The organism is Azonexus sp. R2A61, from assembly GCF_021401135.1.
Lineage (GTDB): Bacteria > Pseudomonadota > Gammaproteobacteria > Burkholderiales > Rhodocyclaceae > Azonexus.
Genome location: NZ_JACBFO010000001.1, coordinates 230,687 through 284,582 on the forward strand (window position 1 = coordinate 230,687; position 53,896 = coordinate 284,582).

The window sequence follows — 53,896 nt, forward strand, 5'->3', positions numbered from 1 at the left end:
GTTGCACAGCGCCCCGTTCAGCCCGCCGGCAATACGCATGACCTTGCGCCCGGCCAGTTCGTGCACCGACAGCACGGATGCCCGCCCAGCGGCCAGCGCATCGGCAATCGCGTCCTCGATCAGCACCTGATTGATCAGGCCAGCTTGAAAGCGCGTTCCGTAAAGGTCGCCGACCCGGCTAACCACGGTGACCGGCATGTCGATCAGGGGCGCGCCGAACAGCGAAAACTCGCAACCGACACTGCGGCCGATCTCGAGTTTCAATTCCGTACGCAGCATCATGCCGGACATCGACAGATTCTCGATCCAGGCCTTGCCGCCCGCCCCCGAATAACCGATCTTGGCTTCCGGCGGCGTGCCGAACCGGATCCGCTGATGCTTTCGCTGTTCCTGCATGGACTGTACCCAGAGCTTTGTTTTACGGTGTTCCGGGATAGTACCAAAGCGGCGAGTCCCCCGTCGCTGCGCAATTGACTTTCGACATGCCGCCGGGTATCGTCGTCAGCCTGTCGCACGAAGCGGCGGCGCCGATTTGAACTCAGATTGCGGGCGCCTACCAAATACAGCTAAAACGGGGACCACCCAGTTCGCGTTTCGGCCAACTGGGTTTTTTGTTTCTGGGAGCACCATGTCCGGCTCGTCCGTCGGCGTCGTCGAAGCACAACGCATACACTTCAGCGAACCGCTGCATCTGCGCAGCGGCGGCGTGTTGCCGGCCTATGATCTGGCCGTCGAAACCTACGGCACGCTGAATGCTGCCAAATCCAACGCGATCCTGGTCTGCCACGCACTGTCCGGCCATCACCATGTCGCCGGCCATTACGCCGACCAGCCGGAAAACCTGGGCTGGTGGGACAACATCATTGGTCCCGGTCGACCGCTCGATACCGATCGATTCTTCATTGTCGGCTTGAACAATCCCGGCGGCTGCCACGGTTCCACCGGCCCGTCGTCGATCAACCCGGCAACCGGCAAACCCTGGGGCGCCGATTTCCCGATCGTTGCGGTCAGCGACTGGGTGGAAGCCCAGGCCAGGCTGGCCGATCATTTCGGCATCGATGCCTGGGCGGCGGTCGTCGGCGGCAGCCTGGGCGGCATGCAGGCGCTGCGCTGGGCGATTTCCCATCCGCAACGCATCCGTAACGCCCTGATCATCGCCTCGGCCCCCAAGCTGACCGCGCAGAACATCGCCTTCAACGATGTTGCCCGCCAGGCCATCCTGACCGATCCGGATTTTCATGGTGGCCATTACTACGAACACGGCACGCGGCCAGTGCGCGGTCTGAGGCTGGCCCGCATGCTCGGCCACATCACCTATCTGTCGGACGACCAGATGGGCGAGAAATTCGGCCGCGAACTGCGCCACGGCTCCTTCGCCTTCGATTACGACGTCGAGTTCGAGGTCGAGTCCTACCTGCGCTACCAAGGCGACAAGTTTGCCGGCCATTTCGATGCCAACACCTACCTGCTGATGACCAAGGCGCTGGATTACTTCGACCCGGCACGCCTGGACGACGGTGATCTGGTGCGAACGATGGCACGCAGCAGCCCGCAAACAAACTTCTTCGTTGCTTCGTTCACCACCGACTGGCGCTTCTCGCCCGCCCGTTCGCGGGAAATCGTCGCCGCCTTGCTGGCCAACGGCCGCCGGGTCTCGTACGCCGAAATCGACCTGAATTTCGGCCACGATTCCTTCCTGATGGCCGACCCGCATTACCACGGCCTGGTCGACGCATTTCTGGGGAACATCCGCCTATGACCAATGCTCAGGGACGTCCCGATTTCGCCGTCATCGCCGGCTGGGTGGCGCCCGGCCATCGCGTGCTCGATCTGGGCTGCGGTGACGGCAGCCTGCTGCGCCAACTGATCGACGCACGCAACGTGCAGGGTTGGGGGGTCGAAATTGAACCGGCCAACGTGCTGGCCGCGATGCGCAACGGCATCAACGTGATCCAGAGCAACCTCGAAGACGGCCTGCGCGATTTTGCCGACGACGCCTTCGACCACGTCGTGCTGTCGCGCACGCTGCAAACCGTGCGCCATACCGAAGGTATCCTCAACGAAATGCTGCGGGTCGGGCGCGAAGCCGTCGTTTCCTTCCCGAATTTCGCTTACTGGAAAAACCTGCGTTCGGTGCTCGACGGTCGCATGCCGGTCTCCGAAGACCTGCCTTACCAGTGGTACGACTCGCCGAACGTTCGCTTCTTCACGCTGCTTGATTTCGAGGCGCTGTGCGCGCAGATGGGTCTGACCGTGGTCGAACGACGAGTGCTCGACGAAGCCGGCGAGAGCATTGCGGTCGACGCTGCCCACGACCTGAATTTCCTCGGCAGCCTCGCCGTCTACCGTCTGACCCGCGCCCGCTGATGCCCGCCTGGCTCGCTGCTCTGTGGAACCGGCGGATGCTGATCTGCATCTTCACCGGCTTCGCATCCGGACTGCCGCTGTACCTGCTGCTCAACCTGGTTCCCGCCTGGTTGAAGACCGAAGGCCTGTCGCTGCGCGCAATCGGCGCCTTTGCGCTGATCCAGTTTCCCTACACCTGGAAATTCCTCTGGGCGCCGCTGCTCGACCGCTACGGCATCCTGCCCTGGCTGGGCCGTCGACGCAGCTGGATGCTCGTCTCGCAGATCGGCCTGCTGGCGAGCATCGCCTGGCTCGGCCGGCTCTCGCCGGCCGAGGATTTGTCGCTGATCGTCGGGTTGACCGCACTGCTGGCCTTCCTTTCGGCAACCCAGGACATCGCGCTCGACGCCTTCCGGCGCGAGGTGCTGCCCGACGAGGAACTCGGCCTGGGCAACGCGATCCACGTGAATGCCTACCGCATCGCCGGCCTGGTCCCCGGTTCGTTGTCGCTGATCCTTGCCGATCATCTGCCCTGGGATCAGGTCTTCCTGATCACCGCGGCCTTCATGCTGCCCGGCCTGCTGATGACGCTGTCGGTCCGCGAACCGGCAGTCGCCGCCGGTTCGCCGCGCACCCTGCGCGACGCTGTGGTCGAACCCTTCCGTGAATTCTTCGGCCGGCACGGCGTGCAGTCTGCGCTGCTGGTACTGGCCTTCCTGTTCCTTTACAAGCTGGGCGATTCGCTGTGCACCGCGCTGGCCACACCGTTCTATCTGGACATGGGGTACAGCAAGACGGAGATCGGCATCATCGCCAAGAATGCCGGCCTCTGGCCGGCGGTGATCGGGGGCATTCTCGGCGGTATCTGGATGCTCCGGCTGGGCATCAACCGGGCGCTCTGGCTGTTCGGTGTGGTTCAGGTGATCAGTATCCTCGGCTTCGTCTGGATGGCCTGGATCGGACCGGCCGAATCGAGCCCGGCACGGCTCGCCACACTGGCCATCGTGATCGGCGGCGAAGCCATCGGTGTCGGCCTGGGAACCACCGCTTTCGTCGCCTTCATGGCACGGAGCACGCATCCCGCCTACACGGCAACGCAGATGGCGCTGTTTACCAGCTTGATGGCGGTACCGCGCACGGTGATCAACGCTTCGGCCGGCTGGCTGGTCGAGACACTGGGCTGGCTTGACTTCTTCTGGCTATGTTTTGGCCTAGCCTTGCCAGGCATGGTGCTTCTGCTCAAGGTCGCGCCCTGGCATGAAGAACCGCCGGCGATCAGTCGCGGCGACTGAGACGGCGGCGGTCAAGCCACCAGGCGTAGGCCGGCAGCAGGAAAACCGAACCGGGCAACATCAAGGCAATCAGGTAAGGCGACAGATTCGCCATGCGCCGCATGTGCAGCAGCAGTTCGGTCCGTTCGGCCGCCGTCCATTGCCCGCCGTTGCGCACTTTCATCAGCAATGGCATCGCCCCGCGCATGGCCATCAGTTCGGCCAGCACGCGCTGCGTTTCGCGACGCTGCGACATCAGCATCTGCCGCCACCAGACCGGCAGGGCCGCACCAAGCTCGTCTCCCCGGTCCATGGTTCAGCCCAGCCGCGCCTTGATGGCCTGCCAGCCACGCCACAGGAAAAAACTCCGCCGGAACCAGCGCAGGGCGCGCTTCGGCCGGGCGACGAAACTCGCGGCGACTGCCGCGCCGACCGCCAGCGGATGCCGTTTCAACCAATCGACACCGCGCAGGGCCGCGTCGCCGTAAGCCAGTACCGACTCCAGCGAAGCCGCATGCCGGGCGAAGTCCGCCCGCTGCTGACCGACGCGGACCAGCAAGGCGCCGCGACGTTCGGCGAGACGCAGGTGTTTTTCGTTCATTCCTGCGGTCGACCGCGCAATTGCGCAATATCTTCGTCGAGTTCGGACAGGCTGCTGCGGAACAGCCGGCTCGGCTTGCGAGCCTGGGCCCGCAACGAAGCGACCAGCAACAGCGCAGTGCCGATGAAGACGGCCGCGAACAGGCCGAAAACCAGCACCCGCTGCTCCCAGAAGGCCAGCGCGATGCTGAAGACCGCCATGATCAGGCCGATGGCGAACAGGAACGCGGCGCCGATCGCCTTGCTCCACATCGAGATCAGCCGGAGTTTCTCCTCCTCGATCTCGAGCACCAGCAGTTCGGCGCGCGTCCGCCCGATGCTGAGCAACGTGGCGAACAGGTTCCGGAGACCGGCGAACAGGCCTTCGCGGCCCGTCTCGCCGGTAGTGTTCCCGGTCATCCGGTCAGCGACGGCCGATCAGCACGCCCAGGGCCAGGCCCAGCACGGCGGCAACGCCAACGGCCTTCCACGGCTCATCGTGCACGAAATCGTCGGTGGCACGGGCAGCCGCCTTGGTCTTGTCGATGACGGCATGTTCCAGATCGATCACGCGTTCCTTGGCATCGCGCAGACGGACGCCCAGACGCTCACGCAATTCGCCAACCTTCTCGCCGGCCAGGCCGGTCGTCGCGCGCAGCAGTTCTTCGGTATCGGCGATGACGACCTTCAGGTCGGAGACCAGCTTATCCTTGCTGGCAGCAGTCATTTGTTCGGACATTTGGAAACCTCTTTGTTGAACGGGGTTGTGCGGAAGGGACAGGTTAGCCCGTCCGGCGGCTTAAATCAAATCGCATCGGCGGAAAGCGGGAAGTCATAATCGACGATCAACGGCGCATGGTCGGAAAATCGCTCGTCCTTGTAAACGCAAGCCTGCCGGGCCGTGGCCGCGATTCCCGGGGTGGCGATCTGGTAGTCGATGCGCCAGCCGACATTTTTCGCCCAGGCCTGACCGCGATTGCTCCACCAGGTGTAGCAGGCATCGGTTGCCTCCGGATGCAGGCGGCGATAGACGTCGACCCAGCCCAGTTCGTCGAAGACCTTGCTCAGCCAGGCCCGCTCCTCGGGCAGAAACCCGGAATTCTTCTGGTTCGACTTCCAGTTTTTCAGATCGATTTCCCGATGGGCGATGTTCCAGTCGCCGCAGATCACGATTTCCCGGCCTTCCGCATGCAAGGCCTGCATTTGCGGGAAAAACAGCTCAAGAAAGCGGAACTTTGCTTCCTGACGCTCCGGCGACGAAGAACCGGAAGGCAAATAAAGCGAAATCACCGAAAGATTGCCGAAATCGGCGCGAAGGTAGCGCCCCTCGGCGTCGAATTCTGCGCCATCGAAGCCTTCGATGACCCGCTGGGGCGGCGTCCGGCACCACAGTCCGACACCGCTATAGCCTTTTTTCTCGGCGCAGTGGTAATGAGCGTGCATGCCGTCCGGCTGCAGCATCTCCGCCGACAGGTCGGGCAACTGCGCCTTCAATTCCTGCAGACAGAAGACATCGCCTTGTTGGGCAGCAGCCCAGGACAGGACATTTTTGTTCCAGGCAGAACGGATGCCGTTGAGGTTCAGCGAGATGATGCGTAACATTGTCTTCATCTGTCGGCCGTGACTGCGCCGTTTGTGGAGTTTTATGGATTTTCGTCAGGATTTCATCGAATTCGCCCTCGACTGCAAGGTGCTTCGCTTTGGCGAATTCAAGACCAAGGCAGGGCGGATGTCGCCCTACTTCTTCAACGCCGGATTGTTCAACGACGGCGCCTCGCTCGGTCGACTCGCCGGATTCTACGCCAAAGCGGCAGCCGCCAGCAGCCTCCCCTTCGACATGCTGTTCGGTCCGGCCTACAAGGGCATTCCGCTGGTTGCCGCGATCGCCGTATCGCTGGCGGCCCAGGGCACGAACTATCCTTTCGCGTTCAACCGCAAGGAAGCCAAGGATCATGGCGAAGGCGGGATGATCGTCGGTGCGCCGCTGACCGGCCGCGTCCTGATTGTCGACGACGTGATTTCCGCCGGCACCTCGGTACGCGAATCGGTCGAATTGATTCGCGCCGCCGGCGCCACGCCGGCCGGCGTCCTGATCGCGCTCGACCGCCAGGAACGAGGTCAGGGCGAGTTGTCGGCCGTACAGGAAGTACAGCGCGACTATGGCATTCCGGTCATCGCTGTCGCCAGCCTCGGCGACCTTATGGCCTATTTGCAGAACAACCCGAGCTTCGCCGAATATCGGACCGCTGTGGCAGCCTACCGGGAACGTTACGGCATCGATGCCTAAGAAACTTCTGCTCCTTCTCTCACTGACCGTCACCTCGCCGCTCTGGGCAGGGGAGGGACTGTTCTGCTGCGACGCCCCCGGACAGGGTCGCCTGTGCGGTGACTCGCTACCGCCGCAATGTCGCGGGCTGGCCCATCGCATCTATGATCGGGCCGGCAACCTGGTCAAGACCGTCGGTCCGCAACAGACCCCCGAGCAGAAAGCCGCTGCCGCGGAAGAGGCGCGCAAACGCAAGCAGATGGAAGACGCACAACGCGAGCAGCGCCGCTTTGACCAGGCCTTGCTCGACACCTACGCAACGCCGGACGACATCGATCTGACGCAGCAGAAGGCGGAAGACGACATCAATTTCTCGATCCGGGCAGCCCAGGCCAAGTTGAGCGACGCGCAGGGACGGCACCGCAAGCTGGCCAACGAAGCCGAGTTCTACAAGCGCAAGCCGATGCCCGGCGACCTCGACCGCGACCTGCGCGCCACGGCACACGAAATCCAGTTGCAGAGCGAACTGATCGAGATGAAGAAAAAGGATCTGGCGCAAATCCGAGCCAAGTACGACGCGGACCGCAAGCGCTACTACGAACTGACCGGCAGGCGCAGCCTGCGCGGCCAGTTGCCACCGGCACGCTGATCAACCGGCCAGTTTCTTCTTCAGCAGTTCGTTGACCTGCTGCGGGTTAGCCTTGCCCTTGGCCGCCTTCATCACCTGACCGACCAGCGCGTTGAACGCCTTTTCCTTGCCGGCGCGGTACTCAGCGACGTTCGCCGCATTGGCGGCGAGGACCTCGTCCACCAGCGACTCGATGGCGCCGCTGTCAGTGATCTGCTTCAGCCCCTGTTTCTCGATGATCTCGTCGGCCGTCGCACCGTCACCGCTCCACAAGGCCTCGAAGACTTTCTTGGCGATGTTGTTGGAGATGGTGTTGTCGACGATGCGTAGCACCAGTCCGCCGAGTTGCTGCGGCGACACCGGCGACTGGGCGATGTCCAGACCGTCCTTGTTCAGGCGGGCGGCAAGATCGACCATGACCCAGTTGGCGCAGGGCTTGGCGGCAAGCTGTCCGGCAACCGCTACGGTCGACTCGTAAAAATCGGCAATTTCCTGGCTGGCGGTCAGCGTCGTCGCATCGTAGGCCGACAGGCCGAGCTGCTCGACGAAGCGCTGGCGCTTCTGTGCCGGCAGTTCCGGCAATTCACCACGCACGCGCTCGACCCAGTCGGCGGAAATGACCAGCGGCAGCAGATCGGGATCGGGGAAATAGCGGTAGTCGTGCGCATCTTCCTTGCTACGCATCATCCGCGTCTCGCCGGTATCCGGATCGAAGAGCACGGTCGCCTGCTGGATGGTGCGGCCTTCCTCGATCTCGTTGATCTGCCACTGCACTTCGAAATCGATGGCTTCCTTGAGGAAACGGAAGGAGTTGAGGTTCTTGATCTCGCGCCGGGTGCCGAAGGGCGCGCCGGGGCGACGCACGGAGACGTTGGCATCGCAGCGGAAGGAGCCTTCCTGCATGTTGCCGTCGCAGATGCCGATCCAGCGCACCAGCGCATGTAGTGCACGGGCGTAGGCCACCGCCTCGTCGGAGGAGCGCATGTCCGGCTCGGTGACGATTTCCAGCAGCGGCGTGCCGGCCCGGTTGAGGTCGATGCCCGACTTGCCCTGGAAGTCTTCGTGCAGCGACTTGCCGGCATCTTCTTCCAGATGGGCACGGGTCAGGTTGACGGTCTTTTCGTAAGCCTTGTCGCCGCTGCCGACCTGTACGGTGATCGCACCGCCCTGCACGACCGGCAGCTCGAACTGGCTGATCTGGTAGCCCTTGGGCAAGTCGGGGTAGAAGTAGTTCTTGCGCGCGAAAATGGATTTCGGCGCAACCTGGGCGCCAATCGCCAGGCCGAAGCGGATGGCGCACTCGACGGCCTTCCTGTTCAACACCGGCAAAACGCCGGGCAGGGCCAGGTCGACCGCGCAAGCCTGCGTGTTGGGCTCGGCACCGAAGGCGATCGAGGCGCCGGAAAAGATTTTCGACACGGTCGCCAGCTGTGCGTGCGTTTCGATGCCGATGACAACTTCCCACTGATTCATGGTTTCATCCGTTCAATGACAGCGTCCGGTCTTCGCATCGACGATGACCGGCCAAAGATAATCGAAAGCCTGGCCTTCGCAGGACTTCTGGCAACTGTTGAAGGCGATCGTCACTTCCTTGCCCTGCTCCCACATGCGCACCGTGCAGTCGTGCATCTGCTTGTGCCGCAGGAAGGCCTGCGGGAGTTTCGCTTCCTGCGTGAAATCGGCCAGATTGAAGTGGCAGGCGCCGTGTCCCTTGATATTGATCTGGGCGTCGAAAGTCTTCACTTCGGCTTCCTTGACCAGCAGGTTCAGACGGGTTGCCGTGCCGACCGCATCACGACTGCTGCAACGCGACTTGACGTTGAGCGGCCGCGTCGGCTGCGGTTTTAGGTTGCGGTTGGCGAGGTATTTCAAGGTCGAATTCTTGAATTTCGGCGTCTCTTCCTTAGCCGTCGGCGCTTCCGTCGGCGCGGTCGCTGACGGGGCATCCGGTGCTTTCGGGGTTTCGGCGCAGGCGGCCAGCCCGATCACGGCCAATGCCAGCCAGCGCCGCCACATCCTCAATCCAGGCCGACCGGCCGGCGCTGATGCCAGTCGGTCGCCAGCTGGTAGCGATGCGCCACGTCGAGCAGACGCGCTTCGTCGAAATAGTTGCCGATCAGCTGCATGCCGACCGGCAGACCGTCGGCAAAGCCGCAAGGCAGCGACATGCCGGGCAGGCCGGCGAGATTGACGGCGATGGTGTAGATGTCCGACAGATACATCTGCACCGGATCGGCCGCCTTTTCGCCCAGCCGGAATGCGGTCGACGGCGACGTCGGCCCGAGAATGACGTCGCAGGACTTGAAGGCCTCGACGAAATCGTTGGCGATCAAGCGACGGATGCGCTGTGCCTGCAGGTAATAGGCATCGTAGTAACCGTGCGACAGCACATAGGCACCGATCAGGATGCGGCGCTTGACCTCGGCACCGAACCCCTGGGCGCGGGTCTTCATGTACATGTCGTCGAGGTTGCCGTAGTCCGGCGCGCGATAGCCGTAGCGGACGCCGTCGAAACGCGACAGGTTGGAGCTGGCCTCCGCCGGCGCGATGACGTAATACGCCGGCACCGACAAATGCGAGTTGGGCAGCGAGACTTCCACGGTCGACGCGCCCAGACGGCGATATTCGGCAATCGCTTCCTGCACCGCGGCCATCACCGAAGCGTCGCAGCCTTCGCCGAAGAACTCTTTCGGCAGGCCGATGCGCAGACCGGCCAGCGGCTGCTCGGCCGACGGCTGATCGAGCAGACGGGCATAGTTTTCGACCGGCCGGTCGAGCGACGTCGAATCGCGTTCGTCGAAGCCGACCATGGTGTTCAGCAGCAGCGCGCAGTCTTCGGCCGAAACGGCCATCGGACCGGCCTGATCGAGCGAGGACGCAAACGCGATCATGCCGTAACGCGAAATCACGCCGTAAGTCGGCTTCAGACCGGTCAGGTTGCACAACGCCGCCGGCTGGCGGATCGAACCGCCAGTGTCGGTACCGGTTGCCGCCGGCGCCAGGCGCGCCGCCACCGCGGCCGCCGAACCGCCCGACGAACCGCCCGGCACGCGGGTGAAGTCCCACGGATTCTTGACCGGACCGAAGTACGAGGTCTCATTCGACGAGCCCATCGCGAACTCGTCCATGTTGGTCTTGCCCAGCGAAACCAGGCCGGCCTGCCGGTGCATCTTGTCGATCACCGTGGCGTCGTAGGGCGACACGAAATTGGCCAGCATCTTCGAGCCGCAGGTCGTCGTCCAGCCCTCGGCGCAGAAGATGTCCTTCTGGGCGATCGGCACGCCGGTCAGCGGGCCGGCCGTGCCGGCAGCGATCCGCGCATCGGCCTCGGCGGCCATTTTCAGCGTCTTCTCGCGGTCGACCGTGACAAAGGCATTGATTTCGGGATTCAGGCGCTCGATGCGCTCGAGGAACAGCGTGCTCAGCTCGACGCTGGAAACTTCCTTGGCCGCCAGGGCCTGCGACAGTTGCTTGAGTGTCTTGGCGATCATTCGATCACCTTCGGCACCAGATAGAGGCCGGCTTCGGTCTCGGGTGCGACCGACTGATAGGCGGTACGCCGATCGGGCTCGCTGACCACATCGTCGCGCAGGCGCTGGCTGAGGTCCTGCGCGTGGGCCATCGGCTCGACGCCGGCCGTATCGACGGCCTGCATCTGCTCGATCAATTGGAAGATACCGTTGAGGTGCGCCTGGGTGGTCTGCGCCTCCGATTCGCTGACCTCGATGCGGGCCAGATGGGCGATTCGCCGAACCTGTTCTAATGTGAGCGACATGGGCTTGAAAAAGACTTTTTGCAGCGCACAAAGTCTTAAAATCGAAAGCGTTGTAAGGTATCATAAAAGCTTTATCTACCGCATCCCCCAGCGCGGAGCACAGCAGATGTTCGGATTCCTCTCCAAGTATTTTTCCAACGACCTCGCCATCGACCTCGGCACGGCCAACACGCTGATTTACGTACGCGGCCGCTCGATCGTCCTCGATGAGCCGTCGGTCGTTGCGATCCGCCTCGAAGGCGGCCCCAACGCCAAGAAAACCATCCAGGCCGTCGGCCGCGAAGCCAAGGAAATGCTCGGCAAGGCACCGGGCAGCATCACCGTCATCCGGCCGATGAAGGATGGCGTGATCGCCGACTTCACGGTCACCGAGCAGATGCTCAAGCAGTTCATCAAGAAGGTGCACGACTCCAAGCTGTTCAGCCCGAGCCCGCGCATCATCATCTGCGTCCCCTCCGGCTCGACCCAGGTCGAACGCCGCGCCATCCGCGAATCGGCGCTGGGCGCCGGCGCCAGTCAGGTTTACCTGATCGAGGAACCGATGGCCGCGGCCATCGGTGCCGGCCTGCCGGTAGCCGACGCAACCGGCTCGATGGTCGTCGACATCGGCGGCGGCACGACGGAAGTCGGCGTCATCTCGCTGGGCGGCATGGTCTATGCCGGCTCGGTCCGCGTCGGCGGCGACAAGCTCGACGAGGCGATCATCAACTACATCAGCCGCAACTACGGCATGATGATCGGCGAGAACACCGCCGAAAACATCAAGAAGACCATCGGTTCCGCCTTCCCGGGCGCCGAAGTGATGGAAATGGAAGTCTCCGGCATCAACAAGGCCGAAGGCATCCCGCGCAAGTTCACGATCTCGTCGAACGAGATTCTCGAGGCGCTGACCGACCCGCTCAACCAGATCGTTTCCGCCGTCAAGTCGGCGCTGGAAAAGACGCCGCCCGAACTCGGTGCCGACATCGCCGAAAAGGGCATGGTGCTGACCGGCGGCGGCGCGCTGCTGCGCGACCTCGATCGTCTGCTGATGGAAGAAACCGGCCTGCCGGTGATCGTCGCCGACGAACCGCTGACCTGCGTCGCCCGCGGCTGCGGCATGGCGCTGGAGAAGATGGACAAGCTCGGCAGCATTTTTGCCTCCGACTGACGGTTGACCGCAGCAGACTGACGCGATGGCCGGCATCGACCACGCTCCGCCACCGTTCTTCAAACGAGGGCCAGCACCGCTGGCCCTTCTGACTTTCTACGTCGCAATTTCGCTGGCGCTGTTCGTCGTCGACCTGCGCTTCCGCAGCCTCGACCTGTTCCGCCAGACGCTCAGCCTGTTCGTCGACCCGGTCCAGCGCGTCGCCCAGACGCCGGGCAGCCTGGTCGATTACGCTGCGGCCTACCTGCACGGTCTGCAGGAGATGCAAGCCGACAACACCCGGCTCAAGCAGGCGCAGTTGACCACCGCACCGAACCTGCAGCGACTGGAACATCTGGAAAGCGAAAACGAACGGCTGCGCAAGCTGCTCGACATGCGCGATCGCCAGAAAGCCAAGGGACAGGTGGCGCAGATCATGTACACCGCGCGCGACCCCTTCGTCCGTCGTATCGTCATCGACAAGGGCCAGCAGGCAGGCATCATCGCCGGCCAGCCGGCGATCGACGAAGGCGGCATCGTCGGCCAGGTGACCCGCGTCTTCCCGTTCTCGGCGGAGATCACGCTGATCACCGACAAGGATCAATCGGTGCCGGTACAACTGGTACGCAGCGGCCAGCGCTCGGTCGTCTTCGGCCTGGGCAACGGCCAGCTCGAACTGCGCTACATCCCGGCCAACGCCGACGTCAAGGAAGGCGACCTGCTCGTCACCTCCGGCCTGGACGGTCTCTACCTGCCGGGCTTCCCGGTGGCCAAGGTGGTCAGCATCGAACGCGAGAACTCCTATTCCTTCGCCCGCATCCGCTGCGAGCCGATCGCCGCGGTCGAGAATTTCGGCGAGGTGATGATTCTCGCCCCGCGCGCCGAACAACTGCCGAGACCGCCGGAATCCGACGGTCGCCGCAGCAATACCGGCGCACCGAGCCGGGAAGCGGCCAAGTAAATGCAACCGACCTTTTCCTCCTCGCGCATCCTGCTGCCGGTCCGGCCCTGGTTCATCATCCTGAGCCTGTTCGTCGCGCTGCTGATGAACTTCCTGCCGACCAGCCACTGGCCCGGCATCCCGGACTGGGCCGCCCTGGTCCTGTGCTTCTGGAGCATCCGCGAATCGCGGCGCGTCGGCATGGGCTGGGCCTTCGTGCTCGGTCTGGCGATGGATGTCGCCGACGGCGCGGTGCTCGGTCAGCACTGCTTCGCCTACATCCTGCTCGCCTATGCCGCCGCCGCCCAGTCACGACGCATCCTGTGGTTCCCGATCGGCCAGCAGGCACTGCAGATTCTGCCGCTGCTGATCGGCTGCCAGGTCATCCAGCTGACCATGCGCCTGATGACCGGCGCCGATTTTCCCGGCTGGGGATTCCTGATCGGCCCCTTCATCGCTGCCTTCCTGTGGATTCCGGCCACCTTCCTGCTGCTCCTGCCGCAATACCAGCCGGTCGAGCGCGACGAGAACCGGCCGCTCTGAACGCCCGCCGATGAGCGATTTCTACCAGAACGAACAGGATATCGACCGCTTCCGCAACCGCACGCTGCTGGCCGGCGTGCTGGTGCTGTTGTGCTTCCTCGTCCTGTTTGCGCGTTTCGTCTATCTGCAGATCCTGCAATACGACTATTACACGACCCGCGCCGAAAGCAATCGCATCTCGCTGGTGCCGATCATGCCCAACCGCGGCAATATCATCGATCGCAACGGCGTCGTGCTGGCCCGAAACTACTCGGCGTTCACGCTCGAAATCACGCCCGCCAAGACGATGGGCCTCGAGGAAACGATCGACGGGCTGGCCGAGATCGTCGAAATCGAACTCAAGGACAGGCGACGCTTCAAGCGCCTGCTGGAGGAATCGAAGAACTTCGAATCGATCCCGATCCGCACCCGTCTCAGCGACGAGGAAGTCGCCCGTTTCGCGGCCCATCGCTACCGATTCCCCGGTGTCGAGATCAAGGCCCGGCTGTTCCGGCAATATCCGGAAAACACCCTGGCCGCCCATGCCATCGGCTACATCAGCCGGATCAACACCAAGGACAAGGAAAACATCGAGACCGACGGCCAGGCCGCGAACTACAAAGGCACCGAGCAGATCGGCAAGGTCGGCCTGGAAGCGCATTACGAATACGAACTGCACGGCACCGCCGGTTACGAGCAGGTCGAGGTCGATGCCGGCGGCCGCGCCGTACGCATTCTGTCGCAGACCGCACCGACGCCCGGCAACAATCTCCAGCTGACGCTCGACGCGACGCTGCAGCGTGTCGCCGAACAGGCTTTCGGCGGCCGCCGCGGATCGCTGACCGCCATCGACCCGAATACCGGCGCGGTCTTGGCGCTGGTTTCCTCGCCGGCCTTCGACCCCAACCTGTTCGTCGACGGCATCCGTTTCGACGACTGGGACGAACTGAACAACCATGCCGACAAGCCGCTGCTCAACCGGGCGATCTACAGCACCTACCCGCCCGGCTCGACCTTCAAGCCGCTGATGGCGCTCGGTGCACTGACCACCGGCAAGCGCACCGCCGCGCAGACGATCGCCGATCCCGGCTACTTCAATTTCGGCAACCGCCGATTCATGGATGACAAGGTCGGTGGCCACGGCATGGTGGACATGAACAAATCCATCGTCGTCTCCTGCAACACCTATTACTACATGCTGGCCAACGACATGGGCATCGATACCATTGCCCGCTTCATGGGCGACCTCGGCCTGGGTCGCAAGACCGAGATCGACATTCCGGGCGAAGCCACCGGCATCCTGCCGTCACCCGAATGGAAACAGCGCCGTTTCAAGCGTCCCGAACAACGCAAGTGGTATTCCGGCGAAACCATCTCGGTCGGCATCGGCCAGGGCTACAACGCCTATTCGACGCTGCAGATGGCCCACGCGCTGTCCAATGTGGTGAGTTACGGCAGGGTCTTCCGGCCGCATCTGGTGCATTCGATCACCAATCCGACCACCGGTGAAGTGCGCCTGGTGGAGGCACAGCCGATCCGCCAGATCGCCCTGAAGCCCGAGCATGTGGACTTCATCAAGCGGGCAATGGCCGGCGTCGTCAAGGAAGGTACCGGCTCGCGCGCCTTTGCCGGAGCCCCTTACGAATCCGGCGGCAAGACCGGCACGGCCCAGGTGTTCAGTCTGAAAAGCGGCCAGAAATATGTCGCCGGCGCGCTCAAGGAAAAACTTCGCGATCACTCCTGGTATGTCGCCTTCGCCCCGGTCGATCAGCCGAAGATCGTGCTCGCCGTGATGGTCGAGAACGGTGGCTTCGGGGCCCAGTCGGCGGCGCCGATCGCCCGTCAGGTGTTCGATTATTACCTGACCGGCAAGGTCCCCGGCGGCCCGGCACCGGAAACCGAGAACGTGGAAGGCGACGCCGGCGCAGTCATCGAGGAGGAGGACGGTCATGAAGGCCATTAAACGGCTCCTGCTCAATCTGTTCAGCCATCTCGACCTGCCCTTGCTGGCCATCGTCCTGGCGCTGATGGGCATCGGCCTGCTCACCGTCTATTCGGCGACATCCAGCGACGGCTTCGACAAACTCGACAAGCAGATCATCAACATGGCAGTCTCCTTCGTGGTGATGCTTGCCGTGGCGCGGACTCCGCCGCAGACGCTGATGCGCTTCGCCGTGCCGCTGTATGTGACCGGCGTCGTGCTGCTGGTCGGCGTTGCGCTGTTCGGCGTCGTGGTCAACGGATCGCGCCGCTGGCTGTCGCTCGGCTTCACGCGCATCCAGCCCTCCGAACTGATGAAGATCGCCATGCCGCTGATGCTGGCCTGGTATTTCCATAAATACGAGTCGGCACTGAAGGCCCGGCACTTCCTGATCGCCTCGGCGATCCTGATGATCCCCATCCTGCTTGTTCTGAAGCAGCCCGACCTGGGCACCTCGCTGCTGATCGGCGCCTCCGGCTTTTTCGTGATTTTCCTGGCCGGCCTGCCATGGAAGGTCATCATCGGCATGGGCGCTGCTGCCGGTGCGGCCTTGCCTTTCGCCTGGACCATGCTGCACGATTACCAGCGGCGGCGCGTGCTGACCTTGCTCGACCCCACCTCGGACCCGCTCGGCGCCGGCTATCACATCATCCAGTCGACGATCGCCATCGGCTCCGGCGGCGGACTGGGCAAGGGCTGGCTGAACGGAACGCAGACCCACCTGGAATTCATCCCCGAGAAGCACACCGACTTCATCTTCGCCGTCTTTTCGGAAGAATGGGGATTGCTCGGCAACGGCATCCTGCTGGTGCTGTTCACGCTGCTGATCGGGCGCGGGCTAGCCATCGCCGCCGCCGCGCCGACCCTGTTTTCGCGTCTGCTGGCCGGTGCGCTGACGCTGGTTTTCTTCATCTACGCCTTCGTCAACATGGGCATGGTTTCCGGCATCCTGCCCGTGGTCGGCGTACCGCTGCCCTTCGTCAGCTACGGCGGCACGGCGCTGGTCACGCTGATGGTCGGCATCGGCGTGCTGATGAGCATCCACACCCACCGCATGCTGGTCAAGAAATGAAACGTCTCGTCCCCGCCCTGTCGCTGCTGCTGCTCGCCGCCTGCGGCACCACCCCCGAATACGACACTCCGACCAGAAAACCCGATGTTGCGGTCAACAAGCCGGCACCGGCAAAAACCCGGCCGGCGATCAAGGGCGGCGGTTACTACAAGGACGACGGCCCGGCCGACGACATTCCGGAAAACCTCGAACTGACGCCGGACGCCGAACCGCGCTGGGAGCCACTGCACAAACCGGCGCTGCGCCCCTACGAAGTGTTCGGCAAGCGCTACGTGCCGAACACCAGCGTCTCGCCGTACAAGGCGCGGGGCATCGCCAGCTGGTACGGCCGCAAGTTCCACGGCCAGAAGACGTCAATCGGCGAACCCTACGACATGTTCGCGATGACCGCCGCCCACCCGACACTGGCGCTGCCGTCCTATGTCCGCGTCACCCATCTGCAGAACGGGCGCAGCGTTGTCGTCCGCGTCATCGACCGCGGCCCGTTCCACGCCGACCGTATCATCGACCTGTCCTATACCGCCGCCTACAAGCTGGGGCTGATCCAGGGCGGCAGCGGTCAGGTCGAAGTCGAGGCGATCCTGCCCGGCGAGGCAACGGCCATCGCCTCAGCCCAACCCGTGCCGCCCCCGGCCAGGACGCTCCCCCCGCCACCGCCGCCGGTCGTCGAAAAAGCCTTGCCTGCCGGGGTCTACCTGCAGTTGGGGGCATTTTCCAATGCCGACAACGCCGACAATTTCCGGCTGCACATCACGCGCGAACTGGACTGGCTGAACGAACCGGTGCATCTGCTCAAGGCCGGCGAACTGCATCGCCTGCAGGTCGGACCCTATCCCACCCGCCTGGCCGCCGAAACCGTCGTCGAGCGCATCCGCGCCAGTCTAGGCGTCAAGCCGTCGATCGTGATCCGCTGAGCGGAGCCGCTCACCCGGCGACGCCGACCGTCGCCACGACGACGTTGCCGGCGCCCCGGTATTCGAGACGGCTGAAGCTGGTCATCCTGGCCATGGCGATACCGCGCCCGTTCGGGTCGAATGCCCGCTCGGGATCGAATTCCAGGAACTTCTGCCACGCAAATCCGGCACCCTCGTCGGCAATCGTGAATTCGATCCGGTCGCCGTGCCGCTCAACCCGCACCGAGGCCATGCGCCCCTTGAACTGCGGCAGTTCGGCGCGGCGCCGGATTTCCGCCTCCCAGTCGCCCTCCCACTTGAGCAGGGCCTTTTCGCGGTAGGTGATGCCGAGATTGCCGTGCTCGACGGCATTGACCATCAGATCGGACAAGCCGGGCGCCACCCGGCCCGGCTCCGGACACAGGTCGGCCAGCACCGGAACCAGGCGGCTGACATCGTCGAGCGTGGCGAAACGGTACTCGGCAGCGGTCAGCAGACGCTGCGCCTCCTCGAAACGCGAGGCCTGCGAACGCAGCGTCAGCCGGCCCTGGCGGTCGGCCAGCGCACCGCGGACGATGGAAATCAGCGCCTCGGGCGCATAAGGCTTGGTCAGATAGTAGTAAGCGCCGGCTTCCAGCCCCTCACGCACCTGGTCGGGCGAGGAAGCCGCAGTCTGCATGATCACCGGGATTTCGGCGAAACGCTGCTCGCGCTTGATCCGGCGCAGCAGTTCGAGGCCATCGAGCCCCGGCATCAGGCGGTCAAGGATGACCAGCGCGAAATCCGCCGTTTCGTCCTGCAGCCGATCCCACGCGGCGAGCGGATCGCTGTAGGTCTCGAGGGTGACGTTCTCTTCCTCGAGGAAATTCTCGATCAGCAACAGGTTGAGCGGTTCGTCATCGACGACGAGGACACGCTGACTGGACATGCCGGACTCCGGAAGCGAAGCGGGGAGAACGCATGCTAGCACGGCAACCGGCTTTGACAAGGATCAATGGCAAGCGGCGACGGCTGGCTATACTGCCCGATTCAGCTTTTCGACGCGAATCATGTCTTCCCTGCCCGATCTCGTCTGCCCGGCCGGCAGCCTGCCGGCCCTCAAGGCGGCCGTCGACAACGGTGCCGACACCGTCTACCTCGGTTTCAAGAACGATACCAACGCCCGCAATTTCGCCGGTCTGAACTTCGATGCAAAGACCATGGCCGAAGGCATCCGTTACGCCCACGGCAAAGGCCGCGAAGTGCTGATGGCGATCAACACCTTCCCGCAGGCCGGCCGCGTCGACCATTGGCGACATGCCGTCGACAACGCCGTCGACCTCGGCGTGGACGCCATCATCCTGGCCGATGTCGGGCTGCTCGACTATGCCCGCAACAAGCACCCGCAGCAGCGTCTGCACCTGTCGGTGCAGGGCTCGGCCACCAGCTACGAGGCGATCAATTTCTGCCAGCGCGAATTCGACATCCGCCGCGCGGTACTGCCGCGGGTGCTCACGCTGGCCCAGGTCGAAAACGTGATCCGCAACACCACGGTCGAAATCGAGGTGTTCGGCTTCGGCAGCCTGTGCGTGATGAACGAAGGCCGGTGCTGGCTGTCGTCCTACGCCTGCGGCGAATCGCCGAATACCGTCGGCGCCTGCTCGCCGGCCAAGTACGTCAAATGGGACAAGCAGCCCGGGGCCATGGAAACGCGGCTCAACGGCATCCTGATCGACCGCTTCGCCGACGACGAACCGGCCGGCTATCCGACGCTGTGCAAGGGCCGCTTCGACGTGCAGGGCGAAACCTATTACGCGCTCGAGGAACCGACCAGCCTGAACGTGCTGGAAATCCTGCCGGAGATCATCCGGATCGGCGTCCGGGCGATCAAGATCGAAGGCCGCCAGCGCAGCCCGGCCTACGTCACGCAGGTCACCCGAACCCTGCGCGCGGCGCTCGACAGCTTGCGCGACGGCGCCGGCCGCTATCAGGTCAAACCGGGCTGGCAGGCCGAGCTGGCCAAGGTCTCGGAAGGCAGCCAGGCCACGCTGGGCGCCTACAACCGGCCATGGAGATAAACCCGTGAAACTGTCGCTCGGACCCCTGCTGTTCTTCTGGCCGAAGGCCGAAGTGCTCGAATTCTATGCCGGCATCGCCGAGAATCCGGCCATCGACACCGTTTATGTCGGCGAAGTCGTCTGCTCGCGCCGCCAGCAACTGCGCACTACCGACTGGATCGGCCTGGCGCGCGACCTGCGCGACGCCGGCAAGGAAGTCGTCGTTTCGGCGCAGGCGCTGCTCGAATCGGAAAGCGACCTGAAGGCATTGCGCCGGCTGGTGGACGATGCCGGCTGCCAGGTCGAAGCCAACGACCTTGGCGCGGTCAACCTGGTCGCCGGCAAGAATTTCGTCGCCGGACCGCACCTGAACATCTACAACGAGGCGACGCTGGCTAGCTTCGCCCGCTACGGCATGCGCCGCTGGGTGCCGCCGCTGGAAGCGCCGCGCACGCTGATCGAAGCGCTGCACCGCAGCCGGCCGGCCGGCGTCGAAACCGAAGTCTTCGCCTTCGGCAAGCTGCCGCTGGCCTTCTCGGCACGCTGTTTCACCGCGCGTCACTACGAACTGAACAAGGACGACTGCCAGTTCCGTTGCCTCGACCATCCCGAGGGGCTGACGCTGAAAACGCGCGAAGGCCAGGATTTCCTGTGCATCAACGGCATCCAGACCATGTCGGCGCAAACCTACTGTCTGCTCGATGCGATGCCCGAACTGCTGGCGCTGGAGATCGACGCCGTGCGTCTGAGCCCGCAACAGGACGGCATGACCGACATCATCGCCGCCTTCGACGCGGCGAGAAATCGCCGGATTCCTGCGGTCGACCGCAGCCTTTGGGCCAAAAACGGCCTCGTTGACGGCTACTGGCATGGCGATGCCGGCATCGCGCAACACCTGATTCCTTCCTGACCGGAGCCCGCCATGAGCGCCTTCCAGATTCCGAAATTCCGCCTGCCCGCCTTCGTCGCGACGATCGGCAGCCGCCTGCCGCAATGGCCGCACTCGCTGCACATGGCAGCGGCACTGAACCTCGTGCTGAAGCTCAAATTGCTGCCGGAAGACACGTTGACCGCACTGGAAGACAAGCTGTTCCGCGTGCACGTCCGCGACACCGGCGGCATCGCCCACTACACCTATCGCGACGGTTTGTTCCGCCCGGTCTTCCAGCCGGCGCGCGAACCGGACCTGGCCTTTGCCGCCAACCTGTCGGCCTACCTGCAGCTGCTCACCCGCCAGGAAGACCCGGACACGCTGTTCTTCAACCGCGAACTGGAAATCACCGGCGACACGGAACTGGGCCTGATCGTCAAGAACATGCTCGACGCCATCGAGTTCTCACAGCTCCGTCCGCGCCTGCCCGGGCTGCCGCTGGCCGGCCACTGATTTTTCCCGGTTTCTGCGGTCGACCGCAGAAACCGGGCAGAAATGCCGGACTCAGCGGGCCGGCGCACTCTCGGCGACGAAGATCTCGACCCGGCGGTTCTTCGCCCGGCCGGCCGCCGTCGTGTTGTCGGCCAGCGGTTCGTGCGAGCCGCGACCGTCGATGCTCATCCGGCTCATCGCCACACCGCGCGAACTCAGGTAATCGCGCGTCGCCGCGGCGCGATTGACCGACAACGGATTGTTGACCGCATCCGAACCGGTACTGTCGGTATGCCCGACAACGGTCACCCGCGTCACCGCATGCTGGTTCAGCGTCGTCGCGATCTGGTCGAGCACCGGCCGCATCGCCGGCTTGATGTCGTAGCGGCCGGTATCGAAGGAAACGTCGCTCGGAATGTCCAGCTTCAACTGGTTGTCGGCCGTCTGGCTGACTTCGATGCCGGAACCGCGCGTCGCCTGCTCCATCGCCGCGCGCTGTTCCTGCATGCGCTTGGACCACAGATAGGTCCCGCCGCCGCCGATCGCCGCGCCGGCCACCGCACCGATCGCCACGCCCTTGCCGCGATCCGAGCGGCTCGACGTGGCGGCGCCGATCAAGGCACCGGCCACCGCACCGATGGCGGCACCGGTCGAGGTGTCGCGCTGGGTTTCGTCCATGTTCGCGCAACCGCTGACGGCCAGACTGACGGCGGTCAGCGCGATGATCGTATGACGCATGTTCTCTCTCCTGATTTCCGATGGTCGCTTCGCCCGCAAACCGACGAAGCACAACGCAAAAGGGGGCCGGTCGGCCCCCTGTATTCACCGACCCGGATTGCGGTCAGTCCTTCTTCTGGGCATCCAGACGGAATTTGACATACGAACCCGGCGCCGGTTCGATGACCTTCAGCGCACCGGCCTCGGGCTTGCGCGCCGCTACCTTGGCGGAACCGCCCGGCAACGCGGTCACCCACTGGTGCCAGTGCGTCCACCAGGAACCGGCGTTCTGCGTGGCACCGGCCAGGAAATCATCCGGGCTTTCCGGCAAGTTGCCGTCGGTCGCATCGTTGGTCCAGTAACCGTACTTGTTGGCGGCCGGCGGATTGACGATACCGGCGATGTGGCCGGAACCGCCGAGCACGAACTTGGTCTTGCCGGTCGGCAGGCGGGCGCCGATGTAGGTGCTCTTCCACGGCGCGATGTGGTCTTCGATGGTCGAGATGAAGTAGCACGGCGTCTTGACCTTGGTGATGTCGATCTTGACGCCGCCCAGCGTCACGCCGCCCGGATCCTTCAGCTTGTTCTCGAGGTACATGTTGCGCAGGTAGAAGCTGTGCATCGCCTTCGGCATGCGCGTCGAGTCGGAGTTCCAGTAGAGCAGGTCGAACGGGAACGGATCCTTGCCCATCAGGTAGTTGTTGACCACGAAGGACCAGATCAGGTCGTTGGCGCGCAGCATGTTGAAGGTGCCGGCCATTTCCGAGCCTTCGAGGAAACCGCGCTTCTCCATCTTCTTCTCGAGCCCCTCGATCGTGCCTTCGTCGAGGAAGACCGACAGTTCGCCCGGATCGGAGAAATCGAGCATGGTCGTGAAGAAGGTTGCCGAATTGACGCGCTTGTCCTTCTTGGCGGCCATGTAGGCCAGCGTGGACATGGTCAGGGTGCCGCCGATGCAGTAAGCCGCCAGGTTGACCGAATCCTCGCCGGTCTGCGTACAGACCTGGGTGATCGCTTCGAGTGTGCCCTTGAGCATGTAGTCCTCGAAGCTGATGTCGGCCATCTTCTCGTCCGGGTTGACCCAGGAGATGATGAAGGTGGTGTGCCCCTGATCGGTCGCCCACTTGACCATCGAGTTCTTGTCGCGCAGATCGAGGATGTAATACTTGTTGATCCACGGCGGCACGATCAGGAAGGGCTTCTTGTACTGTTCCGGCGTCGTCGGATCGTACTGGATCAGCTGGAACAGTTCGTTCTGGTAAACCACCTTGCCCGGCGTCGTGGCGACATTCTTGCCCATCTCGAAGGCCGTGGTGTCGGTCATCCGGATACGCAGCTGACCATCGTCGGTCATGTCGTTGAGCAGGTTGTTCAAGCCCTTGATCAGGTTCTGGCCGTGGCTCTTGACCGTCTCGCGGAAGACTTCCGGGTTGGTCAGCGCAAAGTTCGACGGCGACAGCGCATCGATGTACTGACGCGTGAAGAAATTGACCTTCTGCTGGGTCGACTCGTCCAGGCCGTCGGTCCCGGCAACCGTGTCATGGATGTGACGGGCGGCGATCAGGTAGGACTGCTTGACGAAGTCGAACAGGAAATGCTGCTCCCAATCCTCGTCCTTGAAGCGCTTGTCGCCCTTCTGCGGCACGGCGACCGGCTCGGCGCCGGGCATCCCGAGCATCTTCATCATCGAGCCCTGCCACAGCGAGAAGTAATCCCACATCATGTTCATCTGGGCCTGGGCCAGCTTGTAGGGATTGGCCATCAGGCGGGCCGACAGGTCCATGAAGGCCTTGGCCACCCCCATCTCGTCGGACGGCGTCTCGACGCCGTCCTTGGCCTTCTTCTCCATGAACTGGGTGATGATGCGCGAAGCGCGCTGGGCGACCTCGGCATAGGTCTTGGCCATTTCGGCCGGATTGGGCAGATGGACGCCCGGTTCTTCGGTTTGCTGCGACATTTTTGAAACTCCCTCTCTGTCAGTGCGCGGCGGGTTTGCTCGACAACCGCGAATAGCGAATGATGCCGTCACCGTCGACCGTTTTCGACAGTCGACCGGCGTGTTCCAGATAGTTCAGATGAGCAATCGCTTCACCCATCGCGAACATGGTTTGGTGTGTATCGAGCGCCCGACCGAACAACACGTCGAGCAACCCGGCCGCGCTCTGTGGCGCTTGATCACAGCTATTCTCCAGCGCATGCAATCGTTCTTCGTGGTGCGCATGCAATGCACCCACCCGTGCCTGCACGCCATGAAAGGGCAGGCCGTGTGAAGGTAACACCAGCGTCTGTTCCGGAATTTCGCGAGCCATGTCGTCGAGCGACTCGAGATACCAGCGCAAGGCATCGGCATCCGGCGTCGCGGCAAAAACACTGACGTTCGTCGAAATCTTTGGCAGCAGCATGTCGCCAGAAATTAACACGCCCTGTTCGGCACAGTAAAGCGCCATATGCTCCGGCGAATGGCCATGGCCGATCAATATTCGCCAGACCTTGCCGTCGACCGCAAGAAGGTCGCCCTGCTTGAGTCGGTGGTAGTACGTCGGCAACCCCGGGACGCTGCGTCGGTAACCCGACCCGCGGGTCGCGAACTTGGCCAGCAGTTCCTCGCCCAGGCCATGCTGGCGGAACTGCTCGACCATGTAGCGGGCACCGTGACCGCCGACCTCGTTCCACACCGCATGCGCGGTGAGGAATTCGCCGCAGGTCATCCACAGCGCGGCCCCGGTTTCCGCCAGCAGCCAGTCGGCCAGCCCCAAGTGATCGGGATGGAAGTGCGTGACCACCAGGCGCGTCACCGGCCCGTCGAGCGATTGCAGGATGCTGCGCCAGGTTTCGCGTACGCCGTCGTCCGGAAACCCCGTATCGACGATGCACCAGCCATTGCCGTCGCGCAGCAGCCAGAGGTTGATGTGGTTGAGCTGGAACGGCAACGGCATGCGCAGCCAGAAGATGCCCGGCGCGACTTCGCGCAGTTCGCCGGCGGCCGGAACTTCCGGAAAGGGGTAATGCAGGGACATGATTTTCCGATGTAAGGGACGAGAACCAAATTACCACATGGCCGCAGATTGAAAAAAGCCCGGCCTTCTGCTTAACTCGGCGCCCATGTCAGACGACGTTCAAAGCCCGCCCGCCGCCACCTTCGGCATTTCCGACCTCGCCCGCGAATTCGGCATCACGCCGCGGACGATCCGCTTCTGGGAAGACCAGGGCATCCTGGCGCCGCAGCGCGAGGGGCAAAAACGCATCTTCGCCCGGCGCGACCGCGCCCGCTTGAAGATGGCCCTGCGCGGCAAGCGGTTGGGGCTGACGCTGGCCGAGATCAAGGATCTGATCGACATGTACGGCTCGACCGCCGACGAAACACCCCAGCTGCAGCAATGCCTGCGCCTGATGGCCAAGCGGCGTCAGGTCCTGCAGCAACAGCGCGAGGACATCGAGGCGATGCTGGCGGAACTCGATCAGTTCGAACGGCAATGCCGGGAAATCCTGACCCGCCGCGACGCCGGTCACGACCACCGCTGAACCGCCGTCAATCCAGGCCCGACGGATCGGCACGCAGGATCAGGCGAGCCAGTTCGGCGGCACTGCCGGTGTCGGTCTTTTCCATGATGTGCTGACGATGCACATGGACGGTGTTCTCGCTGATCCCCAGATCGCGTGCCACTTCCTTGTTGGCCAACCCGAGTGCGACCTGTTTCGCCACCTCGCTCTCCCGCGGCGACAGGCGGGCCAGCAGTTCGCGGGCCCCCTGGCAGCGTCGGCTGGCCTGGTGGCGCTCGCAGCTCAGCTGGATCGCACGCTCAACGGCATCCAGCATCTGCTGGTCCTTGAACGGTTTCTGCAAAAAATCGACGGCGCCTTCCTTCATCGCCTGCACCGCCAGGTCGACATCGCCATGGCCGGTCATGAACAGCACCGGAAACAGCGATTGTGCGGCCTTCAGGCGGCGCTGCAGTTCGAGTCCGGAAAGGCGCGGCATGCGGATGTCCAGCACCAGGCAACCACCGGCGGCCGGCAGTTCCGGCGCGGCCTCGAGAAAGGCTTCGGCCGACGCATGGCCGACCGCCTGCCAGCCCATCGATTCGAGCAGGAAGACCAGCGAACGGCGAAACGGCGCCTCATCGTCGACGACATGGATGACCGGCGTGGCGGTAGCGGCTTGCATCATGGAGCGGAATCCGGGGAAATGACCGGATTATCCTGCCAGGACAGCGAGAAGCGGAAGCTCAGACCGGGACCGGGTTGATTGGGCACTGCCTCCAGCGTGCCGCCGTGCGCCTCGACAATGGTCTTGCAGATCGACAGCCCAAGCCCCAGGCCTTCCGGCTTGGTCGTGAAAAAAGCTTCGAACAACTGCGCCTGCTGTTCGGGCCCGAGCCCCGGACCGCGATCGATGACTTCGATCCGGCAACGGCCGTCAACGGCGCTCAGCGCGATGACGATCGGCGCCTCGATACCGGCGTCGCGCTGCGCGTCACAGGCATTCTTCAGCAGATTGAGCAGAACCTGCTGGATCTGCCGGGGATCGACGCGCACCGCACCGGCATCGGCCGGCAGGCGGTCGTCCAGTTGCAGCGCCGGAACCTGCGGCAGGATGCCGGCGAACAATGCGACCGCCTCGCGGACCAGGGCGACCGGCTGGCAACTTTCCCGGACATGCGCACGCTTGCGCGCAAACGAGCGGATACCGGCCAGAATGCCGGCCGCCCGTTCGGATTCCTGAGCGATTTCCTCGGCCGCCTGGTGCACCGCCTCCGGCGACAGGTTGCCACGCGCCTGACGCCGGATCAGGCTACGTGCGTAATTGCCGATGGCGGCCAACGGCTGGTTCAGCTCGTGGGCCAGCGTGCCGGCAAGTTCGCCGAGAATGGACAGCCGCGACAGGTGATCCATCTGCTGCTGGTGAGTACGCACGCGCAGTTCCAGACGCTCGCGCTCCTGCAGTGCCGACGACAGTTCGCGGGTTCGCCGGTGGACCAGATGCTCGACGCGGACCGTATATAACAGCCAGACGATCAATAAGCCGAACAGGATGGCGACCCCGGGCCAGTAACGGCGCGCCAGCGACTCCCAGGCCGTTTCCCGCAGGAAGGCGTAGGGGCCGATTTCCAGCTCGCGCAGCATCTGGTGCACCGGATGGTAGTCGGCCGGCACGCTCCAGCTCTGGCCGTCGCTGTCCGGCGGCAGGCTGAGCAGCGCAAACAGGACTTCCCGCGACAGCTCCGGCGGCGTCGTGCGTGTCGCAGCAAACGCCCAGCCGGGGTAACGGGCCGACGAAATCCGGCAATCGTCGGCGCTGGCCTGCGCCGACAGCACACGAAAGCGGCCCGCCGGAACGCTGCCCTGACGTTCCAGTTGTTCGAGCAGGCATGCCCGCACGACCCCCGCATCGGCCTGGCCGGCGGCGACCGTTTCGAGCACGCGGAACATCGGAAAACCGGTGAATTTCGGCTCGACGTCGCCCGCTTCCGGATCGACGCCGAGTCGCTTCAGTTCAGCCCAGACGATCTGATAACCGCCGAAAGCGTCGGGCGACACCGCCGCCAGCGAACGTCCCTTCAGATCCTGCAGGGTCTGCAGTTCCTGCCGCCCGGCCAGCACCACGACGGCGGAACCGACGACATGGGCCGGATTGCGCTCGCTTACCGATACCTGGGTGGCAATCCGGGTAATGCCGTGACGCGCTTCGAGGGCCACGTAATGCCCGGGATTGGTGACCACGAAGTCCAGCTCGCCGCGGCCGATCGCCTCCGACATCTGGCCGAGGTCCATGTGCCGGGCGATCAGACGATGCTGCGGCAGTTGCGCCTGCAAGGCCGCGACGAAAGGTGCCCACTGGATTTCCGCCTCGCTGGCATCGAGCCAGGCCAGTACACCGATGCGCAGATCGGCCGCCGACACCGTTCCGGTCAGCAGACCGAACAGCGCAGCCAGCAGCACGCGACGAAGACAGCGGAAATCGGACATCGGGCGATTCTACTTGGCCGTCCGCCATGCCGACAGCCGAAAATCCGGACAGGTTGACGTTTACGTAAACGTCAATAAAATTCCCGGCTGTTCAGTCGTCCCGCAGGAGACCGCCCTGGAAATATCCGCGCCCGGTGCAACCGCTTCATCCCTTGACGGTTCACCCGCCTTGCCGCAATGCAGCAAAGGTAGAATGGCAAGTTGCCGTCGGCCTTGCCCGGCAAACCGATAACATCCCCCGCCGATCCCCGGACGGGAGAATCGTTCCAGGAGCCTGCAGCACATGAACGTCTCGCTTCGTACCCTCACCGCCGCCGATACCGAGGCCCTCGAACAGGTCCGCCAGTATTTTCGCAACTACGCGGCCTGGCTCGGCGTCGACCTGTCGTACCAGAACTTCGATCAGGAAATGGCCTCGCTGCCGGGTGCCTACTCCGCGCCGCAGGGTCGACTCTTTTTTGCCGAAGTGGCCGGTCGACCGGCGGGATGCGTCGGCGTCCGCCCGCTGCCCGGCAGCGACGGCGTCTGTGAACTCAAGCGGCTCTACGTCACCCCCGAGGAACGCGGCCACGGCGTTGGCGCACGGCTGGCCCTGGCGGCGATCAAGGCGGCCAAGGAAATCGGCTATCGCAAGATCCTGCTCGACACCCTGCCGAACATGCGCATGGCGGTGAAGCTCTACCGCGAACTGGGCTTCAGCGAAGCGCCCAACTACTACCAGACGCCGGTCGAAGGCACCATGTTCATGGCGCTCGATCTCGACAACTGGTCGGAAGAGGAAATCCGCAACGAAAACCTCTCCCACCTGTTCGATTTCAACCGCGCCTGGGCACGCCAGATGCGCGAGGTCGACCCCGGCTACTTCGATCGTCTGGACAAGCTGCAAGCCCCCGAATTCCTGTGGATCGGCTGCTCCGACTCGCGGGTACCGGCCAACCAGATCGTCGGCCTGCTGCCGGGCGAGGTTTTCGTGCACCGCAACGTCGCCAACCTCGTGCTGCACACCGACCTGAACTGCCTGTCGGTGATCCAGTACGCCGTCGACGTGCTCAAGGTGAAACACATCATGGTCGTCGGCCACTACAACTGCGGCGGCGTCGGTGCCGCCTTGCAGAAGGCGCGCGTCGGCCTGGTCGATTTCTGGCTGCACAACGTGCAGCAGGTGCATGCCAAGCATGCCGAGCATGTCGACAGCCTGCCCGCCGAACAGCGTCACGACCGCCTGTGCGAACTCAACGTGCTCGAACAGGTGGTCAGCCTGTGCAACACACCGGTGGTCAAGGACGCCTGGCTGCGCGGCCAGAAGCTGACCATCCACGGCTGGATTTACGGCCTGAAGGACGGCCTGGTGCACGATCTCGGCATCACCGTCGACCACCCAGAAGAACTGACTTCCCGCTACGACGCGTCGTTACACGCGCTCGAATGCCGGGGCTGCTGATTCATCCTACCCTTTCGAGGAGCCTTGCCATGTCCGATCCGATCGTCATCGTTGCCGCCGCCCGTACTGCCATGGGAGCGTTCCAGGGCGGATTTTCCGCCCTGACCGCCGCCAACCTCGGCGCCGAAGCGATCCGCGCGGCCGTCGCCCGGGCCGGCATCGACGCCGAGCGGGTCGACGAAGTGCTGATGGGCTGCGTGCTGCAGGCCGGCCAGGGTCAGGCGCCGGCGCGTCAGGCGGCGCTGCAGGCCGGCATGCCGCTGTCGGCCGGCTGTGCGACGATCCACAAGGTCTGCGGTTCGGCGATGAAAGCGACCATGCTCGGTCACGACGGCCTGCTCGCAGGTTCCTGCAATATCGCCGTGACCGGCGGCATGGAATCGATGACCAACGCCCCCTACCTGCTGCCCAAGGCACGCGGCGGCTATCGCCTAGGCCACGGCCAGTTGCTCGACCACATGTTCCTCGACGGGCTGGAAGACGCCTATTCGAAGGAAAACCGCGGCCGGCTGATGGGCACCTTCGCCGAGGAATGCGCCGACGCCTACGGCTTCACCCGCGCCGCGCAGGACGAATTCGCCATCCGCTCGACGACCCGCGCGCAGACAGCCAGCAACGACGGCAGTTTCGCCTGGGAAATCGCGCCGGTGACCGTTGCCGGGCGCAAGGGGGAGGTGACGATCGCCCGCGACGAAGGGCCTTTTGCGGTCAACATCGAAAAAATCCCGACTTTGAAACCGGCCTTCCGCAAGGACGGCACGGTGACGCCGGCCAATTCGTCGTCGATCTCCGACGGCGCCGCGGCGCTGGTACTGATGCGCGCCTCGCAGGCGGAAAAGCTCGGCCTGTCGCCGCTCGCCCGCATCCTGGCGCACACCACGCACGCCGGCGAACCGGCGCGCTTCCCGTCGGCGCCGGTCGGCGCGATGGAGAAATTGTTCGCAAAAACCGGGTGGACCGCAGAAAGCGTCGATCTCTACGAAATCAACGAAGCCTTCGCCGTGGTGACGATGGCGGCGATCCACGATCTCAAGCTCGATCCGGCGCGGGTCAACGTGCATGGCGGCGCCTGCGCGCTCGGCCATCCGATCGGCGCTTCCGGTACCCGCATCGTCGTCACGCTACTCGGCGCGCTGAGAAAGCACGGCTTGAAGCGCGGCGTCGCCAGCCTGTGCATCGGCGGCGGCGAAGCGACCGCACTGGCCGTGGAAATGTTCTGACTTGGCCGCGTCGCGCCGACTGACCTATCTCAAGCTGGTGGTCGCCATGGCCATGTGGGGCGGCACCTGGATCGCCGGCCGGATCATCGCCCAGGAACTGTCGGCGCCGCTGGCCGTCGCCGCGCTGCGGTTCGTGCTGGCCGGGCTGGTCGTCGGCGGCGCCCTGATGCTCGGCGAAGGCCGCCTGCCCTGGCCGGAAACCCGAGGCGACTGGGGACTGGTGTGGGGCCTCGGCTTTTTCGGCATCTTCCTCTACGGCCTGTGCTTCTTCTTTGGCCTGCAGCACATCGCCGCCGGCCGCGGCGCGCTGGTCGTCGCCCTCAACCCGGTAGTCATCGTGCTGCTCGCCTGGCTAACCGGTCGCGAGGCGATGAGTCCGCGCAAGGCGCTCGGCTGCCTGATCGCCACCGCCGGCTGCCTGACGGTGATCGGCAACGGCGATCCGCTGGCGCTGCTGCGCGGCACCATCGGCATCGGTGAATGGCTGATCCTCGGCTGCGTGCTGTCGTGGTCGGCCTACACCTTCATCGGCTGGCGGGCGACGCACCGCTTCTCGGCGCAGGCGACGACCTTCTACGCGTCGTTCAGCGGGGCCGTGCTGCTCGCGCTGGCCGCCATGATCCAGGGCGACATCGATCCTGCCGCCTGGTCCTGGCGCGTCTGGGCGAGCATGGTTTTCCTGGCGGTGTTCGGCACCGCCATCGCCTACACCTGGTTCACCGCCGCCGTGCATGCGCTGGGCGCCGGCCAGGCGTCGGTTTTCATCAATCTGGTGCCGGTGTTCGCCGTGCTGCAGGCAGCCCTGCTGCTCGACGAACGACTGGCGCCGAGCGTGCTCGGCGGCGGCCTGCTGGTCATCGCCGGCGTCTGGCTGACTACCCGAAAAAAGGAGACGAGATGATCCTCACCCAGGAACAGGAAATGATCCGCGACGCGCTGCGCGCCTTCGCCCAGGAGCAGATCGCGCCGTTCGCGGCGGAATGGGACAGGCACAGCACTTTCCCGCGCAGCGCGCTGCAGGGGCTGGCCGGCCTCGGCGTGCTCGGCCTGGTGGTGCCGGAGGAATGGGACGGCGCCGGCCTCGGCTACATCGAACTCGGGCTGGCACTGGAAGAAATCGCCGCCGCCGACGGCGCCACGTCGACCATCGTCAGCGTGCAGAACTCGCTGGCCTGCATGGTGCTGCTCAAATACGGCAGCGACGCGCTCAAGGAACAATGGCTGAAGCCGCTGGCCCGCGGCGAAAAGCTCGGCTGCTTCTGCCTGACCGAACCGCACGTCGGCTCCGACGCGGCGGCGATCACCACCAGCGCCCGCCGCGAAGGCGACGAATGGGTGCTCAACGGCGTCAAGCAGTTCATCACCACCGGCAAGGAAGGCGATGTCGCCATCGTTTTCGCCGTCACCGACAAGGCGGCCGGCAAGAAAGGCATCTCGACCTTCCTGGTGCCGACCGCAACCCCGGGCTACATCGTCGCCCGGCTGGAAGACAAGATCGGCCAGCATGCCTCCGATACCGCGCAGATCCTGTTCGACAACTGCCGCATTCCGGCCGGCAACCTGCTCGGCGGCGAAGGCGACGGCTACCGCATCGCGCTGTCCAACCTCGAAGGCGGCCGCATCGGCATCGCCGCCCAGTCGGTCGGCATGGCGCGCGCCGCGCTGGAAGCGGCGGTCCGTTACGCCCGGGAACGCACTTCCTTCGGCAAACCGCTGGCCGACCATCAGGCGGTCGCCTTCATGCTTGCCGACATGGCGACGCAGATCGACGTCGCCCGGCAGGCCGTCTGGCACGCCGCCGCGCTGCGCGACGCCGGCCGGCCGTGTCTGAAGGAAGCCTCGCAGGCCAAGCTGTTCGCCTCGCAGATGGCCGAGAAGGTCTGTTCCGACGCGATCCAGATCCACGGCGGTTACGGCGTCACCGCCGATTTCCCGGTCGAGCGCATCTACCGCGACGTGCGCGTCTGCCAGATCTACGAAGGCGCCTCGGAAATCCAGAAACTGGTGATCGCCCGCGCCGTGCTCGCCGATTGAGCGATACTTGCGGTCGACCGGAAAAAGCCGCATTTTTCCGGTCGACCGCAACCGCAGGAGGATTTCCACCATGGCCGAGCCGCTCGACTTCTATTTCGATTTCTCCAGCCCCTACAGCTACCTGCTGAGCGAGCGCATCGACGCGCTCGCCGCCCGCCACGACCGCCGCGTGCGCTGGCACCCGATCCTGCTCGGCATCGTCTTCAAGGCCAGCGGCAGCCAGCCGCTGACGCTGCAATACCCGCCCAAGGCCGAATACTCGAAGCACGACTTCGCCCGCTCGGCGCGCTATCTCGGCATCCCCTACCGCCATCCCGACCGCTTCCCGCTGCCCACCCAGCAGGCCGCCCGCGCCTACCTCTGGCTGCACGCCGCCGACTGCGCGCTGGCCCGCCGCTTCGCCCATGCCGCGTTCCGCGCGCTGTTCGTGGACAACCGCGACATTTCGCTGACCGCGACGGTGCTGGAAATTGCCGGCGATCTCGGTGTCGACCGCAATGCGCTCGCCGCCGCCCTCGACGCACCGGAGATCAAGGAAAAACTCCGCCTGTCGGTCGATGCCGCCATCGCCCGCGGTGTCTTCGGCGCGCCCTACGTGACGATCGACGGCGAAGCCTTCTTCGGCGCCGACCGCCTGCCGCAGATCGAACGCTGGCTGGAAACCGGCGGCTTCTGACATGAAGCGCCGGCTCGTCCTGCTGCTCGTCATCCTGGCCCTGGCTGCCTGGAGCATCGGCTTCGAGCCGGGCTGGGTGCAACAGCGCGACCTGCAGCTCAGCCCGGCGAACTGGACCGGCCAGCCGCTGCGCATCGCCATGGCCAGCGACCTGCACGTCGGCGCCCCGCACGCCGGCATCGACGCCCTGCGCCGGCTGGTCGACCGGATCAACGCCGCCCGCCCCGACCTGATCCTGCTGCCCGGCGATTTCGTCATCCAGGGGATTCCCGGCGGCGAAACGGTGGCCCCCGAACGCATCGCCGGCGAACTGGCGCGCCTGCAGGCGCCGCTCGGCGTCTTCGCCACGCTCGGCAACCACGACTGGTGGCACGGCGGCGGCGATGTCCGGCAAGCACTGGAAGACGCCGGCATCCGGGTGCTGGAGAACAGCGCCGTCGCATTGCCCACCACCGGCGACCGGCAACCGCTCTGGCTGGTCGGCATCGGCGACGACATGACCGGGCATGCCCAGCCGGCCACGGCTTTTACCAGCGTCCCTCCCGGCACAGCCAGTATCGTGATGATGCACGATCCGGCCAACGCCCCCGAACTGCCCGCCTCGACACTGGTCGCCTTCGCCGGCCACACGCATGGCGGCCAGGTCCGCCTGCCCTTCTTCGGCGCGCTGATCGTCCCCGGACGCTCGCCGCGCGCCCACGCCTACGGCTGGATTCCCGACGCACCGGCACCGACCTGGGTCAGTGCCGGCATCGGCACCAGCACCTTTCCCATCCGCTTCAACTGCCCGCCCGAGTTCGTGATCCTGCAGCTCGGCGGCAAGGAACCGACATGAAACGACTGTGCATCTTCTGCGGCTCGAACGCCGGCAATTCTCCGGTCTACCGCGCCGAAGCCGAAAAAATGGGCCGCCTGCTCGCCGCCCGCAACATCGAACTGGTTTACGGCGGCGGCAACGTCGGCCTGATGGGCGCGGTGGCCGATGCCTGCCTGGCGGCCGGCGGCAGCGTCATCGGCATCATTCCGGAAGCCCTGATGGGCAAGGAAGTGGCCGGCCGGCACGTCGACCATCGGGCGCTGACCCGCCTCGAAGTGGTCGATTCGATGCATACCCGCAAGGCGCGCATGGCCGAGCTGGCCGATGGCTTCATCGCCATGCCCGGCGGCTTCGGCACCTTCGAGGAATACTGCGAAATCCTGACCTGGGGCCAGCTCGGCTTTCACCAGAAACCGGTCGGCCTGCTCAATGTCGGCGGTTTCTACGATCCGTTGCTGGCGATGTTCGACCGTGCCGTCGGCGAAGGCTTCCTGCGCCCGCAGAACCGCGCGATGGCGCTCAGCGATGCCGATGGCGAACGCCTGCTGGCGGCCATGCTGGCCTATCGTGCCGAGCCGGTCAGCAAATGGCTGAAGGAAGAGCGCCAGCTCTGATCGTGCGCGCGAATCCGTCATGAAACTTCCCCCGCGCGTCAGAATCGTCGAAGTCGGCCCGCGCGACGGCTTGCAGAACGAGCCGCGCGAGGTACCGACGTCAATCAAGATCGAATTGATCGACCGGCTGGCCGATGCCGGTCTGCCGGTGATCGAGACCACCGCCTTCGTTTCGCCGCGCTGGGTACCGCAAATGGCCGACGCGCCGGCGGTGCTGACCGGCATCCGCCGCCGTCCGGGCACGACCTACGCCGCGCTGACCCCCAATCTGCAGGGCTTCGACGGCGCGATTGCCGCCGGCGCCGACGAAGTGGCGATCTTCGCCGCCGCCTCGGAGGCCTTTTCGCAAAAGAACATCAACTGCTCGATCCGGGAAAGCCTGAAGCGCTTCGAGCCGGTGCTGGCCTCGGCCAGCGCGCTGGAAATCCGCGTTCGCGGCTATGTCTCCTGCGTTGTCGGCTGTCCCTACACCGGTGCGGTCGACCCGGCAGCGACGGCAGAAATCGCCGGGACGCTGTACGACATGGGCTGCTACGAAGTCTCGCTCGGCGACACCATCGGCATCGGCACCCCGGCCTCGGTCAGCCGGATGATCGAGGCCTGCGCCCGACGCGTGCCGATCGACCGGCTGGCCGGCCATTACCACGACACCAACGGCATGGCGGTGGCCAACGTGCTGGCTTCGCTGCAACTCGGCATGGCCTGCTTCGACGCCTCGGTCGCCGGGCTCGGCGGCTGTCCGTACGCGCCGGGGGCGTCGGGCAACGTGGCCACCGAGGACCTGGTGTTCCTGCTCGACGGACTGGACATCGAGACCGGTGTCGATCTGGCTGAGCTGGCGGCCACCGGTGCCTGGATCTCCCGCGCCATCGACCGACCGAACGGCGCCCGGGCCGGTCGCTCCTTCCGTGGCGAACCCCGGTGAGCCTGCTCTCCGCCATCGCCGAACTGCTCAAGCCGGCGCCGCAGCCCGATCCCGAGGTGGCGGCCGCAACCGCGCGGGTGATCGGCATGGTCGATCCGCTGGTGCGCGCCGCGCCGCGCCTCGAGCGCCAACTGGCCGAGGCGGTCCGTCACGCGCTGGGCTACTGCGCCGGGCTGGTCGATGCCTTGCCCGGACCGATCGAGATCAACCGCCAGGCCTTCGGGCGTGATCCGCTGATTCACGCACTGTTCGCCACCGCCGCCGACATCGACGAAATGCTCGGCCGCAGCCAGGCCGTGCGCGATTTTCTGGAAAAGCCGGAATGCTGGGCCAGCGACTGCTTCTGCGCGATGCTGGCCGCCCGTCGGCAGCAGAAGAAGCAGTTGGGCATGGCGCAGCAGGGCGACATCATCCGCGCCGACGTGCCGCAGGAAATCCTCTACTTTTCCGATCAGACACTGATCGAACCCAGCTGCCGGCTGGAGGTGACCCGCCAGCGGCTGCAGGCACGCGCGCTGGAAAGCCTGCTGCAGGCCTTCAATGCACACGTCGACACGCTGCGCCGCGAACGCCAGGACCTGCGTGCCGACCTGTCGGTCGAACAGGCGCAATTGCTGCACCAGCCGCATCCGGCGCCCGAGCGCGAAACCCGCCACACCCGTCACCTGACCGAACTGGACTGCCGGCTGCGCGAAAACGCCGAAGCGTTGATGCCGGAAAACCTCGTCGTCACGCTGGCCGATTTCCTGCGCCATCCGGAAGGGGCGCTCAGCCTGACGCCGGTCAGCCTGCGCGTGGACCGGCTCGGCATCGTGCACCGGGAACCGGATAGCGACCCGCAGGTCCAAACGCTGAGTTTTCCGGAACTGACGTCGCGCGACCGCCGCCAGCACATCGCCACGCTGGTCCGCGTCTCCCGCGAAGAGGCGAGCGCCGCCGTACAACAGGCACGCGACCGCCAGAAACGCTACATCATCATCTGACCTTGCCATGACCGTCGCCTCGCCCTGCATCGCCATCTGCCGCATCGATCCCGAATCGCAACGGTGCGTCGGCTGTCTGCGCACGCTGGACGAGATCGCCGCCTGGTCGCGCCTCGACGATGCGGCGCGTCGGGCCGTCCTGCAGCACGTCGCCCGGCGTCGCGACGGCCTCGGAAAAACCACGCCATGAACGACGAAATGGACGATCTCTATCCCTGCGTCGGCGTCTGCATGACCGATCCGGATTCCGGCTATTGCCTGGGTTGCGGCCGACCGCCGCTGGTCAGCCCGACGGTTGTCGTCGAACGCATTCCGCTCGCCCCGCCGGCCACCAGGGCCGACGACGACGACCACTGAGCGCCCCTCCCGAACGCCCCTGAAGGCCCGCCGCCGCGGGATTTCCGGCTGACAGCCGGAAGTGCATCAGCGTAGAATTAAGCGCTTATAAACCAGGGGGATCACCATGAGTTTCCGCAACCGGCTGTTGTTCGGCATGACCCTGATCATGGCCGCCTTCATCGCTGCGATTGTTGTCGCCTATGCCGGGCTGCGCGCCGCATCGGGCGGTTTCGGCCACTTCCTCGACGGGGTCGGCACGCTGCGCCAGGCCTATGGCGAGATGTACGCCCAGGGCCTGCAGATGGGTCAGGCCCTGCGCAACATCACGCTCGATCCGGACAACCCCAAGGCCTACAAGAACCTCGACAAGGCCCGCGAGGATTTCAACAAGGCCCGCGACCTCGCGGCCAGGACCGCCGCCATCGTGCCCGGCTTCGCCGACGGCGTGGCCGCACTGGAGACCCTGGTCGGACGCCAGTTCGACGCCCAGCAGGCGGTGCTGGCCGCGCTCAAGGCCAGCCAGCACGAACAGGCCCGGGCGCTGATCAATGCCACGGAAACGCCGGCCTGGCGCGCGCTCAAGCAGGTTCTGCTGGACGATCTGGAACGGCTGAACCAGCGCACCGGCGACGAAAGGCAGGCGGTCGCCGATCAGGTCGAGCGCTATCAGACCATCATCGTCCTGCTCAGCCTGTGCGGCATCGCGGTCGCCATCGGCAGCGTCGTCGGGACGCTGGCCTATGTCCGGCGCGAACTCGGCGGCGAACCGGCCTACGCCCGTCAGGTGGCGCGCGCCGTCGCCACCGGCGATCTCGGCCAGCTGATCCGCACCGCCGCCGGCGACCGCAACAGCCTGATCGCCGCGCTGGCCGACATGCAGGCACAGCTGCGCCAACTGGTCGGCACCCTGGCCGAACATGCCCGCGATGTCGACCTGGCCGCCAGCCAGGTGACCGCCGCGACCGGCAAGGTTGCCGACGGCAGCCGCCAGCAGCTGGCTTGCGCCGGCGAGATGGTCGGCAATGCGCAGAACCTGGCCGACAGCCTGCACCAGGTGACCAGCGCCGTCGATCAGGCCGGACGGATCGTCGTCGCCTCGACCGAGGTCGCCAACAGCGGCGCGACGCTGGCCGGACGCGCCGCCACCGAAGCCGAAGCGATGGCCGATTCGGTGCGGTCGACCGCGCTGCACGTCGAAAAACTGGGCACCCAGTCGGCGCAGATCACGTCGATTCTCGGCGTCATTTCCGACATCGCCAGCCAGACCAACCTGCTGGCGCTCAATGCAGCGATCGAGGCGGCGCGCGCCGGCGAGCAGGGCCGCGGCTTCGCCGTGGTGGCCGACGAAGTGCGCAAGCTGGCCGAACGGACGACGCAATCGACCGCCGAAATCTCGGCGATGGTCGACAGCATCCAGTCCGGCACGCAACGCGCCGTCGAAGGCATGGAATCCGGCCTGCGCCAGGTCGGCGACAGCGTGACGCTGGCCAGGCAGGCCCGCGAAGCCTTCGACCGGATGAACGCCAGTTCGCAGGAGGTCAATGCCGTGGTCCGCCAGATCGCCAGCGCGATCGACGTCGAAAGCGACAACGAACAGGCGATCCACGCGCATGTGCAGCAGGTGCGCGGGCTGATCGAGCAGAACGACCTGGCGCTCAGCCAGGTGGTCGAATTCGCCAGCCGGCTGGGGGCCGTGTCGCACGCCCTCAACGAATCGGTCGGCCGCTTCCGGCTGTAAGCCGGCCCGGGCGTGCCGCCGCGGCACGCCCATCGGGCACCCCCCGGAACCATCCCGCTGCACGGCGGTCCTCGTAGCATGGGATTGCTACCCGCCCGGTCGGCCGGGCGAGCACAATCGTTGCGCCACCCACACCACGAGGAGACAACGATGGCTACCAAGAAAATCCTGATGATCACCGGCGATTTCACCGAGGATTACGAAACCATGGTGCCTTTCCAGGCACTGCTGATGGTCGGTCATGCGGTCGACGCCGTCTGCCCCGGCAAAAAGGCCGGCGAATCGGTCAAGACGGCGATCCACGATTTCGAGGGCGACCAGACCTACAGCGAGAAACCGGGTCACAACTTCACGCTGAACGCCAGCTTCGCCGACATCGATCCGAGCGCCTACGATGCGCTGGTCATCCCCGGCGGCCGCGCCCCGGAATACCTGCGCCTGAACCCGGCGGTGATCGCTGCCGTCCGCCATTTCATGACAGCCGGCAAACCGGTCGCCGCGATCTGCCACGGCGCCCAGCTGCTGGCTGCCGCCGGCGTGCTGCAGGGCCGTTCGTGCAGCGCCTATCCGGCCTGCGCGCCGGAAGTCGCGGCGGCCGGCGGCAGCTATGCCGAAATTCCGGTGGACCAGGCGACGGTAGACGGTAATCTGGTCACCGCGCCGGCCTGGCCGGCGCACCCGGACTGGCTGGCCAAGTTCCTCAAGGTACTGGGCAGCCGCATCGAAGCCTGAGCGAGCCGAACGCGAGGTGTCCCATGTGCGAGATTTACGTCAAGGCCGACCCGATGCTCTACGAATCGCGCTCGCGGTCGTTGCGCATCCACGGCTGCGTCACCAAGATCCGGCTGGAAAACCACTTCTGGGACATCCTCGCCGACATCGCCGCCGGCGACGGTTACACGACCAACCAGCTGATCGCCAAGCTGTACGACGAGTTGCTGGAATACCGGGGCGAAATCGACAACTTCGCCTCCTTCCTGCGCGTTAGCTGCCTGCGCTACCTGAGCCTGCGCAAACCGGCGGCCGAACGGCCCAACCTGGCCGTGCTCAGCCGACCGGCTGCCTGAACGGCGGTTTTTCCGTCGCTGCTGCGGTCGACCGCAGCAGGACGCGATTTTCCCCGCGCGCCGGTTAGGCGGGCAGCCAGCGGCGCACCAGGTGCACCCAGTAGCTGGCGCCCAAGGTCAGCAGTTCGTCGTTGAAGTCGTAATGCGGGTTGTGCAGCGTGCAGCCGCCGCTACCCGGGCCGTTGCCCAGCCACACGTAGCAACCCGGCTTTTCCTGCAGCATGTAGGCGAAATCCTCGGCGCCCATCGACGGCAGGATGTCGGTCAGCACCTTGTCGGCGCCGAACAGCTCGGCCGCCACCTGCTGGCAGAATTTCGCCTCGGCCGGGCTGTTGACCGTGGGCGGATAGCGATGATCGAAGCGCACCGAAATCTGCGCCCCGTTGGCCGCGGCAATGCCGCTGCACAGACGCTCGATGGCGCGCTCGACGGTTTCCTGGACGTCCGGCTTGAAGCTGCGGATGGTGCCGCGCAACACGACCTCCTCGGGAATCACGTTCCAGGCGTCGCCGGCATGGATCTGCGTGACGCTGACCACCGCCGACTCGCAGGGATGCAAAGTCCGGCTGACGACGGTCTGCAGCGCCTGCACCAGTTGCGCCGCGGTGACGATGGCGTCCACGCCCTGATGCGGCATCGCCGCGTGGCAACCGTGGCCGCGCACGACGATTTCCAGGCCGCAGGTGCCAGCCATCACCGGCCCCGGCATCGCCATCATCTCGCCGACCGGAATGCCCGGCCAGTTGTGCAGGCCGAACACCGCCTCGACCGGGAACTGCTCGAACAGGCCGTCCTCGATCATCACCCGAGCCCCGCCTTCGGCTTCCTCGGCCGGCTGGAAGATGAACACGACAGTCCCGTCGAAACCCGGATCGCCGGCCAGATAGCGCGCCGCACCGAGCAACATGGCGGTGTGGCCGTCGTGGCCGCAGGCGTGCATCTTGCCGGGATGCTTCGAGTGGTGCGGGAATTCGTTCAGTTCGGCGAGCGGCAGCGCATCCATGTCGGCGCGCAGGCCGATCGTCCGCGTCGAACTGCCGGCCTTGAGGACGCCGACAACACCGGTTTTGGCCAGCCCACGATGGACTTCCAGCCCGTAGCGTTCCAGCTCGCGGGCGACGACGTCGGCGGTACGGTTCTCGTTGAAGGCCAGTTCCGGGTGCGCGTGGATGTCGCGGCGCAGTGCGGTCAACTCGGCGAGAAAGGGCAATTCCAGCAAAGGATGGGCGTGGGGCATGACAGTCTCCTTTTTTTGAATTATGCCGTGGCTTGCCGTCGGCGAGACCCTTCATTATGCTCTGCCACCATGCAACTCGTCCTGATCAGCGGCCTGTCCGGTTCCGGCAAGTCGGTCGCCCTCCACCTGCTCGAAGACGCCGGCTATTACTGCGTGGACAACCTGCCGGTCACGATGCTGACGGTCCTCGTCCGCATGCTCAAGGAAGAACAGGTGCGCAAGCTGGCCGTCGCCATCGACGCCCGCTCCGGCGGCGGTATCGACCAGTTGCCGGACAAGCTGCGCATGCTGGCCGAGGATGGCGTGCGCCACGCCTTCCTGTTCCTCTATTCGAACGAGGACACCCTGCTCCGCCGCTACTCGGAGTCGCGCCGGCGCCACCCGCTGGCCGCCGACAACCGGACGCTGGCCGAAGCCATCCGCCTCGAACGCAGCCTGCTCGAACCGATTTCGTCGCTCGGCCACCGCATCGACACCAGCGGCCTGAAGGCCAACGCGCTGCGCGAATGGGTCCGCCAGTTCATCGAAACCGAACCCGGCCAGGGCCTGACGCTGATGTTCCAGTCCTTCGGCTTCAAGCACGGCCTGCCGCTCGACGCCGACCTGGTCTACGACGTGCGCTGCCTGCCCAACCCGCATTACGACCCCGAGCTGAAGCCGCTCACCGGGCGCGATCAGCCGGTCATCGACTTCCTTGAAGGTCAGGCGGAAGTGCAGCGCATGCGCGGCGACATCGCCCGCTTCGTCGGCGACTGGCTGCCGGCTTACATCGCCGACAACCGCAACTACCTGACGGTGGCCATCGGCTGCACCGGCGGCCAGCATCGCTCGGTCTACCTGGCCGAAGCGCTCGGCCGCGAATTCGCCGGCCGCGCCCGCGTGCTGGTCCGGCATCGCACGCTGGCCGGCGGCTGATGCCCTGGCTGGCGCTGATCCGGCCGGGCGACTGGCTGGTCCTGCTGCTCGGCGCCGCCGTCGTCGGCCTGTCGGTACCGATGTTCTGGCAGGGCGGTCTGGCCGACCGCGCCATCGTCCGCCAGGAAGGCCGCGTCTTTGCCGAAATCGACCTCAAGGCAAAAAAGCAGCTCGCCGTGCCCGGCCCGCTCGGCACCACGCTGATCGCCGTCGAACCCGGCCGCGCCCGCGTGGTTTCCGACCCCGGCCCGCGCCAGTACTGCGTCAAGCAGGGCTGGCTGATGCGCCCGGGCGAAATCGCCATCTGCGCCCCCAACCGCGTCAGCCTGCAGATCGCCGGCCGGACCAAGGTCTATGACTCGCTCAGTTACTGAACTGACGATCACCGCCGAAGACCGGCGCATCGCCTGGCTGGCCACCGCCGCCGTCGGGCTGTCGCTGGTCGACGCGGCGATCCCGTCGCCGCTGCCCGGCGTCAAGCCCGGGCTGGCCAACATCGTCACGCTGGTCGTGCTGGTTCGTTACGGCTGGCGCGAAGCGGTGTGGGTCAGCGCCCTGCGCATCCTGGCCGGCAGCCTGCTGCTCGGTTATTTCCTGGCGCCCGGCTTCTTCCTGTCGCTGACCGGCAGCACGCTCAGCCTGCTCACGCTGGGCCTCGCCCACCGCCTGCCGGCGCGCTGGTTCGGACCGGTCAGCCTGTCCATTCTCGCCGCCTTCGCCCATATCGGCGGCCAGTTGCTGCTCGCCCGCCTCTGGCTGATCCCACACGACGGCGTGTTCCTGCTGATCCCGGTGTTTGCCGGCGCGGCGCTGGTCTTCGGCACCATCAACGGGCTGATCGCGGCTAAACTGCTCAGCGAAGCCCCACCCGCGGAAACCCAACCATGAGTCAGACCGTCTGCCTTGCCCTGACCGGCGCCTCCGGCATGCCCTACGGGCTGCGCCTGCTCGAAAGCCTGCTCGCCGCCGGCTGCCGCGTGCAGCTGCTGTATTCGCAGGCGGCGCAGATCGTCGCCCGGCAGGAAATGGATGTCGACCTGCCGTCGCGCCCGGCCGATGCCAAAGCCGCGCTGATTTCGCGTTTTCCTGCGGTCGACCCCGACAAACTGCAGGTTTTCGGCCGCGAGGAATGGTTCGCACCGGTCGCCTCCGGTTCCAATCCGCCCGACGCGATGATCGTCTGCCCGTGCACGATGGGTACGCTGGCCGCCATCGCCCAGGGCCTGTCGGACAACCTGATCGAGCGCGCCGCCGACGTCGTCCTCAAGGAAGGCCGCAAGCTGGTGCTGGTGCCGCGCGAAGCGCCGTTCTCGGTGATCCACCTGGAAAACATGCTGCGGCTGGCACGCGCCGGCGCGGTGATCCTGCCGCCCAATCCTGGCTTCTACCATCACCCGCAGAACATCGGCGACATCGTCGATTTCGTCGTCGCCCGCATCCTCGACCAGATCGCCGTACCGCACACGCTGATGCAACGCTGGGGCGACGCCTGATGGCCTGGTTCGACTTCCTGCGCGCCACCGGCGGCGGCGTCGAAACGCTGGACATCCCGCTGTTCCCGCTCGGTACCGTGCTGTTCCCGGGCAGCATGCTGCCGCTCAAGGTCTTCGAACAGCGCTACCTGGAGATGACCGCCACCTGCCTGAAGGACGGCAGCCCGTTCGGCATCTGCCTGATCGACCAGGGCCATGAAGTCGGCGAAGCGGCGCTGCCGCACCTGGTCGGCACGCTGGCGCACATCGAAAAATGGGACATGGAACAGCTCGGCATCCTGCATATCGCGGTCTCCGGCAGCCGCCGCTTCCGCATCCTCGACCACGAAGTCGGCCAGGGAAAACTGCTCGAAGCCAACGTCGAACTGCTGCCGGAAAACGAAGCGCCGCTGCCGCAGAACCGCGAACGCCTGCTGCCGCTGCTGCAGCGCGTGGTCGCCGACCTCGGTCCGGAACGCATGCCCGAACCGCACCGTTACGACAGCGCCAGCTGGGTCGGCTACCGGATCACCGAAGTGCTGCCGATCCAGAATCTGGCCAAGCAGAAACTGCTCGAACTCGACGATCCGCTGGCGCGGCTGGAAATCCTCGAAAAATTCCTAGACCAGCGCAGCCTGCTGGTCTGAAACCGACCAGTGGCTCGGTTCAGGGCCAGGCAAACATCATCCGGGGCGCGCGCCCTTTCCGTTCAGGCAAAGCCGCCCAGTCGATCTGTCGCAGCAAGTCCTCCGCCTCCGGTTGCCGCTGCCTGGCCAGCAACGACAGGGCAAGAAAGATACGCGCATCGTCGTCTTCCGGGTCTTTATCCAGCCGTTGCTGCGCATCGCTGCCTACCGACTCGGCATCGCCCTGCCGTCGCATCAGATGGATAAAGCGGATAGCCAAACCAGGAATTGGCGCAAAGATGACGAGAGAATCCGCTCGGCACGTTCATCGTCGGTCTCCGATCAGAAGCTGGCGCGCAAGGTCAGCACGTAGTTTCTCGGATCGCCGTAGGTGTTGTAGGTATTCGTACCGCCCAGCCGCGTGTAGTAGGTCGAATCCAGCACATTGTTGACATCCAGGGTCAACGCGTAATTCCGGGAGATTTCGTAGCCGATCTGGAGTTTGACGACAGCGTAGGAATTCTGCGTACGGGCAGCGACCGTGGCAGACGACGTGCCGCTGGCCGACTGACTGGCTCCGTTCACGCCAACCCCGATACTGAACCCCTTGAGCATTTCATCCGGCAAGCGGTACTTCGCCCACAATTTGTACAGATCCTTGGGATACCAGAAACTGACCGGTGCCCCCGTCGATGCCCCATTGTTCAACCATTTCGTGCTCAAGTAGGTGTAACCGGCAGACAGTTCCAGCCGACGCAACGGACGACCGACGACCTCGACTTCCCAGCCCTTGCTCTCAAGCTCGCCGGCCGCCGTGAAATAACCCGGATTGGCCAGATCGGACAACGCCCGATTGGTATCGTTGATTTTGAACAGCGCCAGTGTCGCCGCCAGCTTGCCGTCCAGGAATTCGGTCTTGCCGCCGATCTCGTACTGCTTGCCGACACGCGGATCGAGCGTTGTCTGATCCGCCCGACGCTGGGTCTGCGGGACAAAGATGTCGGCATAGCTGGCATACAACGTCAGCAGCTTGTTCACGTCGTAGACGATGCCGGCATAAGGCGTGAACTCACCCGTGCTTCGCGCGCCGTGGCTCCACTCGGTAGGAGCCGGGTTGGGTTCGATGGTGCGCGACTTGTAGCGATAATTCGACAGACGCCCCCCCAGCACGGCTTTCAACGAATCCGTCAGATTGAGCGTAAGCTTCCCGTAAACCCCTTGCTGCGTCGTGATGCTGTCGCTGCCGGTCCGATAGACGACGTCCGGTTCAGCAACCGCTGGCGGATCGCCCAGGACCACGTTGGGCACATTCAGATAGCCGCTTAGCGGCGAATTCGGATTGGCGCCCCGGCCCGTGCTCCGGAAACTGCTGTAATTGGCGCCGACCAGCATCGTATGCCGACGGCCGAGCACCTCGAAAGGCCCGCTGGCGAACAGGTCGGCACTGTTATTCGAATAGTCGTAATCGAATTCGCGACGCGCATAGTTGCTGATCGTCATCGTCGCCGGATTGACGCCATCGGTGGCATAACCATCCTTGAAGAAAAAGCCCTGGTCACGGCGACCGATCTTCAGCATTGCCGTCCAGTCGTTGTCGAACGCGTGGCGAAGTTCTGCACCGACCTCGGTCGTCTCCCAGTTCAGCCTGTTCCAGTCGGGATAGGGATTGAATGAACGGGGAACCGACAGGAAACTGCCATTGGTGTAGGTCGGCAAACCAGAAAAACCCGTTGAATCGTTTTTCTGGTAGCTCGCAAACAGGTTGGCCTGCGTTCTCGAGGTCAAATCGAAATCGAGGGTCCCGTAAGCCAGCCACTTCCGGTCATGAACGCGGTTGAAGACAAAATCGCGGTCAATGTAGGACACCACTGCGCGGCCCCGCATGCTGCCGGCAGCATTGAGCGGTCCAGTGATATCGGCTTCCAGTCGGTTGTTGTTCCAGGTTCCGGTCGACAGCAGCCCCGTTGCGGCAAACACATTTTTCGGCCGCTTGCGGACAAAATTGACCGTTCCGGAGAATGATCCCGATCCCTGCAGCACCCCTGCCGGCCCCCGCTGAACTTCGATTCGCTCGTACAAGGCCAGATCGAACTGCTGATAGCCGGACAAGGGCATGGCCGACGGCAGACCATCGTTCTGCATTTCCAGCGCCCCGCCGCGCGCATGATACTGGCCCTGCGTGATGTCATTCGAAATGGCCTGAACTCCGGTGATCTGGCTCAGGGCATCCCAGGTCGTCACCATGTTCTGGTCATCCATCTGCGCACGAGTCAGCACCGAAACCGAATTGGGAATTTCGCGGCTGGATTGAGGGAGTTTGCCGGCCACGGTGGCCTTGTCGGCCTTGTAGCCGTGTTCTGCTTCAGCCGATACCAGCACTTCAGGCAAAGTCTTTGTAATGTTGCCGGGTTCCGGGGTTTCGGCGTGAACGCCGGTTGCGCCCAGCGCGACAAGCACCGAAGCTAAGCGAGCGGATTGATGCATTTTGGTCTCGGACAAAAAAGTGGCGGCATTGTCCGAAACCACCGCCGGCAGGGGAATGTGGCAAATTGCCGCAGCTCAGGGAACGACGCCGGCCGGCGCGCCCGGGCACATTACCGGAACGCCGGCCGCAACATCAGTTCCAGCCCGAGGCCGATCAGGAACAACAGGAAACACAGGCGGAAGGTGCGCAGGCTGATGCGGGCCCGGATTCGCTGGCCCAGCCACATGCCGGCCAAGGCCGGCAGGATGGCCAGCGCCGACAGGCCGAGTTGACCGACCTGAAACACGCCGTGCAGGAGCAGACCGCCGGCCAGCGACAGCGCCGACACGGTGAACGACAGCCCGAGCGCCTGGATCAGCCGCTCGCGCCCCAATTGCAGCGATTGCAGATAGGGCACCGCCGGCATCACGAAAACCCCGGTAACGCCGGCCACCAGACCGGTCAGCAGGCCGACCGGCGGCGACAGCCAGCGTTCGGTGCGGGGCGAGACGAACGACGGCGGCGCGATCAGCGCCCAGGCGGCATAGACGATCAGCGCCACACCGAGCGCAAAACCGGACCACAGCGCATCGATGCTGGCCAGCGCCGACGCACCGGCCAGCGTGCCGGCGACGATACCGAGCAGCAAACCGGCAAAGCGTCGCAACAGTGCGCCCAGCGCCCGCCCGCCGAACAGTTGCCAGACGTTGGTCACAAAGGATGGCACGACCAGCAGCGCGGCGGCGGCGGCCGGCGGCATGAACAAGCCGAGCAGGCCCATTGCCACGGTCGGCAGGCCCATGCCGGTGACGCCCTTGACCAGGCCGGCGACGATGAAGGTGAGGAAAAACCCCAGCGAGAGCGAATTCAGGATGTCGTTCATGGCGCCTATTGGACGTCCTGCGGTCGACGGGCACAATGCGGATTTTTCCAGCCAGCCTTCGGTTTTGCCGAAGGCGGAAACGCGGAGGCCGCATGCGTCTCGATCTTGCCGATCTCAGATTGTTCCTGGCCGTCGTCGAGGCGGGCAGCATCACCCAGGGCGCGCAACGGGCCAATCTGGCGCTGGCCTCGGCCAGCGAGCGGCTGCGCGCCATCGAGGACGACGCCGGCGTGCAGTTGCTGGAACGGCGTAGCCGCGGCATCGCGCTCACCGAAGCCGGCGCGGCGCTCGCCCACCATGCGCGGCTGATCCTGCGCCAGCGCGACGCCTTGCAGGGCGAACTGCGCGCCTTCGCCGCCGGCGCGCGCGGCACGCTCAGCCTGTACGCCAACACCGCCGCCCTGACCGAATTCCTGCCCGCCCGTCTCGCACCCTGGCTGGCCGCCCGGCCGCAACTCAACGTCGATCTCAAGGAACGGACCAGCGTCGAGATCGTCAAGGCGATCGAGGCCGGTCTGGTCGAAGCCGGCATCGTCACCGATGCGGTCGACGCCGGCACCCTGCAACTGATCCCGGTCGCCGACGACCCGCTGGTCGTGCTCACCGAGCCCGGCCATCCGCTGGCCGGCCGCCGCCAGCTGGCTTTTGCCGACATCCTGCACGAAACCTTCGTCGGTTTTCCGGCCGGCAGCGCGATCCAGGAGCACCTGGACGGACGCGCCCGCAACGCCGGTCATCCGCTGGCCTTACGCATCCGCCTGCCAAGCTACGAGGGCGTCTGCGAAATGGTCGCCCACGGCATCGGCATCGCCGTCCTGCCGGCCAGCGTCGCCCGGCGCTACCGGCGGCGCTACGACTACCGGGCGATTCCGCTGCGCGAAAGCTGGGCCGAACGGCGGCTGTGCCTGTGCTATCGCGACCGTGCCGGACTGTCCGCGGCCACCGGCGAGCTGATGGACTATCTGGCCGGCACGAGCGGCAGCTGAGGGGCGCAACGCCCGCTCAACCGAGCAGCGTTTCCAGCACCGGCCGCATGGCCGCGATGCCGCGCCGGATGGCCGGTTCGCCGAACGACGAAAAGCCCATCACCAGCCCCGGCGGTGCCGGCTGCTGCAGACGGTAGAAGGCAATCGGCCGGGTTTCGATACCCCATTGGGCGAGCGCCGCCACCACCGCCCGATCGTCGCTGGCGGCCGGCAGCAAGGCCGTGGCGTCCAGCCCGGTGGTGATCGGCGCCACCTGCAGCAGGCCGGCCAGTTGCGCCCGGCAGGCCTGCTCGAAGGCAGCGGCGCGTTCGCCGTAGCGCTGACGCATCTGGCGCAGGTGGCGTGCGAAATGCCCTTCGTCGATGAAGGCGGCAAGCACGCCCTGCTGGAACAGCGACTGATGCCGGCAGGTCAGCGACAGCGCCGCGGCAAACGGCTCGACCAGCCAGTCCGGCACCACCGCGTAGGCCAGCCGCAGCGCCGGAAACAGCAACTTGCTGAAGGTGCCCAGATAGAGCACGCGACCGTGCCGGTCGAGGCTTTTCATCGCCGGCAGCGGCGCCCCGTCGAAGCGGTATTCGCCGTCGTAGTCGTCCTCGACGATCAGCGCATCCTGCGCCTCGGCCCAGGCGAGCAGCGCCAGCCGGCGATCGACCGGCATCGTCCCGCCGAGCGGCGACTGGTGCGCCGCCGTCACATAAGCCAGCCGGCCGGGCGGCAGCGCATCGGTACGCATGCCGGCAGCGTCCACCGGCACGCCGTGCACCGTCGCACCGCTCAACGCGAACAGCCTAGCCGCCCCCGGGTAGCCCGGATCTTCGACCAGGGCGCCGTCGCCGGCATCGAGCAACAGCCGGGCACAGAGGTCCAGCGCTTGCTGCGCGCTGCCGACGATCATCACGTTGTCGGCCGTGCAGGCGATCCGCTGCGCGTAGCGCAGATGCTCGGCAATCGCCCGGCGCAGCAAGGGATCGCCGGCCGGCTCGGCATAACCGAGATCGTCGGCGCGGATCGTCCGGCTGTGACGGCTGCTCAGGCGATGCCAGACGGCCCGCGGAAAAGCCTGCAGGTCCGGCTGGTTGGGACTGAACGGCCGCGCCGTGGTGCGCCCCTCGCGGGAAGCGAACGGGCTGTCGGCCAGCAGCCGGCCCAGGCGCGACAAACGTGGCGGCGCAGCAGGCGGCGGTGTTGTGTCGGCAAGCGGCGGCGCAACGGGCAGATTCGGCACCACGCAGGTGCCGCTGCCGGTGGTACCGGCCAGATAGCCCTCGGCGATCAACTGTTCGTAGGCGGCCAGCACCGTGCCGCGCGAAACCCCTTGTTGCCGGGCGAAATCGCGCGTGGACGGCAGTCGACCGCCGGGCGCGATGCGCCCGCTCAGGATCGCCGCCCGCAGTTCGCCGCACAGCCAGCGTTGCAGTGAGATGCCCGGCGGCCGTTCGGCCAGGGCCAGCTCCAGTTCACCGGCACGCTTCATCGAAATGGCCCAATCAAATCGTCAATAAATGGATATTTGAATCGTACCACTCAGCGCTTAGCATGCCTCCATCCTGCCTCGCAGGCCCCCATCGAAAAGGAGAGTTTCATGGAACAGCGTTTCGACATCGGCAAACTGATTCCCGACGGCTACAAGGCCATGTTCGGCGTACACACCTACGTGCAGGGCTGCGGCCTCGAGCTCGGCCTGCTCGAACTGGTGCGGCTGCGCGTCTCGCAGATCAACGGCTGCGCCTTCTGCGTCGCCATGCACGTGCCGCTGGGCCGCAAGTACGGCCTCAGCGAGAACCAGCTGCAACTGGTCGCCACCTGGAAAGAAGCGCCGATCTACAGTGCGCGGGAACGCGCCGCGCTGGCCTGGGCCGAGGCCATCACCAGCCTGCGCGACCAGGAGGTGCCGGATGCGGTCTACGCCCAGGTCGAGGCCAATTTCACCGCGCAGGAGATTGCCAACCTGACGCTGGGCATCGCCGAAATCAACAGCTGGAACCGTCTGATGGTCGCCTCGCGCACGCCGCCGATGCTGTAAACGCCACCACGAAAGAAAAAAGCCGGGCATTCCCCGGCTTTTTTGCGTTTTTCTGCGGTCGACCGCAATTATTCGATGATTTCCGGGTGCTTTTCCAGGAAATCGGCCCGCTTGGTGCGCAGGATGGTCGCCGCGTTGATGTAGGCGTAACCCTTGTGCTGCCACTTGGCCAGCTCGGTCATCGCGGCCGGCACCACGGTCACCACGTCGTAGAAATCCTCCGGCTTGTAGCCGCGGAATTTCGCCGCATTACGGCAGACGCGAAAACTGACACCCTGCGCGGCCAGCGCCTTCAGGCGCTCATAGACATCCGGGTAGGCCGCACGATTCAGCCGCGACAGCATGTGCAGTTCGTTGCCGTGCGCCACGACCACGATATGCGACTGTTTCAGGTCGCCGAATTCCTTCAGGCCGTTCACATGGTTGCTGACGTAGCCGAGGCCCTGCAGCAGGTCTTCCGGGCGTTCCAGATTGAACTGGTAAACCGTCTTCTGGGCGCCCAGCGGCGCGTCGTCGAAGCGCGAGGCATCGTCCGGGCCGGCCCAGGCCAGCGGGCCGGCAATCGTGAACAGCAGGGCAAGAAGCCATCGCTTCATGGTCAATCTCCTCTCGTTGGGGTTTCCTGGTGTTGTTCTGGCAGGACGGCCCGAAAGCGCCGTCCGGCGGTCCCCAATCTTGCCACGGTCGACACTGCGATGACAGAAAAAATCGCCCGGCACGCCGGCTCAGAACTTCTCCGAGCGCAGCACCGACACCTCGCTCAGGTAGCAGATCATCGCGTAGCTGCGGAAGTAGTGTTCCTGCAGATGGCCGGCAATCGTATCGGCCACCGCTGCCTCGCACAGGATGTCGATGCGCACGTTGCCGCTCATCGGCCAGCCGCCGTCGCGTTCGCCGTGTTGGCCCCAGCCGCGAGCATCGCTGGCGGTCGAGCCGTGGGCGCCGAGCCGGCGGGCGTCGGCCAGCACCCGGGCCTCGATCGAGGCCTCGCAGATCACCGTCAGCAAGGTACGGCGCGTATGCAGCATGCTCATCAGATCACTCCTTGAAATTGATTGGCCAGCCAGTAATAGGTCGGAATCCCGACCACCAGGTTGAACGGAAAGGTCACCCCCAGCGAGGCGCCGATGGACAGTGCCGGATTGGCCTCCGGCACGGCGATGCGCATCGCCGCCGGCGCCGCGATGTAGGAAGCGCTGGCGTACAGCGTGGCGAGCAGCGCGGCACCGCCGACCGACAGGCCGAGCAGCGTCGCCGTCAGCGCGCCCAGCGCGCCGGCGAACAGCGGCATGGCCACCGCAAAGCCGATCAGGAAAGCCCCGGCCCGGCGCAGGTCGCCCAGCCGGCTGGCCGCCACCAGCCCCATTTCGAGCAGGAAGATCGCCAGCAAACCCTTGAACAGGTCGAAGAACACCCGGTCCAGCGGCTTCAGCCCGTCGGCACCGGCCAGCCAGCCGATCACCAGCCCGCCGAGCAACAGCACGATGCTCTTGCCGGCAAACACCTCGTGCAGCACCTTGCCCTGCCCGCCGGCATTCGCCCCGCGGCGCGCCAGCCAGACGCCGATCATCAGCGCCGGAAACTCCAGCAACACCAGGAACACCACCATGTAGCCCTCGAAGGCCTGACCGACGCCGCTCAGATACGCCCCGGCAACGGCAAAGGTCACCACGCTGACCGAACCGTAATGCGCCGCCACCGACGCCGCGTCGGCGCGCGACAGCCGGCCCAGGCGCTGCAGCACCGGAAAGGCGATCAACGGGATCAGTGCGCCGACGCCGACCACCACCAGCACCGGCAGCACCAGCGCCGACAACGACTGCCGCGCCAGCTCGACGCCGCCCTTCAGGCCGATCGCCAGCAGCAGGAAGATGCTCAGCGACTCGTAGAGCACCGCCGGAATCTTCAGATCGGAACGCATCACCCCGGCCAGCAGGCCGAGCAGGAAAAACAGGATCACGGGTTCGAAAGGCATTGCAGGCCCCACTCAATGACAACGGAGCGCACTATTCCAGCCCGGAACCATTAAATCCAATTAAACTTTTTCGACAAAATCATTTATAAAAACTTATATGCCACGCCGTCACCTGACCTTCCGCCAGCTCGAAACCTTTGCCACGGTCGCCCGCCTGGGCAACTTCTCGCGCGCCGCCGAAGCGCTGCACCTGACCCAGCCGGCCGTCTCCATCCAGATCCGCCAGATCACCGACATCGTCGGCCTGCCGCTGTTCGAGCAGAACGGCCGCAGCATCCGCCTGACCGCCGCCGGCCGCGAACTGCTGCAGACCGCGCGCGAACTCGACGACAGCTGGAACCGCTTCGAATCTGCGGTCGACGCCCTGCAAGGGCTGAAAAAGGGCCGCCTGCGCGTCGCCCTGGTGACCACCGCCAAATACTTCCTGCCGCGCATGCTCGGCACCTTCTGCCGGCGCTACCCGGACATCGACATCGAACTCGAAGTCGCCAACCGCGCGCGCATCGTCGAACGCCTGCGCGCCAACGAAGACGACCTGTACATCATGTCCTTCCCGCCCGAAGAACTCGACGTCGTCGCCACCCCCTTCCTCGACAACCCGCTGGTCGTCGTCGCCCCCGCCGATTACCCGCTGCCGGCCGGCCCGCTGACGCTGGACGACATCGCCCACCACCCTTTCCTGCTGCGCGAAACCGGCTCCGGCACACGCAAGGCCATCGACCGCCACCTGAACCAGAACGGCCAGTCGCTCAACATCAAGATGGCGCTGGGCAGCAACGAAGCCATCCGCGACCTCGTCGCCACCGGCATGGGCCTGGCCATCCTCTCCCGCCACGTGCTCGGCGAACACCCCGAACAGGACGGCCTGCGCATCCTCGACATCGCCGGCTTCCCGCTCCGGCAAACCTGGTCGGTCGTGCATCTGCGGCAGAAGGTCCTGCCGCTGCCGGCAAAGGCGTTTATGGATGAGTTGTTGACGGTGTTGGGGAAAGCGTAGGGGGAAAGAAGCCCGCGGTTTGGCAGTTATCTGCCAAGAGCAGACTAAGGGAAAAGCACCTCAAAGCTGTCATCGGCAAACCGCCTCGGCGCATGACATTCAACTTCGTTGCTGGCAGAATTCTCGCGTTATTGAACATGCGCCGCGTATGACTGCGATCTACTCTCGTAGATATTTTCAAGAACCTGCCAGATGCCTCAATTGGCAAGCCTTCCTGACTGATGTCTTTGCCAGAATATACGGCGCAAAAACAGGTTATACGGCGATAACGCCGTCCATTTCACGTTAGGCAATTCATGGCTCACTTGGCACGTTCCGTTGCATCACTTCGAATCGCTGGGGATGAGTTGGTCCCGGAAGAGGTGTCTTTGCTATTGGGTGCTCAACCAACGCATGCCCAACGCAAAGGCCAGGAACTTCCATCAAAAGCAGGAGTGCGCATAGCGTCATTCGGCCATTGGCGATTACACGCAATAGAAACTGAACCGGAAAATCTTGATGCCCAAGTTGCCGAGATATTGGGCCAGCTCACATCCAATCTCGATGTCTGGCAAAGCTTAACTTCAAGATACAGAGTTGATCTTTTCTGCGGCTGGTTCATGGAAGGAAGTAACGAAGGTGTTTGTATTTCTCCATTGACATTGCAAGCCTTGGGCGAAAGAGGTATTGAATTGGGATTGGATATCTATGCGCCAGACACCAATGCCTAACATCACAATCCACCGGACCTCCGGCAAGCTGCGCTTGCCTGCGTCCGGTGATTTTCAACGTTAGATCTCATGGTCGCCTTCCCGACTGCCACGCGAAAATCAGCCTTCATTGCAGGCTTTTCCCTTGTCCTGTTTATTGCCTTACTCGAAACCCTAGGGAGTTTTGGCGTGTTTCTGAGCGGCAGCTCCGAAGAACAGCTCTTTCCTGTCGTCATCTTGTTTTTCTTTGTCAGCGTTCTGCTGTTCGTCATTGACGTTAAGAGCCT

Annotated in this window: 63 protein-coding genes (2 of these 63 cut by a window edge); 39 read left to right on the forward strand and 24 right to left on the reverse strand. The window is 64.9% G+C overall.

What is annotated here, in order from left to right; all coding sequences use genetic code 11:
• On the reverse strand, positions 1 to 396 hold the 5' portion of the coding sequence (locus L0962_RS01130; protein WP_234082587.1) for a PilZ domain-containing protein. Its footprint begins 201 nt before the window's first position; the window shows 396 of its 597 coding nt (coding positions 1–396); the start codon lies at positions 394 to 396; its stop codon lies off the left edge, out of view.
• Between the two features lie 232 nt (positions 397 to 628).
• Between L0962_RS01130 and L0962_RS01135 the strand changes: the two genes are divergently transcribed.
• Genes L0962_RS01135 through L0962_RS01145 form a run of 3 tightly spaced genes read left to right on the forward strand, consistent with a single transcriptional unit; the run spans position 629 to position 3,638 of the window.
• Positions 629 to 1,759 carry a homoserine O-acetyltransferase gene (locus L0962_RS01135; RefSeq protein ID WP_234082591.1) on the forward strand — a complete coding sequence of 377 codons (1,131 nt, stop codon included), beginning with the start codon at positions 629 to 631 and terminating at the stop codon, positions 1,757 to 1,759.
• Complete coding sequence (metW, locus tag L0962_RS01140) at positions 1,756 to 2,367, forward strand: methionine biosynthesis protein MetW (RefSeq protein ID WP_234082594.1); 612 nt, start codon at positions 1,756 to 1,758, stop codon at positions 2,365 to 2,367. Before L0962_RS01135 ends, metW begins: the two co-directional genes overlap by 4 nt.
• Positions 2,367 to 3,638: an AmpG family muropeptide MFS transporter gene (locus L0962_RS01145; RefSeq protein ID WP_234082598.1), complete on the forward strand. Its 1,272-nt coding sequence runs from the start codon at positions 2,367 to 2,369 to the stop codon at positions 3,636 to 3,638. The genes metW and L0962_RS01145 overlap by 1 nt, the downstream gene beginning before the upstream one ends.
• Here the strand turns inward: L0962_RS01145 and L0962_RS01150 are convergent.
• From L0962_RS01150 to L0962_RS01170, 5 genes are all read right to left on the reverse strand, one after another.
• The gene (locus L0962_RS01150; protein ID WP_234082601.1) at positions 3,622 to 3,930 is read right to left on the reverse strand and encodes a hypothetical protein; all 309 of its coding nucleotides are present in this window, start codon (positions 3,928 to 3,930) and stop codon (positions 3,622 to 3,624) included. The two genes, L0962_RS01145 and L0962_RS01150, sit on opposite strands and share 17 nt — an antisense overlap.
• A 3-nt stretch (positions 3,931 to 3,933) precedes the next feature.
• On the reverse strand, positions 3,934 to 4,218 hold the full coding sequence (locus L0962_RS01155) for a YqjK-like family protein (RefSeq protein ID WP_234082604.1): 285 nt from the start codon (positions 4,216 to 4,218) through the stop codon (positions 3,934 to 3,936).
• On the reverse strand, positions 4,215 to 4,616 hold the full coding sequence (locus L0962_RS01160; protein WP_234082608.1) for a phage holin family protein: 402 nt from the start codon (positions 4,614 to 4,616) through the stop codon (positions 4,215 to 4,217). The genes L0962_RS01155 and L0962_RS01160 overlap by 4 nt, the downstream gene beginning before the upstream one ends.
• A gap of 4 nt (positions 4,617 to 4,620) precedes the next feature.
• Positions 4,621 to 4,935, reverse strand: a complete 315-nt coding sequence (locus L0962_RS01165; protein ID WP_234082622.1) for a YqjD family protein — start codon at positions 4,933 to 4,935, stop codon at positions 4,621 to 4,623.
• A 65-nt stretch (positions 4,936 to 5,000) separates the two neighbouring features.
• Positions 5,001 to 5,798, reverse strand: a complete 798-nt coding sequence (locus L0962_RS01170) for an exodeoxyribonuclease III (protein WP_234085026.1) — start codon at positions 5,796 to 5,798, stop codon at positions 5,001 to 5,003.
• 43 nt (positions 5,799 to 5,841) lie between these two features.
• Between L0962_RS01170 and pyrE the strand changes: the two genes are divergently transcribed.
• The gene (gene pyrE / locus L0962_RS01175; protein WP_234082626.1) at positions 5,842 to 6,483 is read left to right on the forward strand and encodes an orotate phosphoribosyltransferase; all 642 of its coding nucleotides are present in this window, start codon (positions 5,842 to 5,844) and stop codon (positions 6,481 to 6,483) included.
• Positions 6,476 to 7,111, forward strand: coding sequence for a hypothetical protein (locus tag L0962_RS01180; protein ID WP_234082630.1), 636 nt, complete (start codon positions 6,476 to 6,478; stop codon positions 7,109 to 7,111). Before pyrE ends, L0962_RS01180 begins: the two co-directional genes overlap by 8 nt.
• Here the strand turns inward: L0962_RS01180 and gatB are convergent, their stop codons facing one another.
• Genes gatB through gatC form a run of 4 tightly spaced genes read right to left on the reverse strand, consistent with a single transcriptional unit; the run spans position 7,112 to position 10,865 of the window.
• A complete protein-coding gene (gene gatB / locus L0962_RS01185) occupies positions 7,112 to 8,563 on the reverse strand; it encodes an Asp-tRNA(Asn)/Glu-tRNA(Gln) amidotransferase subunit GatB (RefSeq protein ID WP_234082632.1) in 1,452 nt (483 codons plus the stop codon).
• A 12-nt stretch (positions 8,564 to 8,575) separates the two neighbouring features.
• Positions 8,576 to 9,106, reverse strand: coding sequence for a hypothetical protein (locus tag L0962_RS01190; protein ID WP_234082635.1), 531 nt, complete (start codon positions 9,104 to 9,106; stop codon positions 8,576 to 8,578).
• Between the two features lie 2 nt (positions 9,107 to 9,108).
• Positions 9,109 to 10,581 (reverse strand): Asp-tRNA(Asn)/Glu-tRNA(Gln) amidotransferase subunit GatA, encoded by a 1,473-nt coding sequence (gatA, locus tag L0962_RS01195; protein WP_234082638.1) that lies wholly within the window; start codon positions 10,579 to 10,581, stop codon positions 9,109 to 9,111.
• Entirely contained in the window at positions 10,578 to 10,865 is a 288-nt protein-coding gene (gene gatC, locus L0962_RS01200) for an Asp-tRNA(Asn)/Glu-tRNA(Gln) amidotransferase subunit GatC (protein ID WP_234082641.1), read from the reverse strand. Before gatC ends, gatA begins: the two co-directional genes overlap by 4 nt.
• A 106-nt stretch (positions 10,866 to 10,971) precedes the next feature.
• On the opposite strand from gatC, the gene L0962_RS01205 reads away from it, so the two are divergent.
• Genes L0962_RS01205 through L0962_RS01230 form a run of 6 tightly spaced genes read left to right on the forward strand, consistent with a single transcriptional unit; the run spans position 10,972 to position 17,423 of the window.
• On the forward strand, positions 10,972 to 12,015 hold the full coding sequence (locus L0962_RS01205; protein WP_234082645.1) for a rod shape-determining protein: 1,044 nt from the start codon (positions 10,972 to 10,974) through the stop codon (positions 12,013 to 12,015).
• Between the two features lie 25 nt (positions 12,016 to 12,040).
• A complete protein-coding gene (gene mreC / locus L0962_RS01210; RefSeq protein WP_234082658.1) occupies positions 12,041 to 12,955 on the forward strand; it encodes a rod shape-determining protein MreC in 915 nt (304 codons plus the stop codon).
• Positions 12,956 to 13,477 (forward strand): rod shape-determining protein MreD, encoded by a 522-nt coding sequence (mreD, locus tag L0962_RS01215; RefSeq protein ID WP_234082662.1) that lies wholly within the window; start codon positions 12,956 to 12,958, stop codon positions 13,475 to 13,477. It abuts the gene before it with no gap.
• 10 nt (positions 13,478 to 13,487) lie between these two features.
• A complete protein-coding gene (mrdA, locus tag L0962_RS01220) occupies positions 13,488 to 15,419 on the forward strand; it encodes a penicillin-binding protein 2 (protein ID WP_234082675.1) in 1,932 nt (643 codons plus the stop codon).
• Complete coding sequence (gene rodA / locus L0962_RS01225) at positions 15,406 to 16,509, forward strand: rod shape-determining protein RodA (protein ID WP_234082679.1); 1,104 nt, start codon at positions 15,406 to 15,408, stop codon at positions 16,507 to 16,509. Before mrdA ends, rodA begins: the two co-directional genes overlap by 14 nt.
• Positions 16,506 to 17,423 (forward strand): septal ring lytic transglycosylase RlpA family protein, encoded by a 918-nt coding sequence (locus L0962_RS01230; RefSeq protein WP_234082682.1) that lies wholly within the window; start codon positions 16,506 to 16,508, stop codon positions 17,421 to 17,423. The genes rodA and L0962_RS01230 overlap by 4 nt, the downstream gene beginning before the upstream one ends.
• 10 nt (positions 17,424 to 17,433) lie before the next feature.
• Here L0962_RS01230 and L0962_RS01235 read toward each other — a convergent pair whose 3' ends face one another.
• Complete coding sequence (locus tag L0962_RS01235) at positions 17,434 to 18,330, reverse strand: response regulator (protein ID WP_234082686.1); 897 nt, start codon at positions 18,328 to 18,330, stop codon at positions 17,434 to 17,436.
• A gap of 121 nt (positions 18,331 to 18,451) precedes the next feature.
• On the opposite strand from L0962_RS01235, the gene L0962_RS01240 reads away from it, so the two are divergent.
• The 3 genes from L0962_RS01240 to L0962_RS01250 are packed head-to-tail and all read left to right on the forward strand — an operon-like array spanning position 18,452 to position 20,822.
• The gene (locus L0962_RS01240; protein ID WP_234082689.1) at positions 18,452 to 19,459 is read left to right on the forward strand and encodes a peptidase U32 family protein; all 1,008 of its coding nucleotides are present in this window, start codon (positions 18,452 to 18,454) and stop codon (positions 19,457 to 19,459) included.
• 4 nt (positions 19,460 to 19,463) lie between these two features.
• On the forward strand, positions 19,464 to 20,348 hold the full coding sequence (locus L0962_RS01245) for a U32 family peptidase (RefSeq protein WP_234082692.1): 885 nt from the start codon (positions 19,464 to 19,466) through the stop codon (positions 20,346 to 20,348).
• A gap of 12 nt (positions 20,349 to 20,360) precedes the next feature.
• Complete coding sequence (locus tag L0962_RS01250) at positions 20,361 to 20,822, forward strand: SCP2 domain-containing protein (protein WP_234082696.1); 462 nt, start codon at positions 20,361 to 20,363, stop codon at positions 20,820 to 20,822.
• Between the two features lie 51 nt (positions 20,823 to 20,873).
• Here the strand turns inward: L0962_RS01250 and L0962_RS01255 are convergent, their stop codons facing one another.
• The 3 genes from L0962_RS01255 to L0962_RS01265 form a co-directional block, all read right to left on the reverse strand.
• On the reverse strand, positions 20,874 to 21,539 hold the full coding sequence (locus L0962_RS01255; RefSeq protein WP_234082706.1) for an OmpA family protein: 666 nt from the start codon (positions 21,537 to 21,539) through the stop codon (positions 20,874 to 20,876).
• A gap of 103 nt (positions 21,540 to 21,642) precedes the next feature.
• Positions 21,643 to 23,475: an alpha/beta hydrolase gene (locus L0962_RS01260; protein ID WP_234082710.1), complete on the reverse strand. Its 1,833-nt coding sequence runs from the start codon at positions 23,473 to 23,475 to the stop codon at positions 21,643 to 21,645.
• 19 nt (positions 23,476 to 23,494) lie between these two features.
• Positions 23,495 to 24,535 carry an MBL fold metallo-hydrolase gene (locus L0962_RS01265; protein ID WP_234082713.1) on the reverse strand — a complete coding sequence of 347 codons (1,041 nt, stop codon included), beginning with the start codon at positions 24,533 to 24,535 and terminating at the stop codon, positions 23,495 to 23,497.
• Between the two features lie 85 nt (positions 24,536 to 24,620).
• Here L0962_RS01265 and L0962_RS01270 point away from each other — a divergent pair, with 85 nt between their 5' ends.
• Positions 24,621 to 25,040: a MerR family DNA-binding transcriptional regulator gene (locus L0962_RS01270; RefSeq protein ID WP_234082716.1), complete on the forward strand. Its 420-nt coding sequence runs from the start codon at positions 24,621 to 24,623 to the stop codon at positions 25,038 to 25,040.
• Between the two features lie 7 nt (positions 25,041 to 25,047).
• Here L0962_RS01270 and L0962_RS01275 read toward each other — a convergent pair whose 3' ends face one another.
• A complete protein-coding gene (locus tag L0962_RS01275; RefSeq protein WP_234085029.1) occupies positions 25,048 to 25,683 on the reverse strand; it encodes a response regulator transcription factor in 636 nt (211 codons plus the stop codon).
• The gene (locus L0962_RS01280; protein WP_234082720.1) at positions 25,683 to 27,485 is read right to left on the reverse strand and encodes a sensor histidine kinase; all 1,803 of its coding nucleotides are present in this window, start codon (positions 27,483 to 27,485) and stop codon (positions 25,683 to 25,685) included. Before L0962_RS01280 ends, L0962_RS01275 begins: the two co-directional genes overlap by 1 nt.
• Positions 27,486 to 27,768: 283 nt before the next feature.
• Between L0962_RS01280 and can the strand changes: the two genes are divergently transcribed.
• The 14 genes from can (at position 27,769) to L0962_RS01350 (ending at position 39,339) form a co-directional block, all read left to right on the forward strand.
• On the forward strand, positions 27,769 to 28,926 hold the full coding sequence (gene can, locus L0962_RS01285) for a carbonate dehydratase (protein WP_234082723.1): 1,158 nt from the start codon (positions 27,769 to 27,771) through the stop codon (positions 28,924 to 28,926).
• A 29-nt stretch (positions 28,927 to 28,955) separates the two neighbouring features.
• Positions 28,956 to 30,146, forward strand: coding sequence for an acetyl-CoA C-acyltransferase (locus L0962_RS01290; protein ID WP_234082726.1), 1,191 nt, complete (start codon positions 28,956 to 28,958; stop codon positions 30,144 to 30,146).
• Position 30,147: 1 nt separating this feature from the next.
• Positions 30,148 to 31,047, forward strand: a complete 900-nt coding sequence (locus tag L0962_RS01295; protein WP_234082730.1) for a DMT family transporter — start codon at positions 30,148 to 30,150, stop codon at positions 31,045 to 31,047.
• A complete protein-coding gene (locus tag L0962_RS01300; RefSeq protein ID WP_234082733.1) occupies positions 31,044 to 32,180 on the forward strand; it encodes an acyl-CoA dehydrogenase family protein in 1,137 nt (378 codons plus the stop codon). Before L0962_RS01295 ends, L0962_RS01300 begins: the two co-directional genes overlap by 4 nt.
• 70 nt (positions 32,181 to 32,250) lie before the next feature.
• On the forward strand, positions 32,251 to 32,856 hold the full coding sequence (locus L0962_RS01305; protein ID WP_234082736.1) for a 2-hydroxychromene-2-carboxylate isomerase: 606 nt from the start codon (positions 32,251 to 32,253) through the stop codon (positions 32,854 to 32,856).
• Position 32,857: 1 nt separating this feature from the next.
• Positions 32,858 to 33,691: a metallophosphoesterase gene (locus L0962_RS01310; RefSeq protein WP_234082742.1), complete on the forward strand. Its 834-nt coding sequence runs from the start codon at positions 32,858 to 32,860 to the stop codon at positions 33,689 to 33,691.
• The gene (locus L0962_RS01315; RefSeq protein ID WP_234082748.1) at positions 33,688 to 34,287 is read left to right on the forward strand and encodes a TIGR00730 family Rossman fold protein; all 600 of its coding nucleotides are present in this window, start codon (positions 33,688 to 33,690) and stop codon (positions 34,285 to 34,287) included. The genes L0962_RS01310 and L0962_RS01315 overlap by 4 nt, the downstream gene beginning before the upstream one ends.
• Before the next feature lie 19 nt (positions 34,288 to 34,306).
• Entirely contained in the window at positions 34,307 to 35,212 is a 906-nt protein-coding gene (locus L0962_RS01320) for a hydroxymethylglutaryl-CoA lyase (protein WP_234082753.1), read from the forward strand.
• Positions 35,209 to 36,195, forward strand: coding sequence for a hypothetical protein (locus L0962_RS01325; protein ID WP_234082765.1), 987 nt, complete (start codon positions 35,209 to 35,211; stop codon positions 36,193 to 36,195). The genes L0962_RS01320 and L0962_RS01325 overlap by 4 nt, the downstream gene beginning before the upstream one ends.
• Before the next feature lie 7 nt (positions 36,196 to 36,202).
• Positions 36,203 to 36,385 (forward strand): DUF1289 domain-containing protein, encoded by a 183-nt coding sequence (locus L0962_RS01330; RefSeq protein WP_234082770.1) that lies wholly within the window; start codon positions 36,203 to 36,205, stop codon positions 36,383 to 36,385.
• The gene (locus L0962_RS01335) at positions 36,382 to 36,552 is read left to right on the forward strand and encodes a DUF1289 domain-containing protein (protein ID WP_234082776.1); all 171 of its coding nucleotides are present in this window, start codon (positions 36,382 to 36,384) and stop codon (positions 36,550 to 36,552) included. The genes L0962_RS01330 and L0962_RS01335 overlap by 4 nt, the downstream gene beginning before the upstream one ends.
• A gap of 106 nt (positions 36,553 to 36,658) precedes the next feature.
• The gene (locus L0962_RS01340) at positions 36,659 to 38,272 is read left to right on the forward strand and encodes a methyl-accepting chemotaxis protein (protein ID WP_234082781.1); all 1,614 of its coding nucleotides are present in this window, start codon (positions 36,659 to 36,661) and stop codon (positions 38,270 to 38,272) included.
• A gap of 150 nt (positions 38,273 to 38,422) precedes the next feature.
• A complete protein-coding gene (locus L0962_RS01345) occupies positions 38,423 to 39,004 on the forward strand; it encodes a DJ-1/PfpI family protein (RefSeq protein ID WP_234082786.1) in 582 nt (193 codons plus the stop codon).
• A gap of 23 nt (positions 39,005 to 39,027) precedes the next feature.
• Positions 39,028 to 39,339, forward strand: coding sequence for a ribbon-helix-helix domain-containing protein (locus tag L0962_RS01350; protein WP_234082792.1), 312 nt, complete (start codon positions 39,028 to 39,030; stop codon positions 39,337 to 39,339).
• A 64-nt stretch (positions 39,340 to 39,403) separates the two neighbouring features.
• Here the strand turns inward: L0962_RS01350 and L0962_RS01355 are convergent, their stop codons facing one another.
• Complete coding sequence (locus L0962_RS01355) at positions 39,404 to 40,576, reverse strand: M20 aminoacylase family protein (protein WP_234082798.1); 1,173 nt, start codon at positions 40,574 to 40,576, stop codon at positions 39,404 to 39,406.
• A gap of 69 nt (positions 40,577 to 40,645) precedes the next feature.
• On the opposite strand from L0962_RS01355, the gene rapZ reads away from it, so the two are divergent.
• The 5 genes from rapZ to L0962_RS01380 are packed head-to-tail and all read left to right on the forward strand — an operon-like array spanning position 40,646 to position 43,610.
• Positions 40,646 to 41,491: an RNase adapter RapZ gene (rapZ, locus tag L0962_RS01360; protein ID WP_234082804.1), complete on the forward strand. Its 846-nt coding sequence runs from the start codon at positions 40,646 to 40,648 to the stop codon at positions 41,489 to 41,491.
• Positions 41,491 to 41,865: a NusG domain II-containing protein gene (locus tag L0962_RS01365; RefSeq protein ID WP_234082809.1), complete on the forward strand. Its 375-nt coding sequence runs from the start codon at positions 41,491 to 41,493 to the stop codon at positions 41,863 to 41,865. The genes rapZ and L0962_RS01365 overlap by 1 nt, the downstream gene beginning before the upstream one ends.
• Positions 41,846 to 42,379, forward strand: coding sequence for a Gx transporter family protein (locus tag L0962_RS01370; RefSeq protein WP_234082815.1), 534 nt, complete (start codon positions 41,846 to 41,848; stop codon positions 42,377 to 42,379). The genes L0962_RS01365 and L0962_RS01370 overlap by 20 nt, the downstream gene beginning before the upstream one ends.
• Entirely contained in the window at positions 42,376 to 42,984 is a 609-nt protein-coding gene (locus tag L0962_RS01375) for a flavin prenyltransferase UbiX (protein WP_234082820.1), read from the forward strand. Before L0962_RS01370 ends, L0962_RS01375 begins: the two co-directional genes overlap by 4 nt.
• A complete protein-coding gene (locus L0962_RS01380) occupies positions 42,984 to 43,610 on the forward strand; it encodes an LON peptidase substrate-binding domain-containing protein (protein ID WP_234082827.1) in 627 nt (208 codons plus the stop codon). The genes L0962_RS01375 and L0962_RS01380 overlap by 1 nt, the downstream gene beginning before the upstream one ends.
• Positions 43,611 to 43,629: 19 nt before the next feature.
• Here L0962_RS01380 and L0962_RS01385 read toward each other — a convergent pair whose 3' ends face one another.
• The 3 genes from L0962_RS01385 to L0962_RS01395 form a co-directional block, all read right to left on the reverse strand.
• Positions 43,630 to 43,869, reverse strand: coding sequence for a hypothetical protein (locus L0962_RS01385; RefSeq protein WP_234082832.1), 240 nt, complete (start codon positions 43,867 to 43,869; stop codon positions 43,630 to 43,632).
• A gap of 62 nt (positions 43,870 to 43,931) precedes the next feature.
• Positions 43,932 to 46,073, reverse strand: a complete 2,142-nt coding sequence (locus L0962_RS01390; RefSeq protein WP_234082838.1) for a TonB-dependent siderophore receptor — start codon at positions 46,071 to 46,073, stop codon at positions 43,932 to 43,934.
• Between the two features lie 110 nt (positions 46,074 to 46,183).
• Positions 46,184 to 46,936, reverse strand: coding sequence for a sulfite exporter TauE/SafE family protein (locus L0962_RS01395; protein ID WP_234082847.1), 753 nt, complete (start codon positions 46,934 to 46,936; stop codon positions 46,184 to 46,186).
• Positions 46,937 to 47,028: 92 nt separating this feature from the next.
• Between L0962_RS01395 and L0962_RS01400 the strand changes: the two genes are divergently transcribed.
• Positions 47,029 to 47,922: a LysR family transcriptional regulator gene (locus tag L0962_RS01400; RefSeq protein ID WP_234082854.1), complete on the forward strand. Its 894-nt coding sequence runs from the start codon at positions 47,029 to 47,031 to the stop codon at positions 47,920 to 47,922.
• A gap of 16 nt (positions 47,923 to 47,938) precedes the next feature.
• Here the strand turns inward: L0962_RS01400 and L0962_RS01405 are convergent, their stop codons facing one another.
• Positions 47,939 to 49,399, reverse strand: a complete 1,461-nt coding sequence (locus tag L0962_RS01405) for a PLP-dependent aminotransferase family protein (protein WP_234082860.1) — start codon at positions 49,397 to 49,399, stop codon at positions 47,939 to 47,941.
• A gap of 108 nt (positions 49,400 to 49,507) precedes the next feature.
• Between L0962_RS01405 and L0962_RS01410 the strand changes: the two genes are divergently transcribed.
• Positions 49,508 to 49,948: a carboxymuconolactone decarboxylase family protein gene (locus tag L0962_RS01410; RefSeq protein ID WP_234082867.1), complete on the forward strand. Its 441-nt coding sequence runs from the start codon at positions 49,508 to 49,510 to the stop codon at positions 49,946 to 49,948.
• A gap of 68 nt (positions 49,949 to 50,016) precedes the next feature.
• On the opposite strand, the gene L0962_RS01415 is transcribed toward L0962_RS01410, so the two are convergent.
• From L0962_RS01415 to L0962_RS01425, 3 genes are all read right to left on the reverse strand, one after another.
• Positions 50,017 to 50,544: a DsrE family protein gene (locus tag L0962_RS01415; RefSeq protein WP_234082873.1), complete on the reverse strand. Its 528-nt coding sequence runs from the start codon at positions 50,542 to 50,544 to the stop codon at positions 50,017 to 50,019.
• 129 nt (positions 50,545 to 50,673) lie between these two features.
• Positions 50,674 to 50,982, reverse strand: a complete 309-nt coding sequence (locus L0962_RS01420; RefSeq protein WP_234082879.1) for a transcriptional regulator — start codon at positions 50,980 to 50,982, stop codon at positions 50,674 to 50,676.
• A complete protein-coding gene (locus L0962_RS01425) occupies positions 50,982 to 51,923 on the reverse strand; it encodes a sodium-dependent bicarbonate transport family permease (protein WP_234082884.1) in 942 nt (313 codons plus the stop codon). The genes L0962_RS01420 and L0962_RS01425 overlap by 1 nt, the downstream gene beginning before the upstream one ends.
• Positions 51,924 to 52,020: 97 nt before the next feature.
• On the opposite strand from L0962_RS01425, the gene L0962_RS01430 reads away from it, so the two are divergent.
• From L0962_RS01430 to L0962_RS01440, 3 genes are all read left to right on the forward strand, one after another.
• Positions 52,021 to 52,920: a LysR family transcriptional regulator gene (locus L0962_RS01430; protein WP_234082889.1), complete on the forward strand. Its 900-nt coding sequence runs from the start codon at positions 52,021 to 52,023 to the stop codon at positions 52,918 to 52,920.
• Positions 52,921 to 53,216: 296 nt separating this feature from the next.
• Positions 53,217 to 53,630 carry a DUF4279 domain-containing protein gene (locus tag L0962_RS01435; RefSeq protein ID WP_234082895.1) on the forward strand — a complete coding sequence of 138 codons (414 nt, stop codon included), beginning with the start codon at positions 53,217 to 53,219 and terminating at the stop codon, positions 53,628 to 53,630.
• A 69-nt stretch (positions 53,631 to 53,699) separates the two neighbouring features.
• On the forward strand, positions 53,700 to 53,896 hold the 5' portion of the coding sequence (locus L0962_RS01440) for a hypothetical protein (RefSeq protein WP_234082899.1). The gene runs 163 nt beyond the window's last position; only the first 197 of its 360 coding nucleotides appear in the window; the start codon lies at positions 53,700 to 53,702; the stop codon falls past the right edge of the window.

Coding starts and splice junctions, on each gene's coding strand:
- L0962_RS01135 (WP_234082591.1), top strand. CDS start 629: ATGTCCGGCTCGTCCGTCGGCGTCGTCGAAGCACAACGCATACACTTC.
- metW (WP_234082594.1), top strand. CDS start 1,756: ATGACCAATGCTCAGGGACGTCCCGATTTCGCCGTCATCGCCGGCTGG.
- L0962_RS01145 (WP_234082598.1), top strand. CDS start 2,367: ATGCCCGCCTGGCTCGCTGCTCTGTGGAACCGGCGGATGCTGATCTGC.
- L0962_RS01150 (WP_234082601.1), bottom strand. CDS start 3,930: ATGGACCGGGGAGACGAGCTTGGTGCGGCCCTGCCGGTCTGGTGGCGG.
- L0962_RS01155 (WP_234082604.1), bottom strand. CDS start 4,218: ATGAACGAAAAACACCTGCGTCTCGCCGAACGTCGCGGCGCCTTGCTG.
- L0962_RS01160 (WP_234082608.1), bottom strand. CDS start 4,616: ATGACCGGGAACACTACCGGCGAGACGGGCCGCGAAGGCCTGTTCGCC.
- L0962_RS01165 (WP_234082622.1), bottom strand. CDS start 4,935: ATGTCCGAACAAATGACTGCTGCCAGCAAGGATAAGCTGGTCTCCGAC.
- L0962_RS01170 (WP_234085026.1), bottom strand. CDS start 5,798: ATGTTACGCATCATCTCGCTGAACCTCAACGGCATCCGTTCTGCCTGG.
- pyrE (WP_234082626.1), top strand. CDS start 5,842: ATGGATTTTCGTCAGGATTTCATCGAATTCGCCCTCGACTGCAAGGTG.
- L0962_RS01180 (WP_234082630.1), top strand. CDS start 6,476: ATGCCTAAGAAACTTCTGCTCCTTCTCTCACTGACCGTCACCTCGCCG.
- gatB (WP_234082632.1), bottom strand. CDS start 8,563: ATGAATCAGTGGGAAGTTGTCATCGGCATCGAAACGCACGCACAGCTG.
- L0962_RS01190 (WP_234082635.1), bottom strand. CDS start 9,106: ATGTGGCGGCGCTGGCTGGCATTGGCCGTGATCGGGCTGGCCGCCTGC.
- gatA (WP_234082638.1), bottom strand. CDS start 10,581: ATGATCGCCAAGACACTCAAGCAACTGTCGCAGGCCCTGGCGGCCAAG.
- gatC (WP_234082641.1), bottom strand. CDS start 10,865: ATGTCGCTCACATTAGAACAGGTTCGGCGAATCGCCCATCTGGCCCGC.
- L0962_RS01205 (WP_234082645.1), top strand. CDS start 10,972: ATGTTCGGATTCCTCTCCAAGTATTTTTCCAACGACCTCGCCATCGAC.
- mreC (WP_234082658.1), top strand. CDS start 12,041: ATGGCCGGCATCGACCACGCTCCGCCACCGTTCTTCAAACGAGGGCCA.
- mreD (WP_234082662.1), top strand. CDS start 12,956: ATGCAACCGACCTTTTCCTCCTCGCGCATCCTGCTGCCGGTCCGGCCC.
- mrdA (WP_234082675.1), top strand. CDS start 13,488: ATGAGCGATTTCTACCAGAACGAACAGGATATCGACCGCTTCCGCAAC.
- rodA (WP_234082679.1), top strand. CDS start 15,406: ATGAAGGCCATTAAACGGCTCCTGCTCAATCTGTTCAGCCATCTCGAC.
- L0962_RS01230 (WP_234082682.1), top strand. CDS start 16,506: ATGAAACGTCTCGTCCCCGCCCTGTCGCTGCTGCTGCTCGCCGCCTGC.
- L0962_RS01235 (WP_234082686.1), bottom strand. CDS start 18,330: ATGTCCAGTCAGCGTGTCCTCGTCGTCGATGACGAACCGCTCAACCTG.
- L0962_RS01240 (WP_234082689.1), top strand. CDS start 18,452: ATGTCTTCCCTGCCCGATCTCGTCTGCCCGGCCGGCAGCCTGCCGGCC.
- L0962_RS01250 (WP_234082696.1), top strand. CDS start 20,361: ATGAGCGCCTTCCAGATTCCGAAATTCCGCCTGCCCGCCTTCGTCGCG.
- L0962_RS01255 (WP_234082706.1), bottom strand. CDS start 21,539: ATGCGTCATACGATCATCGCGCTGACCGCCGTCAGTCTGGCCGTCAGC.
- L0962_RS01260 (WP_234082710.1), bottom strand. CDS start 23,475: ATGTCGCAGCAAACCGAAGAACCGGGCGTCCATCTGCCCAATCCGGCC.
- L0962_RS01265 (WP_234082713.1), bottom strand. CDS start 24,535: ATGTCCCTGCATTACCCCTTTCCGGAAGTTCCGGCCGCCGGCGAACTG.
- L0962_RS01270 (WP_234082716.1), top strand. CDS start 24,621: ATGTCAGACGACGTTCAAAGCCCGCCCGCCGCCACCTTCGGCATTTCC.
- L0962_RS01275 (WP_234085029.1), bottom strand. CDS start 25,683: ATGCAAGCCGCTACCGCCACGCCGGTCATCCATGTCGTCGACGATGAG.
- L0962_RS01280 (WP_234082720.1), bottom strand. CDS start 27,485: ATGTCCGATTTCCGCTGTCTTCGTCGCGTGCTGCTGGCTGCGCTGTTC.
- can (WP_234082723.1), top strand. CDS start 27,769: ATGAACGTCTCGCTTCGTACCCTCACCGCCGCCGATACCGAGGCCCTC.
- L0962_RS01290 (WP_234082726.1), top strand. CDS start 28,956: ATGTCCGATCCGATCGTCATCGTTGCCGCCGCCCGTACTGCCATGGGA.
- L0962_RS01300 (WP_234082733.1), top strand. CDS start 31,044: ATGATCCTCACCCAGGAACAGGAAATGATCCGCGACGCGCTGCGCGCC.
- L0962_RS01305 (WP_234082736.1), top strand. CDS start 32,251: ATGGCCGAGCCGCTCGACTTCTATTTCGATTTCTCCAGCCCCTACAGC.
- L0962_RS01310 (WP_234082742.1), top strand. CDS start 32,858: ATGAAGCGCCGGCTCGTCCTGCTGCTCGTCATCCTGGCCCTGGCTGCC.
- L0962_RS01315 (WP_234082748.1), top strand. CDS start 33,688: ATGAAACGACTGTGCATCTTCTGCGGCTCGAACGCCGGCAATTCTCCG.
- L0962_RS01320 (WP_234082753.1), top strand. CDS start 34,307: ATGAAACTTCCCCCGCGCGTCAGAATCGTCGAAGTCGGCCCGCGCGAC.
- L0962_RS01330 (WP_234082770.1), top strand. CDS start 36,203: ATGACCGTCGCCTCGCCCTGCATCGCCATCTGCCGCATCGATCCCGAA.
- L0962_RS01335 (WP_234082776.1), top strand. CDS start 36,382: ATGAACGACGAAATGGACGATCTCTATCCCTGCGTCGGCGTCTGCATG.
- L0962_RS01340 (WP_234082781.1), top strand. CDS start 36,659: ATGAGTTTCCGCAACCGGCTGTTGTTCGGCATGACCCTGATCATGGCC.
- L0962_RS01345 (WP_234082786.1), top strand. CDS start 38,423: ATGGCTACCAAGAAAATCCTGATGATCACCGGCGATTTCACCGAGGAT.
- L0962_RS01350 (WP_234082792.1), top strand. CDS start 39,028: ATGTGCGAGATTTACGTCAAGGCCGACCCGATGCTCTACGAATCGCGC.
- L0962_RS01355 (WP_234082798.1), bottom strand. CDS start 40,576: ATGCCCCACGCCCATCCTTTGCTGGAATTGCCCTTTCTCGCCGAGTTG.
- rapZ (WP_234082804.1), top strand. CDS start 40,646: ATGCAACTCGTCCTGATCAGCGGCCTGTCCGGTTCCGGCAAGTCGGTC.
- L0962_RS01365 (WP_234082809.1), top strand. CDS start 41,491: ATGCCCTGGCTGGCGCTGATCCGGCCGGGCGACTGGCTGGTCCTGCTG.
- L0962_RS01370 (WP_234082815.1), top strand. CDS start 41,846: ATGACTCGCTCAGTTACTGAACTGACGATCACCGCCGAAGACCGGCGC.
- L0962_RS01375 (WP_234082820.1), top strand. CDS start 42,376: ATGAGTCAGACCGTCTGCCTTGCCCTGACCGGCGCCTCCGGCATGCCC.
- L0962_RS01380 (WP_234082827.1), top strand. CDS start 42,984: ATGGCCTGGTTCGACTTCCTGCGCGCCACCGGCGGCGGCGTCGAAACG.
- L0962_RS01390 (WP_234082838.1), bottom strand. CDS start 46,073: ATGCATCAATCCGCTCGCTTAGCTTCGGTGCTTGTCGCGCTGGGCGCA.
- L0962_RS01395 (WP_234082847.1), bottom strand. CDS start 46,936: ATGAACGACATCCTGAATTCGCTCTCGCTGGGGTTTTTCCTCACCTTC.
- L0962_RS01400 (WP_234082854.1), top strand. CDS start 47,029: ATGCGTCTCGATCTTGCCGATCTCAGATTGTTCCTGGCCGTCGTCGAG.
- L0962_RS01405 (WP_234082860.1), bottom strand. CDS start 49,399: ATGAAGCGTGCCGGTGAACTGGAGCTGGCCCTGGCCGAACGGCCGCCG.
- L0962_RS01410 (WP_234082867.1), top strand. CDS start 49,508: ATGGAACAGCGTTTCGACATCGGCAAACTGATTCCCGACGGCTACAAG.
- L0962_RS01415 (WP_234082873.1), bottom strand. CDS start 50,544: ATGAAGCGATGGCTTCTTGCCCTGCTGTTCACGATTGCCGGCCCGCTG.
- L0962_RS01420 (WP_234082879.1), bottom strand. CDS start 50,982: ATGAGCATGCTGCATACGCGCCGTACCTTGCTGACGGTGATCTGCGAG.
- L0962_RS01425 (WP_234082884.1), bottom strand. CDS start 51,923: ATGCCTTTCGAACCCGTGATCCTGTTTTTCCTGCTCGGCCTGCTGGCC.
- L0962_RS01430 (WP_234082889.1), top strand. CDS start 52,021: ATGCCACGCCGTCACCTGACCTTCCGCCAGCTCGAAACCTTTGCCACG.
- L0962_RS01435 (WP_234082895.1), top strand. CDS start 53,217: ATGGCTCACTTGGCACGTTCCGTTGCATCACTTCGAATCGCTGGGGAT.